General features: G+C 39.3%; 45 protein-coding genes (1 of these 45 running past the window's edge). 41 read left to right on the top strand and 4 right to left on the bottom strand.

All coding sequences use genetic code 11. The features are described from left to right. The 19 genes from EO115_RS07195 to EO115_RS07105 form a co-directional block, all read left to right on the top strand. On the top strand, positions 1 to 45 hold the 3' portion of the coding sequence (locus EO115_RS07195; protein ID WP_126938279.1) for an immunity 17 family protein. Its footprint begins 201 nt before the window's first position; only the last 45 of its 246 coding nucleotides appear in the window; the start codon falls outside the window, past its left edge; it ends in the stop codon at positions 43 to 45. A 19-nt stretch (positions 46 to 64) separates the two neighbouring features. After that, positions 65 to 1,294 carry a DUF695 domain-containing protein gene (locus tag EO115_RS07190; protein WP_126938278.1) on the top strand — a complete coding sequence of 410 codons (1,230 nt, stop codon included), beginning with the start codon at positions 65 to 67 and terminating at the stop codon, positions 1,292 to 1,294. A 156-nt stretch (positions 1,295 to 1,450) separates the two neighbouring features. Continuing rightward, positions 1,451 to 3,262 (top strand): translational GTPase TypA, encoded by a 1,812-nt coding sequence (gene typA, locus EO115_RS07185; RefSeq protein WP_126938277.1) that lies wholly within the window; start codon positions 1,451 to 1,453, stop codon positions 3,260 to 3,262. A 150-nt stretch (positions 3,263 to 3,412) separates the two neighbouring features. Further along, the gene (locus tag EO115_RS07180; RefSeq protein WP_126938276.1) at positions 3,413 to 4,276 is read left to right on the top strand and encodes a M48 family metallopeptidase; all 864 of its coding nucleotides are present in this window, start codon (positions 3,413 to 3,415) and stop codon (positions 4,274 to 4,276) included. A 210-nt stretch (positions 4,277 to 4,486) separates the two neighbouring features. Further along, on the top strand, positions 4,487 to 7,894 hold the full coding sequence (locus EO115_RS07175) for a DNA polymerase III subunit alpha (protein ID WP_126938275.1): 3,408 nt from the start codon (positions 4,487 to 4,489) through the stop codon (positions 7,892 to 7,894). A 10-nt stretch (positions 7,895 to 7,904) separates the two neighbouring features. Next, positions 7,905 to 9,641, top strand: a complete 1,737-nt coding sequence (gene pyk / locus EO115_RS07170) for a pyruvate kinase (RefSeq protein ID WP_126938274.1) — start codon at positions 7,905 to 7,907, stop codon at positions 9,639 to 9,641. A 6-nt stretch (positions 9,642 to 9,647) separates the two neighbouring features. After that, positions 9,648 to 10,349 (top strand): Bax inhibitor-1/YccA family protein, encoded by a 702-nt coding sequence (locus EO115_RS07165; RefSeq protein WP_126938273.1) that lies wholly within the window; start codon positions 9,648 to 9,650, stop codon positions 10,347 to 10,349. Positions 10,350 to 10,448: 99 nt separating this feature from the next. Further along, positions 10,449 to 11,351 carry a LysR family transcriptional regulator gene (locus EO115_RS07160; RefSeq protein ID WP_126938272.1) on the top strand — a complete coding sequence of 301 codons (903 nt, stop codon included), beginning with the start codon at positions 10,449 to 10,451 and terminating at the stop codon, positions 11,349 to 11,351. Positions 11,352 to 11,893: 542 nt separating this feature from the next. Further along, positions 11,894 to 13,315: a DASS family sodium-coupled anion symporter gene (locus tag EO115_RS07155; RefSeq protein ID WP_126938271.1), complete on the top strand. Its 1,422-nt coding sequence runs from the start codon at positions 11,894 to 11,896 to the stop codon at positions 13,313 to 13,315. Between the two features lie 122 nt (positions 13,316 to 13,437). After that, complete coding sequence (locus EO115_RS07150) at positions 13,438 to 13,707, top strand: citrate lyase ACP (RefSeq protein WP_009352869.1); 270 nt, start codon at positions 13,438 to 13,440, stop codon at positions 13,705 to 13,707. Continuing rightward, entirely contained in the window at positions 13,707 to 14,639 is a 933-nt protein-coding gene (locus EO115_RS07145) for a CoA ester lyase (protein WP_126938270.1), read from the top strand. The genes EO115_RS07150 and EO115_RS07145 overlap by 1 nt, the downstream gene beginning before the upstream one ends. Further along, positions 14,629 to 16,179, top strand: a complete 1,551-nt coding sequence (gene citF, locus EO115_RS07140) for a citrate lyase subunit alpha (protein ID WP_126938269.1) — start codon at positions 14,629 to 14,631, stop codon at positions 16,177 to 16,179. The genes EO115_RS07145 and citF overlap by 11 nt, the downstream gene beginning before the upstream one ends. A 136-nt stretch (positions 16,180 to 16,315) precedes the next feature. Continuing rightward, positions 16,316 to 23,980 carry a filamentous hemagglutinin N-terminal domain-containing protein gene (locus tag EO115_RS07135; RefSeq protein WP_126938268.1) on the top strand — a complete coding sequence of 2,555 codons (7,665 nt, stop codon included), beginning with the start codon at positions 16,316 to 16,318 and terminating at the stop codon, positions 23,978 to 23,980. A gap of 9 nt (positions 23,981 to 23,989) precedes the next feature. Further along, the gene (locus tag EO115_RS07130) at positions 23,990 to 25,132 is read left to right on the top strand and encodes a hypothetical protein (RefSeq protein ID WP_126938267.1); all 1,143 of its coding nucleotides are present in this window, start codon (positions 23,990 to 23,992) and stop codon (positions 25,130 to 25,132) included. Positions 25,133 to 25,471: 339 nt separating this feature from the next. After that, on the top strand, positions 25,472 to 28,594 hold the full coding sequence (locus tag EO115_RS07125; RefSeq protein WP_126938266.1) for a DNA/RNA non-specific endonuclease: 3,123 nt from the start codon (positions 25,472 to 25,474) through the stop codon (positions 28,592 to 28,594). Positions 28,595 to 28,596: 2 nt separating this feature from the next. Beyond that, positions 28,597 to 30,141, top strand: coding sequence for an immunity protein YezG family protein (locus EO115_RS07120; protein WP_126938265.1), 1,545 nt, complete (start codon positions 28,597 to 28,599; stop codon positions 30,139 to 30,141). 23 nt (positions 30,142 to 30,164) lie between these two features. Beyond that, on the top strand, positions 30,165 to 31,817 hold the full coding sequence (locus EO115_RS07115; RefSeq protein WP_240628993.1) for a ShlB/FhaC/HecB family hemolysin secretion/activation protein: 1,653 nt from the start codon (positions 30,165 to 30,167) through the stop codon (positions 31,815 to 31,817). A gap of 240 nt (positions 31,818 to 32,057) precedes the next feature. Next, positions 32,058 to 32,780 (top strand): gamma-glutamyl-gamma-aminobutyrate hydrolase family protein, encoded by a 723-nt coding sequence (locus EO115_RS07110; protein WP_126938263.1) that lies wholly within the window; start codon positions 32,058 to 32,060, stop codon positions 32,778 to 32,780. A gap of 1 nt (position 32,781) precedes the next feature. Beyond that, positions 32,782 to 34,107, top strand: a complete 1,326-nt coding sequence (locus EO115_RS07105; RefSeq protein ID WP_126938262.1) for an APC family permease — start codon at positions 32,782 to 32,784, stop codon at positions 34,105 to 34,107. A gap of 74 nt (positions 34,108 to 34,181) precedes the next feature. Here EO115_RS07105 and EO115_RS07100 read toward each other — a convergent pair whose 3' ends face one another. After that, positions 34,182 to 35,078 carry a LysR family transcriptional regulator gene (locus EO115_RS07100; RefSeq protein ID WP_126938261.1) on the bottom strand — a complete coding sequence of 299 codons (897 nt, stop codon included), beginning with the start codon at positions 35,076 to 35,078 and terminating at the stop codon, positions 34,182 to 34,184. A gap of 443 nt (positions 35,079 to 35,521) precedes the next feature. On the opposite strand from EO115_RS07100, the gene EO115_RS07095 reads away from it, so the two are divergent. Further along, entirely contained in the window at positions 35,522 to 35,731 is a 210-nt protein-coding gene (locus tag EO115_RS07095; RefSeq protein ID WP_126938260.1) for a hypothetical protein, read from the top strand. Positions 35,732 to 35,802: 71 nt separating this feature from the next. Here EO115_RS07095 and EO115_RS07090 read toward each other — a convergent pair whose 3' ends face one another. Further along, positions 35,803 to 36,462 carry a YigZ family protein gene (locus EO115_RS07090; protein ID WP_126938259.1) on the bottom strand — a complete coding sequence of 220 codons (660 nt, stop codon included), beginning with the start codon at positions 36,460 to 36,462 and terminating at the stop codon, positions 35,803 to 35,805. A 280-nt stretch (positions 36,463 to 36,742) separates the two neighbouring features. Between EO115_RS07090 and EO115_RS07085 the strand changes: the two genes are divergently transcribed. Then, positions 36,743 to 38,896 carry a cation-translocating P-type ATPase gene (locus EO115_RS07085; RefSeq protein WP_126938258.1) on the top strand — a complete coding sequence of 718 codons (2,154 nt, stop codon included), beginning with the start codon at positions 36,743 to 36,745 and terminating at the stop codon, positions 38,894 to 38,896. A gap of 197 nt (positions 38,897 to 39,093) precedes the next feature. On the opposite strand, the gene EO115_RS07080 is transcribed toward EO115_RS07085, so the two are convergent. Beyond that, entirely contained in the window at positions 39,094 to 39,282 is a 189-nt protein-coding gene (locus tag EO115_RS07080) for a hypothetical protein (protein ID WP_009353434.1), read from the bottom strand. 393 nt (positions 39,283 to 39,675) lie between these two features. Between EO115_RS07080 and EO115_RS07075 the strand changes: the two genes are divergently transcribed. From EO115_RS07075 to rimM, 7 genes are all read left to right on the top strand, one after another. Then, a complete protein-coding gene (locus EO115_RS07075) occupies positions 39,676 to 40,497 on the top strand; it encodes a MerR family transcriptional regulator (protein WP_126938257.1) in 822 nt (273 codons plus the stop codon). 352 nt (positions 40,498 to 40,849) lie between these two features. Then, positions 40,850 to 41,173 (top strand): putative DNA-binding protein, encoded by a 324-nt coding sequence (locus EO115_RS07070; protein WP_126938256.1) that lies wholly within the window; start codon positions 40,850 to 40,852, stop codon positions 41,171 to 41,173. Between the two features lies 1 nt (position 41,174). Then, entirely contained in the window at positions 41,175 to 42,524 is a 1,350-nt protein-coding gene (gene ffh, locus EO115_RS07065) for a signal recognition particle protein (RefSeq protein ID WP_126938255.1), read from the top strand. A gap of 27 nt (positions 42,525 to 42,551) precedes the next feature. Continuing rightward, positions 42,552 to 42,815: a 30S ribosomal protein S16 gene (gene rpsP / locus EO115_RS07060; RefSeq protein ID WP_126938254.1), complete on the top strand. Its 264-nt coding sequence runs from the start codon at positions 42,552 to 42,554 to the stop codon at positions 42,813 to 42,815. Positions 42,816 to 42,836: 21 nt separating this feature from the next. Then, a complete protein-coding gene (locus tag EO115_RS07055) occupies positions 42,837 to 43,064 on the top strand; it encodes a KH domain-containing protein (protein WP_126938253.1) in 228 nt (75 codons plus the stop codon). Positions 43,065 to 43,076: 12 nt separating this feature from the next. After that, positions 43,077 to 43,484, top strand: a complete 408-nt coding sequence (locus EO115_RS07050; protein ID WP_126938252.1) for a YlqD family protein — start codon at positions 43,077 to 43,079, stop codon at positions 43,482 to 43,484. After that, the gene (gene rimM / locus EO115_RS07045) at positions 43,484 to 43,981 is read left to right on the top strand and encodes a ribosome maturation factor RimM (RefSeq protein WP_126938251.1); all 498 of its coding nucleotides are present in this window, start codon (positions 43,484 to 43,486) and stop codon (positions 43,979 to 43,981) included. Before EO115_RS07050 ends, rimM begins: the two co-directional genes overlap by 1 nt. 58 nt (positions 43,982 to 44,039) lie before the next feature. On the opposite strand, the gene EO115_RS07040 is transcribed toward rimM, so the two are convergent. Further along, the gene (locus EO115_RS07040; RefSeq protein ID WP_126938250.1) at positions 44,040 to 45,455 is read right to left on the bottom strand and encodes a nucleotidyltransferase family protein; all 1,416 of its coding nucleotides are present in this window, start codon (positions 45,453 to 45,455) and stop codon (positions 44,040 to 44,042) included. Between the two features lie 114 nt (positions 45,456 to 45,569). Between EO115_RS07040 and EO115_RS07035 the strand changes: the two genes are divergently transcribed. The 13 genes from EO115_RS07035 to secF all read left to right on the top strand — a co-directional run bounded on the left by EO115_RS07035 (position 45,570) and on the right by secF (position 57,185). After that, positions 45,570 to 46,136 carry a hypothetical protein gene (locus EO115_RS07035; protein ID WP_126938249.1) on the top strand — a complete coding sequence of 189 codons (567 nt, stop codon included), beginning with the start codon at positions 45,570 to 45,572 and terminating at the stop codon, positions 46,134 to 46,136. 3 nt (positions 46,137 to 46,139) lie between these two features. Beyond that, complete coding sequence (locus EO115_RS07030; RefSeq protein ID WP_126938248.1) at positions 46,140 to 47,354, top strand: acetate/propionate family kinase; 1,215 nt, start codon at positions 46,140 to 46,142, stop codon at positions 47,352 to 47,354. Between the two features lie 229 nt (positions 47,355 to 47,583). Beyond that, positions 47,584 to 48,258: a DNA repair protein RadC gene (radC, locus tag EO115_RS07025; protein ID WP_126938247.1), complete on the top strand. Its 675-nt coding sequence runs from the start codon at positions 47,584 to 47,586 to the stop codon at positions 48,256 to 48,258. A gap of 71 nt (positions 48,259 to 48,329) precedes the next feature. After that, on the top strand, positions 48,330 to 48,830 hold the full coding sequence (gene ruvC / locus EO115_RS07020) for a crossover junction endodeoxyribonuclease RuvC (protein ID WP_126938246.1): 501 nt from the start codon (positions 48,330 to 48,332) through the stop codon (positions 48,828 to 48,830). 7 nt (positions 48,831 to 48,837) lie between these two features. After that, positions 48,838 to 49,449: a Holliday junction branch migration protein RuvA gene (ruvA, locus tag EO115_RS07015; RefSeq protein WP_126938245.1), complete on the top strand. Its 612-nt coding sequence runs from the start codon at positions 48,838 to 48,840 to the stop codon at positions 49,447 to 49,449. Positions 49,450 to 49,451: 2 nt separating this feature from the next. Beyond that, entirely contained in the window at positions 49,452 to 50,459 is a 1,008-nt protein-coding gene (gene ruvB, locus EO115_RS07010; protein ID WP_126938244.1) for a Holliday junction branch migration DNA helicase RuvB, read from the top strand. Further along, the gene (locus EO115_RS07005; protein ID WP_240628990.1) at positions 50,456 to 51,952 is read left to right on the top strand and encodes a SpoIID/LytB domain-containing protein; all 1,497 of its coding nucleotides are present in this window, start codon (positions 50,456 to 50,458) and stop codon (positions 51,950 to 51,952) included. The genes ruvB and EO115_RS07005 overlap by 4 nt, the downstream gene beginning before the upstream one ends. 14 nt (positions 51,953 to 51,966) lie before the next feature. After that, complete coding sequence (queA, locus tag EO115_RS07000) at positions 51,967 to 52,992, top strand: tRNA preQ1(34) S-adenosylmethionine ribosyltransferase-isomerase QueA (RefSeq protein WP_126938243.1); 1,026 nt, start codon at positions 51,967 to 51,969, stop codon at positions 52,990 to 52,992. A gap of 45 nt (positions 52,993 to 53,037) precedes the next feature. Further along, positions 53,038 to 54,147 carry a tRNA guanosine(34) transglycosylase Tgt gene (gene tgt / locus EO115_RS06995; RefSeq protein WP_126938242.1) on the top strand — a complete coding sequence of 370 codons (1,110 nt, stop codon included), beginning with the start codon at positions 53,038 to 53,040 and terminating at the stop codon, positions 54,145 to 54,147. An 8-nt stretch (positions 54,148 to 54,155) separates the two neighbouring features. Beyond that, the gene (yajC, locus tag EO115_RS06990) at positions 54,156 to 54,449 is read left to right on the top strand and encodes a preprotein translocase subunit YajC (RefSeq protein WP_126938241.1); all 294 of its coding nucleotides are present in this window, start codon (positions 54,156 to 54,158) and stop codon (positions 54,447 to 54,449) included. Next, positions 54,449 to 55,018 carry a 5-formyltetrahydrofolate cyclo-ligase gene (locus tag EO115_RS06985; RefSeq protein ID WP_126938240.1) on the top strand — a complete coding sequence of 190 codons (570 nt, stop codon included), beginning with the start codon at positions 54,449 to 54,451 and terminating at the stop codon, positions 55,016 to 55,018. Before yajC ends, EO115_RS06985 begins: the two co-directional genes overlap by 1 nt. Before the next feature lie 11 nt (positions 55,019 to 55,029). After that, the gene (secD, locus tag EO115_RS06980; protein ID WP_126938239.1) at positions 55,030 to 56,292 is read left to right on the top strand and encodes a protein translocase subunit SecD; all 1,263 of its coding nucleotides are present in this window, start codon (positions 55,030 to 55,032) and stop codon (positions 56,290 to 56,292) included. Then, entirely contained in the window at positions 56,289 to 57,185 is an 897-nt protein-coding gene (gene secF / locus EO115_RS06975) for a protein translocase subunit SecF (RefSeq protein WP_126938238.1), read from the top strand. The genes secD and secF overlap by 4 nt, the downstream gene beginning before the upstream one ends. Positions 57,186 to 57,671: the final 486 nt, after the last annotated feature.

The raw sequence follows: 57,671 nt of genomic DNA, 5'->3' as shown, positions 1-57,671 counted from the left end.
CTTGTCATTTGTGGTGTTGTGTTTTTAATGTTGGATAAACGATAAAAAGCGGAGGTAACTTAACATGAAATGGAACTCAGAAAATCGCGAAGAATTTTTTGCGTATATAGAAAAGCTTACAGATGAAGATACATATACGGAATGTATGACAGCATTGGAAAGCATCCCTATGGAAGAACGGGATTACCAAGTATGGTATCAGCTTGCTCGTGCGTATCAAAACTTTGCGATTATCGGAAATGATGATCAAGGAACACCTAGTTTTATTGGCGATAAATTTTTATTAAAATCCATAGATATTTTAAATTCAGTTAGAGAAGAGGGGCAAGATAAAGCTGAATGGAATATGCGTATGGCATATGCCTATCAATACTTGACTCATGAGGAAGAAAAAGCGATTCCTTATGCCTTGCGTTGGGCGGAGTTAGATCCTGAGGATAAGGATGCATTGGGAGTAGTAAAAGAGTGTAGAGAAGAAATAGAAAAAAGATCAAAAGTGGCTACTGAGAAAGTAATTGATCAAGAAACTGCTGAAATTGATGAAGACTGGGGCGTTTATCTATGCAATGCATTTGCTTACGACTTACCGGCTGTGATTAGAGTCAATTTAGCTCTTAGGGATTTTGAATATACTGCAAACTACCCTAACAGATTACATTTACAAATATTATATAAGAATGCTAATGACAGCGGGTTTCCTACAAGAGAAGAAGGGGAATATGTATATTCTATAGAAGACGCTGTAGAAGAGATTGTTGAACAACATGGAGATATGTTAGCAGGCGTTGTGAAATGCGATGAGCGGGTACGTATTTTTGCCTATACTAAGAGTGAGTTGGGGTACTACGATGAAATTTCTGCGGTGATGTCAAAAAACTTCCCTGACTATGCCTATACATTGGCAATAGTAGATGATTCTGACTGGGAACTGTATTTTCAGGGACTGTATCCTGACAGATATGAATATCAAAGCATTATGAATATGAGGCTCATTGAGGATATTAAAAGTGATGGTGATAGTATGGTGCCGAGAGTGCTTGAACATTGCCTACTCTTTAAAACAGAAGAAAATGGAGAAGCCTTTTTAGCCAAAGTAATGGAAGACGGTTTTATAAAACTTTCATCAGAAAATCAGACCGATAATGAGGATATAGATAAGGAACATCTATATGTACTTGTCATTGGTAGAGAAGATGCTTTTAAAAATATCGATGAAATTGTCTGGTATCTTATGGATTTGGCAGAAGAGTTTGACGGGGAATATGATGGCTGGGGATGCCATATTGTGAAGTAATCTATTGTCATAAGTGTTTGACTACTATAGAGATATTATCATGAAAGTATAGCTATTTCCTTGTAAAATCCTAAAATAAAGTATATAATAGACTGTCGTAGTACGATTTGTACTAATCTTAGGAAGACCCTACTTAAGTAGATAAAGGAGTATAGAATGATTCGTGAAAATCTTCGTAATGTGGCGATCATCGCCCACGTTGACCATGGTAAAACAACATTGGTAGACGCATTGCTTAAACAAAGTCATATTTTCCGTGAGAATGAAAAAGTTGCTGAACGTGTAATGGACTCTAACGACTTAGAGCGTGAAAGAGGGATTACAATCCTGTCCAAAAACACAGCAGTTATGCATAACGATGTAAAAATCAACATCGTGGATACACCGGGCCATGCTGACTTCGGTGGTGAAGTAGAACGTGTATTGAACATGGTTGACGGCGTATTGTTATTGGTTGACTCTTTCGAAGGTCCAATGCCACAAACTAAATACGTATTGCGCAAAGCTTTGGAACAAGGTTTGAAACCAATCGTGGTTATCAACAAAATTGACCGCCCTGACCAACGTGTTCACGAAGTAGAAGATGAAGTATTAGAATTGTTCATGGAACTAGAAGCGGACGACGATCAATTGGACTTCCCAGTGGTATATGCCTCTGCTCGTGATGGCATTGCGAAAGCATCCATGGAAGATGATTCCACAGATATGACGGCATTATTCGATGTATTGATCAAAGAAATTCCTGCTCCACAAGGTGACATCGATGGTCCATTGCAATTCATGGTAACTACCCTTGACTATGATGATTTCGTAGGTAAAATTGCAGTAGGTCGTATCGTTCGTGGTCGTATGAAACCAAATCAACAAGTAGTGCTGATGAATGGTGAAAGCACTCGTAAAGGTAAAATCGGCCGTGTGTACACATACAATGGTTTGAACCGTGTAGAAACTGATGAAGCGGGCATGGGTGACATCATTGCTTTCGTAGGTATCGATGACATCAACATCGGTGAAACAGTAGCGGATGCAGAAAATCCAGAAGCATTACCAACAATCTCTATCGATGAGCCAACATTATCCATGATGTTCTCCGTTAATAACTCTCCATTCGCAGGTCGTGAAGGTGACTATGTAACAAGCCGTCATTTACGTGACCGTTTGTTCAAAGAAGTGGAAACTAACGTATCCATGCGTGTAGAAGAAACAGATTCTCCAGACTCTTTCAAAGTATCTGGCCGTGGCGAATTGCATTTGGCAGTATTGATTGAAACGATGCGCCGTGAAGGTTACGAATTACAAGTGGGTAAACCTCGTGTAATTTTCAAAGACATCAATGGTCAAAAATGTGAACCATTGGAGCATTTAACAATCGACGTACCACAAGAATTTATGGGGGCCGTAATGGAAAACTTGGGCGTTCGTAAAGCGGAGTTAATCAACATGGTTGAATTAGCTGGTTACTTACGTATGGAATTCGTAGTTCCTGCTCGTGGTTTGATTGGTTTCCGTGCACAATTCTTAACAGCTACAAAAGGTAATGGTATCATGAACCATGTATTCCATGGTTATGCACCGTACAAAGGAGATATCCCAGGCCGTACGCGCGGTGCCTTGGTAGCTTTCGAAGATGGCGAAACAACACCATATGGTTTGAACTCTGTACAAGACCGTGGTACTTTATTCTTAGGTGCTAACGTGCCAGTATACACAGGCCAAGTTATCGGCGAAAATGCTCGTGAAAACGACATGGACGTAAATCCTAATAAAAAGAAACATGTTACTAACATGCGTTCTAGCTCCTCTGATGAGGCAGTTCGTTTAACACCTCCACGTATCTTCAGCTTGGAACAAGCTCTAGAGTGGATCAACGATGACGAATTGGTAGAAGTAACACCAGAAAATATTCGTATGCGTAAAGCGATCTTGGATCGTTCTGCTCGTGCGAAAGCAGCAAAAGCAGGAAAATAATTACATATACTAGGCTAGGAATAGTCTATGTACATATAAATAGAGAAAGTAGTGGGATGCCATTGCTTTCTCTATTTTGTTGTATTTTATAGGGGTGAAAGCCTATAATAGGTATATGACTAACATAGTATTAATGATATAGGAGATAGGATGAAAGAACTTCGCACACTGCCAGATGGCAGCATTACTTATGAACTGCATAGAAAACGCGTGAAGAACATGAATCTTCGTGTTACCACCAGTGGCGTAGTACGAGTGTCTGCCTCTCCTCGTGTCCCCCTAGGGATGATTGAAGAGTTTATCTGTCGTCATCGAGCTTTCATTGAAAAAGCACTGCAAAACCGAAAAAGCAGAGGCGGTCATCCCATGGTACCTGCCTTAGATACAGAGATCATGGTGATGGGTCAGATGTATCGAGTAATGCTAGAAAAGCCTCATACAGTATCTGCCTATTTGGAAGCATCATCTCAAGATAGTCCACGGAATAGTCTACTAAACGGCAATCTGTTAGAAGATAAACCGTTACAAGTGTGCTCGTCAAAAGGGGGAATATCACGAGGTAGACCGTCGCAAGGTAAAACATCTACCTATGCGGTAGCGGTGGCAGACGACATATTACTAGTACGTTACCCAAGTGACCCTAACGTCCTAGATGCTAGCAAAGTAGAACGGATGTGGCTTAATTTTTGGAAAGCCATAGGTCAAGACTTTATGGAGACACTAGCACAACAAGTGCATAAGGAGTTTAAAGAAGCGGGATATACAGTACCGTCACCGACCTTGCGCTTGCGGTACATGACAAGTCGATGGGGATCTTGTATGCCTGTAAAAGAAGTTATCACCATGAACACACGATTGCTCTTAGGACCTACGAAGTTTGCTCACTATGTGATGGTTCATGAATTTGCGCACTTCATCGAGGCGAACCATTCGTCACGTTTTTACAAGGTTATGAGTGATGTGTTACCGAACTGGCAACAAGTGAAAGCGGAGATGAAGGCATATTATACATAAATTTGTCTAGCATCGATGTACCAAGCAATACATGTATCAAATAAAACAACGTCTATGTAATTTGCTGTGCGAATTACATAGACGTTTTTAAGTTTGAAAGCATGCAGTAATTGATAGATGACAAACGCTTTCACGGTACACTGAAATATGCAATGTATGATATAATAAAGGGAATGAAAGCATATCGTGTTACGTTATTAGGGAGGGCCCATGAGACCATTTGTACATCTGCATAGTCATAGTGAATATAGCCTCATTGATGGCATTAGCCGATTGCCACAAATGGTGAGTCGTGCGAAAGAACTCAATATGCCTGCTCTAGCATTAACGGACCACGGTAATATGTATGGGGCCATATATTTTTATAAAGAAGCTATGGCACAAGGCATCAAACCCATTTTAGGATGCGAAGTATATGTCACCGAAGGCAGTCGCTTTGACCGACCTGAAGGTAAGACCTATGAACGATTAAAGCATTTAATTCTCTTAGCAGAAACCATGGAAGGATACGAGAACATTGTAAAAATTGTGTCTAAGTCTTCTACGGAAGGGTTTTATCGTAAACCACGTGCAGATCGAGAACTACTGTCTACCTACAGTAAAGGGATTATCGCTTTGAGTGCCTGCATTGCTGGAGAAATTCCGCAACTAATATTACAGGACAACATTGAGGACGCTCATCGTGCTTTGGAATGGTATTTGGAGACCTATGGAAAAGAGAACTTTTTCTTAGAGATTCAGAACCATGGAGATCCTAAGGAATTGCGGGTCCAAGATGTATTGGTAGAGATGGCGGAGCAATATGGTGTGGGACTTGTATGTTCCAATGACTTTCACTATGTCTATGCAGACGATGCGGAAGCTCATGATATTAAGGTATGTATTGCTACGGGTGCAAGGCGGAATGATGTAGATCGCATGAAGTTTTTCAGTAATGAGTTTTACATGAAAAGCGGCGATGAAATGGAAGAACTTTTTGGGCATATTCCAGAAGCTTTGGATAATACGTTAAAGATTGCAGAACGTTGCCATGTAGAGTTCAATTTTGATGCGCACCATTTGCCAAAATTTGATGTACCAGAAGGGGAAACAGCACATTCTTATTTGCGCAAAGTCTGCGAGTCCTATATTCCTCAATTCTACCCAGAGGTAACACCGGTATTACAAGAGCGACTCGATTATGAGTTAGGTGTTATCAGTCGCATGGGATTTGAAGATTACTTCCTCATCGTTTGGGACTATGTTAAATATGCTCGTGAACATGGGGTACTAGTAGGCCCGGGTCGTGGTAGTGCGGCAGGGTCAGTGGTAGCCTATTTATTAGGGATTACAGGTCTAGATCCTATTAAATATGATTTGCTATTTGAACGGTTCTTGAATCCAGAGCGGGTAAGCATGCCCGATATCGATATCGACTTCTGCTATGAAACTCGCAATAAGGTCATCGACTATGTGACAGAAAAATATGGGCAAGAGAGAGTAGCGCAAATTATTACCTTCGGTACCGAAGCGGCTCGTGCTGTTATTCGTGACGTAGGTCGTGTGCTAGATATGCCTTTACCAGAGGTGAATCGACTAGCTAAGATGATTCCTAATGAGTTGGGTATTACGTTAAAAAAAGCTTTAGAAGTAAAAGAACTCAAAGACTTGTATGATACAGACGAATCCGTAAAAGAATTATTTGACCTTTGCTTGCGTTTAGAAGGAATTGCTCGTAACTCTTCTACCCATGCGGCAGGGGTCGTAATTTCAGCGGCGCCTCTAGATGAGTATGTGCCGGTACAAAACTCTAATGAAGATGGATTTGTGACACAATATGATAAAGATAATATCGAAGAGCTAGGCTTATTGAAGATGGACTTTTTAGGGCTTCGCACGTTGACAGTGATGGGTGAGGCACTGCGTCTGATTAAAGAAAACCACGGTATCGACTTAGACTTGGATGCCATCCCATTAGATGACAAGGCATCTTGTGAAATCTTATGTAAAGGGGAAACTGCAGGGGTCTTCCAGTTAGAATCAGAAGGGATTACAAAATTAGTAATGGATTTGAAGCCAGAACATTTTGAAGATTTAATTCCTTTAGTGGCCCTCTATCGTCCAGGACCGTTAGGATCGGGCATGGTAGAAGATTTTATCAAGCGTCGTCATAAAGAAAAAGAAGTGACCTATTTACATCCTATATTAGAGCCTATTTTAGAGGACACATTTGGAGTTATCTTATACCAAGAACAAGTTATGCAGATTGCCTCTGCTATGGGCGGATTCTCCTTGGGGCAGGCGGACTTAATGCGCCGTGCCATGGGTAAGAAAAAGGAATCTGTACTAAAAGCACAACGAGATTCCTTTGTGACTGGTTCTGTGAATAATGGTATTGATGAAAAGTTAGCTAATGAAGTATTTGATCTCTTGCTATACTTTGCAGGATATGGATTTAATAAATCTCACTCCGCTGCCTATGCGTATATCGCGTATCAAACGGCGTATCTGAAAGCCCATTATTTCCCAGAGTTCATGGCGGCTACTATGACAAGCTTTATGGGTAATATGGATAAAATGACGAACTACATCAATATATGTAAGGCGAAACAAGTGGCAGTATTAGGCCCAGATATCAATCATTCAGAGCGTATGTTTACTGTACAAGAGGGTCAAATTCGCTTTGGCTTAGGTGGTATTAAAAATGTGGGCGATAATGCTATCGAAGAATTGCTAGCAGAACGTAAGGCACATGGGCAATTTACATCGATTGTTGATTTTTGTGAACGCATCCCATATCGCGTGGTTAATAAGCGATTATTGGAAAGTCTAATCCGATGTGGGGCAATGGATTCTTTCAAAGAAAATCGCAATCAATTGTTGCAAATTTATGAGCAAGCCCAAGGCATTGGCTCTAAAGGACAAAAAAATAGTGCTTTAGGAGCGGTGAGCCTCTTTGCAGAGGTAGAAGAAATGGAAACTATCCATGTGCCAGATTTACCAGACTTGCCAAAAGATTTAAAATTAAAAGATGAAAAAGAATACACTGGATTCTATATTACAGGTCACCCATTGGATGCGTATCGTCAGGAATTGGCAGATTTGTTTCAGGCAGGCCGCTTGAGTGAAAATCCAGAATCCTTTGATCGGAAAGTGGTGACTGTTGGTGGATTAATTACAGATAAAGTAGATCGAATTACGAAAAACCGACAAGAAAAAATGTGTACCTTAACGGTAGAAGATTTTACGGGTACCGTACAAGTTGTGGTATTCCCACAGGCGTATCAGAAAGCACATATGTTATTGCAACGAGATGCTGTAGTAGCTATCGAAGGACGTATTGATGCGGATGAAAAGGGTGTGCAGCTCATAGCCACATCGGTACAACCATTAAAGGTTGAATATGAGAAAGTTCGACAGATTCGTGTTCATATAGATCGAGCACATGATACACCACAAGTAAGTCAACAATTACAAAGACTATTACAAGAATTACCAGGAGACACCCCCGTTTCTCTATTCTTAGAAACACAAAAGAGGACGTTAGCGGTGAATCGTAGTTTTTATTTCACTCCATCGAAAGAGTCCATTGGACGTGTGCAAGCCTTATTAGGGGCGAATGCAGTGGAGTTACTATAAGGAGACAAAGATGGATAAAAAAACTAAAATTGTTTGTACCATGGGACCTAGTACAGATACTTTGGAAATGGTGGAAGCCCTGTTGCGAGCAGGCATGAATGTAGCACGGTTCAACTTTTCTCATGGTACCCATGAGGAACAAGCGAAGCGTATAGAATTAGTTAGACTTGCCTCTGAAAGAACAAAGATTCCTGTAGCTTTGATGTTAGATACAAAAGGGCCAGAAATTCGCCTTGGATTGTTTAAAGACGGTAAAGTGTGTTTAGAAGAAGGGCAAGCTTTCACGTTGACTACAAGAGATGTGGAAGGAACAAAAGAAATTTGCTCCGTGAATCACGCTGGGTTACCAGAAGATGTAAAAGATGCTAAGCAAATTCTATTATCTGATGGACTTGTCACATTGCGTATCGATTCTATTGATGGCACTGAGATTCATACAACGGTTATGAATACAGGTATGATGAGTAATCGTAAACGAGTGGCTGTACCTGGTGTATCCTTATCTTTGCCACCAGTGTCGGAACAAGACGAAAAAGATTTGGTATTTGGTTGTGAAATGGGCGTGGACTATGTAGCAGCCTCTTTCATGCAACGTGCTAGCGACGTAGTAGCTATTCGTCGTATTTTGGAATCCAAAGGGGCAGATATTCGCATCATCTCTAAAATTGAAAATGAAGAAGGTCTTAATAATTTAGATGATATTTTAGAAGTGTCTGATGGATTGATGGTAGCCCGTGGCGATTTAGGCGTAGAAATTCCAGCCGAAGAAGTACCTGTATTGCAAAAAATGATGATTCAAAAATGTAATGCTGCCTCTAAACCTGTTATTACAGCGACCCAAATGTTAGAGTCCATGGTAAGCAATCCAAGACCTACCAGAGCAGAAGCTAGTGACGTTGCAAATGCCATATTAGATGGTACAGATGCAGTCATGTTATCTGGGGAAACGGCAGGTGGGGACTACCCATTGGAAGCGGTGACCACTATGGCTCGCATTGCAAAAGTAACAGAAACATCTGATTTATATGTGAATAGTAATCATACAGTACCGTTAGAAGAAGCGAAAACGACAGATGCTATCTGTTCCGCTACAGTAGAAGTAGGTCGTTCTTTAGGGGCTGGTGCCATCATTACATGTACTGAATCTGGCATTACAGCCATGAGCATTTCCCGACATCGTCCGAATTGTCAAATCATTGCGGTTACACCACATGAGAGTGCATTGCGCCGCATGCAGTTATACTGGGGTGTGAAAGCTATCCAAGGCCCATCCCATTCCAACTCTGATGAAATGGTACACTGCGCTATGAGTGCGGCCTTAGGAGAAGGATTAATTCAATCTGGTGATTTAGTAGTTGTGACAGCGGGTGTCCCATCAGGCTTGTCCGGCACAACCAATATGATTCGTGTTCATGTCACTGGTAATGTATTGATTAAAGGTCGTGGAGTTGGTAAACTATCTGTAACAGGGCCAATTCATCACGGTGATTCTACCGAGCCTATGGCAGATGGTAGTATCTTAGTCGTTCGTGACCTAGAACCAGAATATATGGAACTAGCAAAACGAGCAGGTGCTATTATTACGGCAGAAGAAGGATACACATCGACCGCAGCTATTGCAGGTATTCAGTTTGGTATTCCTGTGATTTTGGGAGCCCATGATCAATCACAACTAATGAATGGTCAAGTGGTAACTGTGGATGGTATTCGTGGTAATGTATATGAAGGAATTGCAAACGCAAGATAGGAGGATATGATGGATTATCATGTACCAACAAGTGCTGATGTAGCAGTAGTGGAACAAATTGTAAGTCGTAAATTAAGAAATTCCATGCTTTGGATGGTATGGGGATTATTAACAACTATTGTGATTGCTGTAATGGCTATTACAAACCAAGGGTGGTTTCATTTTGCAGGATCTCATTTCAAATTGTTAATGCTAGTAGAATTGGGCGTTGTATTTTTATTTTCAGCGCGACAATATACAGCATCGAATACGTTTTTGAAAGTGATGTTTTTCCTATACTCTATCCTGAATGGTTTGACATTGACCGTAGTGGCATTGCATTATTCAGCAAATGCAGTACTCTATGCATTTACAGGCGCTATTGCAGTATTTGCTAGTTTTGCCTTTTTGGGGATTGTGATTAAAAAAGATTTGTCTGGACTGGGCACATTCTTATTTGGCGCTGTCATAGCACTTGTCATAGCAAGTCTCATTATGATGTTCTTTGAAGTGAGTAGCTTTGCTAGTTTAGTGTATAGCTATATTTCTGTAGGCATTTTCTCCTTGTTTGTTATGTATGATATTTATAGTATCAAACGGACGATTATGGAAGTTGCTTACGAAGATGAAAGTGTTTTAGAGCGAGTTGAGTTAATTGGGGCTTTAGGATTATACCTAGATTTCATTAATATATTTATTAACTTGTTGCGCATTTTCGGCCGTCGCTAACATATGATATAATACTAAGTGTAGGGGGAGCAGTGAAGCTCCCCCTTTGTATGTAATTCTAGATACTAAATTCACATATAGATAGTAAGGAGGGATGGTATGGAAGCCAAAGAATGGCAAACCTTTGTGACTGTAGTAGAAGAAGGAAATATTACAAAAGCAGCAGAGAAGTTATTTCTTTCACAGCCAGCATTGAGCTATCGGTTAAAACAAGTAGAAGACATTCTAGGACGCCCTCTGTTAATCCGTACCAATGATGGTATTGCGTTAACAGCGGAAGGAGAATTATATTATGACTATTGTCGCCGCATGATTCGCTCTAGAGAAGAGTTGCGTCAAAATATTGGCAAAGTAACAGGGAAAATTCAAGGAACCCTAAAAATAGCAGCGTCCATTAATTTTGCAGATTACGAACTTCCACATTTGTTGAACAATTTTACAAAACAATATCCTAATATTCGCATTGAAGTGAAAACGGGCTATAGCTCACATGTGAATAAAATGTTTAACTCAGGAGAAGTGATGATCGCCTTTGCTCGTGGTGAATATAATCATGTAGAAAATGGAATTCGTTTATTTGATGAGCCATATTGCTTAGCCTATAAGCATCCTGTAGAATATGAAGAACTTCGTGAGATTCCCATGATTAACTATCGCACAGATGGATCGATTTCCACAGTAGTGGAAAACTGGAAAAAAGAACATAGTGTAGGAGATGTACGGCCAGCTATGGAATTAGATTCTATGGTAACATGTCGTCACTTTGTTCGTGAAGGCCTAGGCTGGGCTATATTGCCGTATATGGGCTTAGGTAGCTGTCGTGAGCATGGCATCTATGTAGAACCACTGCGCATGAAAGATGACCGCCCTCTGGTCCGATCTACCTACTTGTTCCATGATGCAGTGAGCACTAAATTAATTGCTGTAAAAACTTTCATTGATTATGTAACAGACTATTACGCAAATCATCAAATTGTTACATTACCTGGATATACAGTGTAGAGAATGCTATTTAACTGTATATCAGAGAGCATAGCCCAACAGAGGTTATGATAATCTTATAAAAAGTATTGCTAAGGATAGTTTCTGAGTATGGGAACTATCCTTTTTTGTATGGTATATGTATGAAAAATGATAGATGAAGTCGAATATATAGCCTCATAGGATACTGTTTAGTCCTATATAAAAGTAGCAATGATTCAGTATATCTATCAAAAAAATAGTGTGAAATATACATAGATGTGTGATAAACCGCAGTACATAGGCGTTAATTATATATTCCTAAAATGCATGAACAATGGATTTTTCGTAATTATAAATTTTTTATAAGCTCCATAAGGGATTTTTATTTTTCCCTTTTAAAACGATTGGATATAATGGGAGCGTAGAAAGACCTAGATATTTGCACATTCTAGTATTCTAGTAAGTGGTGAACCGCCCTTATATATTATTTGATTATATAGTTAGTTTCACGTTTATAGAAAGTAAGAGTGCAATCGACGTAGGCAATGTTTTTTATATCTTATGTAGTAAGGAGACACAAGATGAACAAAAAAATCATCAATGCCTTGATTACGTGGGCTATACCACTGGTAATCTGGTTCACTCCAGCTCCAGAAGGCTTAGCTGACGGCGCTTGGAAATTATTTGGCTTTTATTTAGCCGCTATCGTAGGATTGGTATTAAAACCATTCCCAGCTCCAGTAGCAGTATTATCTGCCATTGGTGCATCTGCTTTATTCTTAAATAATCCAAAAGAAGTATTATCCGGATATGCATCCACTACAACTTGGTTGATCTTTGCGGCATTCTCCATTTCTGTAGCTTTCGTAAAAACAGGCTTGGGGCGTCGTATCGCATACCATATGATCGATGCATTTGGTCATACTACACTTCGTCTTGGTTATGTAACAGCATTATTAGACGGCATTATTTCCCCAGCTACACCATCTAACACAGCTCGTTGTGGTGGTATCGTATTCCCAATTATGAACTCCGTAGCGAAATCCTTGGGTTCTGAGCCAGGTGAAACAGCGAACAAAGTGGGTCGTTATTTAATGACTAATACATATATGGTAACAAAAGTAACATCCCTTTTATTTTTAACAGCGATGGCGCCAAATGCGTTAGCAGCGGATTACTTCAAAAAAATCCTAGGTCTTTCCATTGACTGGGTAACTTGGGCAGTGGCTTTATTCGTACCGGGTTTAATCTTATTGTTAATCACACCATTTGTTACTTATGCATTGAACAAACCTGAATTGAAAGAAATCGACAATAAGAAAATTGCTCGTGAAGGTTTGGCAGAATTAGGTCCTGTATCTACCGGTGAAAAAGTATTAATTGCTATTTTCTTCTTATCCTTACTTGGATGGGCATTGCCATCTATTCTTGGTATGGTAGGTATTAAATTTAAATTAGATGCGACAGCGGTAGCACTAGTAGCGATGGTATCTTGCTATATGTTCGGTGCCATCAAATGGGAAGATGCTCTTCAAAATAAAGGTGGCTGGAATACATTGATCTGGTTCGGTGGTATCCTTGGTTTATCCGGCGCTTTAACAAAAGCAGACTTCTTTATCTGGTTAGCAAAAGTGCTAGAAGCACAAATGAACTTTGGTCACCATGAAATGTTGGCTCTTATTGTGATTGCAGTATTATCTGTTGCTGTTCGTTACTTATTTGCATCCGGCAGTGCTTACATTGCTGCGATGGTACCAGTATTCTTTACAGTAGGTAAAGTAGCGGGTATTGATCCTTGGACATTAGGTCTTGTGATCTTCATGACAAATGCCTTTGGTGGCGCTGTCACTCACTTCGGTGGTGGCCCTGGTCCAATCATCTTCGGTGAAGGTTACAATGAAGTACGCCAATGGTGGGTAACTGGTGCTGTGATTGCCGTATTAGGTCTAGTGGTAACACTTGGTTTTGGCCCAATTTGGTGGTCTATCGTAGGCTTAATTTAATAAGCCAGACTCTATCAGGTAGATAGATAGTATCTTTAGTTAATGAAGTCAGAATCCAGTGATTCTCTATCGCTGGTCTCTGACTTTTCATACTATATTCCCTATGAGAGAAAGGATTGACTATGAAACATCTAGTGAAAGCAGCTATGGCTGGCTTTGATGAAAAAAATGATGTATTGGTAACGGTTGAACCAATTGCATCTGGTATCGAAGTAGAATTAAAATCAAAAGTTGAGCGTGCCTATGGTAAGCATATTCGTGCTTTCATCGAAGCCACTGTAAAAGAAGCAGGGTTCGATGGTGTGAAAGTAACAGCTATCGACAAAGCAGCTTGGGATTATACGATTAAAGCCCGTGTATTGGGTGCATTAGAAAGAGGGAGCGAAGCATAATGAGCCGATTAACTGAATTAGCAAAAAAACGTTTATCTCGTTCCATGATGTTCGTACCTGGTAACACACCTAAAATGATCAACAGTGCTGATATCCACGGTGCAGACTCCATCATGTTTGACATTGAAGACTCCGTAGCAGTCACTGAAAAAGATACAGCTCGTCTATTGACAGCAGAAGCTTTGAAAACTTTAAAACTCAAAGGTGAAACAGTGGTTCGTATCAACCATCCAACACAAACTCCATATGGCTATGCTGACCTTGATGTCATCGTACCAGCAAAACCTGACTTGATTCGTCTTCCAAAAACAGAAGATGTATCTGAAGTAGAAATCGTTGCTAAGAAAATTGAAGAAGTAGAAAAAGCGAACGGTTGGGAAGAAGGTACCATCAACATTATCGTAGCTATCGAATCCGTAAAAGGTCTATACAATGTACGTGAAATCGCACAAGGTCCTCGTGTAGTAGCAATCGCACTTGGTGCAGAAGATTATCGTGCTGACCTTCGTACAGGTAAACATAAACCAGCTCATGAATTGTTATTTGCTCGTCAAACGATCCTTCATGCAGCTCGTGAAGCAGGTATCCGTGTGCTTGATACAGTATTCTCCGATGTAAAAGACCCACAAGGTTTCCGTGAAGAAGTAGAATTCATCAAAGCCTTAGGTTATGATGGAAAATCTTGCATTCACCCGAGCCAAATCAAAATTATCCATGAAGTGTTCACGCCAGATGAAAAAGAAATTGCGCATTCTGTAAAAGTATTGAACTCCTATGCAGAAGCACTTCGCAACAATAAAGGCGTTATCGCTGTAGATGGTAAAATGATCGACGGTCCTATCGTAGTACGTGCACAACGCGTGGTAGATAAAGCCCGTGCAGCAGGTATCAAAGTAGAGCTTGAGGAAGGAGCAGAAATCGATGTTAAATAAAATTGGTCGTGACATTCCTATGGAATTAGAATGCCTTCAAGGTCGTCGTCTCTATGAAGGACAATTTGCAATGACAGAAACTGGTACACGTGCAGGTAAACCAGTAAAACTTCACACTCCAGGTGAAGATAAATTGCTAGGCTCCATTGATGAAGCCATCGAAAAAGTAGGTTTGAAAGATGGTATGTCTATTTCCTTCCACCATCATTTACGTAATGGTGACTATGTAATGAAACTTGTAATGGACTGTGTACAAGCCAAAGGAATCAAAGATATTACAATCCTTAACTCTTCCTTAGCTCCTTGCCATGAGTTCTTAATTGATATGATTAAAGATGGCACAGTAACAGCCATCGAAACATCTGGTCTTCGTGATGCATTGGGTAAATTCTTAAGCTTGAACCCAGGCGTATTAAAGCGTCCAGTAGTGATACGTTCTCATGGTGGACGTGCTCGTGCAGTTTGCACAGGAGAGGCTCATATTGACGTAGCTTTCATGGGCGTACCTGCTTGTGACCGTCGTGGTAATGCCACAGGTCGTAAAGGCAAATCTGCTTGTGGTGCGTTAGGTTATGCTATGGTTGACTCCCACTATGCAGATCAAACTGTATTGTTAACAGATAACTTAATCGACAATGTATACCCAATCTCCATTCCTCAAACAGATGTAGACTACATCGTAGAAGTAGAGGCTATCGGTGATCCAGAAGGTATCGCATCTGGTGCTGTAGGGATTACGAAAAACCCTGTACAAATCAAAATTGCGGAAATGGCAGCAGAATTCCTTGATCAAGCTGGCATTATCCAAGAAGGTTTCTCCTTCCAATTGGGTGCTGGTGGAGCTCCATTAGCAGTTGCTAAATTTATCGGCGAAAAATTAGAGAAAAAAGGTGTTGTTGGTGGATTCGGTGTTGGCGGTGCTACAGGCGTACTAGTAAGTATGCTTGAAAAAGGTCACATCAAAGCGATTTATGATACACAAACATTTGATACAACAGCAGCAGCATCTTTGGATACAAATCCAAATCATATTGAAATGAGCGCATCCATGTACGCAGACCCTACAACAGACTGCATGACAAACTACTTAGACGTAGTGTTCTTAGGCGCTACAGAAATCGATACAGACTTCAACGTAAACTGTATGACTGACTCCAATGGTATCTTGATGGGTGCCTCCGGTGGTCACTCCGACACAGCAGCAGGCGCAAAAGTAACTGTTATCACTTGCCCATTGATTCGTGGTCGCTTACCAATGATTCGTGAACGTGTAGAAACTGTTATCACACCAGGTGAAAGTATCGACGTTTTGGTAACAGAGCGTGGTATCGCGATCAATCCAAATCGCCAAGATTTAATTGAACGTTTCAAAGATTCCAGCTTGCCAATTTACACAATTGAAGAGTTACAACAAATGGCGTACGACATGGTTGGAAAACCAGAAGGTATTGAGGTATCCCAAGACCCTAAAGATGTAGTAGCTATCATCGAATATCGTGATGGTTCCATCATCGACGTAGTACGTAAACCATTGCTATAAACTGCATAAATAAGTACATGAAAAAGACTAGGCTTTCGGGCTTAGTCTTTTTTAGTGTTGCCTATATGTGGTATGATGAAAGAATAGAACATATCGGGTTTTATAGGTATGGTCGTTATGTAATAGGGGTATTGATATGAAAAAAGAAAGAAAAGAACTCTTAACGGTATGGATTACATTATCTTTACAATTAGGGACCTATGCGGCACAGGGGATTGTAAGTCAAGAGGTAGTGGTAGACAATAGTAGGTCTATCCCAGTTATACAGATTGCGAGTCCCATCCATGGAGTATCCCATAATCGGTATGAGTCCTTTTCTACAGATACGGGGGCTATCTTTAACAATGCGACTACACCTACAGTTAGCACTCAGATTGGCCCCATCAGTGTAAACCCTAATTTACGAGAGTCTGCCAATCTTATTGTCAATGAAGTGGTAGGGACGGATTCCTCACAGCTAGCAGGGGCTTTTGAAGTGGCAGGACAGCCAGCAGATGTGGTCATAGCCAATCCCAATGGGATTTCTATCAAAGGCGTTCATTTTATTAACACCCCAAAAGCCACGCTTACTACAGGTGTCCCACGTATGGTAGATGGTCAGTTAGAAAACTTTGTTATTGAGAAAGGAAAGATTGAGGTAACAGGGGCCATCAATGCACCTACAGAACAAAGTGGAGCTAATGTATATCCCCCTATTTCAAAGGTGGATTTATTAGCAAAGACGATACGTATCAATGCAGATGTGGTGGCACAAGATTCTGTTCGAGCTATCACAGGGCGTAATACAGTGAACTATGCGGATGGAACTGCAACAGCCATGGAATCTGGTGAAAGTACACCTACAGGGGTTGCCTTAGATGTAGGTGCTCTTGGTGGTATGTATGGAAACACCATTTCCTTAATCGGTACAGAATCTGGAGTTGGAGTTAATATCAGTGGATCTATCGATGCCATAGCAGGTACACTACATATTGACACAGCAGGAAATCTTACCATTGAACAAGGTGATTCACAGCAAGAACCTACTAGCATTCACAGTTCCAAAGAATTGGAAATTCGTAGCCAAGACTTACATAATCGTGGCACCATAGTTGGCGATGAAACTGTGACAATACAAAGTGGTGCCCTGACCAACGATGGGAATCTACAAGGAAAACAGATTGAGGCAAATGTTACTAATCTACGTGGACAGGGAGTGATTTCCAGTGCAGAGAATCTAGCTATCCAAGGTACAGACTCTATTGTGTATCAAGGAGGTATACGCTCTCAGTCTGGGGATATCACTGTACGTGGGAAACATGTAGAAGTAGATCGAAATCATATACAAGTAGTATCGAAAGATAAACTGCATATAGAGTCGGAAACACCTAATCCTGAAATACCTGTAGATATCCCAAAACCGACACTAGAGAACCCCTTACATACGCCTACTATACAACCTATCCCTCACATACCTAGCAAGGTTGTGGTAGAGGATACACAAGAAGAGTTACCTATTACTGTAGATACGAATAGCCTCAAGAATCGTCAACCTATCCTAGATACGACGCGAAATGGTATAGATATCCTACATATTGCTCCAGTTACAGGAGATGGTATTTCTCACAATGTATACACACAATTTAATGTGAAAGAGCGAGGTCTTATTCTCAATAATGCCACGAAATATACGAAGACTCAATTGGCTGGCTACATAGATAAAAATATGTTCTTAGCTGGGAATGGTGCTAAGACAATCATTAATGAGGTCACTTCTACGAACCCATCTATTTTGAAGGGATATATAGAAGTGGCAGGAAATCCAGCAGATGTAGTCATTGTGAATCCTAATGGTATGACCGTCAATGGATTAGGCGTGATCAATGGCACTCATATGACCTTGCAAGGAAAATCTTATATAGACATCGTAGGCAAAGGCTATGGTGGACAACAGATAGATAGTACTTTCATCAGTGACCATCTACGTAACCGCCGCAGTGAACTATGGGGCCGTCATCTTCGTATTGACACAGATTCTTTGGAGAATACAGGGAATATAGCGGCACATACTATGCATATATCTGCCAAAACAATGCACAATGCAGGGTTTGTAGAAAGTAAAGATTCTCTCCAATTTGCTGGAAATGAGCTTGTACAAGATAGGAGCATTACGAAGGCAAATCAGAATGTACATATCTCAGCGAATTATATTCGTAATAGCAACTCCTCTGTATTAGAAGCTGGTAATAGTATGCATATCACGGGAGATACCTTACAGAACGATGCGTCCCATGTGGTCAGTCATGGTGTGATGCACTTAGGCGTAGGCAATGTAGAAAGTATAAATATGGGTGCTATCATTGCGAAGGATACCTTGCAGATACAAGGAAATACTTTTGCCAATACGAAAGGCATCCTCTTTGCAAAAAATGATGCAGAGATAGATATGAAAGAGGATGTGACGAACACCAGTGGATTGTGGCATGTGCTAGGTAATTTGCGTGTGCAAGGTCGTCACATTCGGAACATAAATGGCAAGGGATCTTACTTTGGTTCAGATATGTATGTAAAAGGCAATGCTTATGTGCTGGGAAGAGAGAGTTTTGAAAATAGGTCCTCTGATGTCATTGTCAAAGGTGATCTTACTATTACAGCTCCTAAGGTACGGAATCATAAGGATGTGTTTAAGACTGGATGGACTGTTTCAGAAGAAGATAAGTACGAGGGAATACCACATCTAGACCAGCCTAACTATTATGAGGCAGATAGACGATATCATAGAACGATTCATACAGGAACCATAGAAGAGGAAACTGCTACATCTAGAATACTGAGCGATGGTACAATTCATATTACAGGACAAAATGTTCAAAATACATACAGCCAGATTATGGCTAAGAACGGTTTACAGGTTACGGCAGATTCCATTATGAATACGGGCTATCAAGGGACGATTCACCATGATGATATAGGTAGAGATAGACACTATTGGAAATATAAAAAGACTAGAAGATTTCTAGGTATCAATATAGGATCTAGATGGGTCTATGGACATACAGATATTCCCTATGAACATCACGAAATCTTTGATGCTGAAAGTAGTCCATCTAGTGAACGCATTGCTGTGCTAGGTAGTCATGGAACTACAAGTATCCACTCGAAGGCATTTGCAAATACAACCCTTGAGGCAGATGGAACTGCCTATGCCTTACGAGATAAAAAGGTTGAAACTGCGATTGTACCTACAGATGTTTCCAAATTAGTGACTCCAGTGTTGGAACCGTCAAAACAACTTTATATGACGACAGATCCCCTTGCCGTCTCTAAGGTAGAAGAAAATCCGTTATATACAGATAAAAAGCAATTTTTATCTAGTGATTATATGGTCACTAGATTACAAGCAGACCCAGAACGAGTGTATACTCGATTACGCAATGGATATGAAGATCAAGAAATAGCAAAAGAAGAACTCCGTCAAGGCAGTCATAGCCTTACGAAGTATACAACCCATGATCCGTCCCTACTTTCAGGGATACCTAACAGCATCTTACAACCTGGAGATTTGCGCAAAGATGGTAGTATAGTCTTAGGTAAAGATGTGCAGGTGATAAGCCAAAAACTAGATAATACTGGTAGCATACAAGCAAAGGGTTCTCTGTCCATTGTAGGTAGAAATGTTCAAAATCTCAGTGGGGCTATCGATGGGAATCTGGTGTCTATACGAACAGATATGTTACAAAATACTTCTGGACGTATACATGGTAAAGACCGTGTTCATATAGAAGGAAAGGACATCCGTAATGAAACGCAAGTAACGACTAGTAGTTCATTTGGACATCAACAAGATACAGGGCATGGAAATGCTAGTATCACTAGTGACGGTGGTATCCATATCCAAGGGGATACCATACGCTCTGTAGGGTCTAATGTACAAGGTGGTAGTACGGTGAGTCTAGTAGGCAAAGATATACAACTCTCTGCCCTTGCGTTACAAAATCAAAGTAAAGCTAGTGGTGTGACCTTAGATTCTACTAAGTATCTAGGCAGTACCGTACAAGGACATGCGGTGCAAGTGCAAGGGGGAGAGATTACATTACAAGGCTCCCGTATCATAGGATATACAGTGGACCTTACAGGGAGCTCTTTAGCCCTTACGAATGTAACAGACAGAACTTTATCAGATGTAGCTGTTGGTGCTAGAGGTAGTGACTATTTCAACCGTAAGATGGTCATAGAAGAACAGAATCTAGGAGCTACTATTGAAGGTGAGACTGGTGTTAAGGTGCGTATGGATAATAATATATCCGTGAATGCAAGTACCATACATAGTAAAACGGGTCTTGTAGACGTACAAGCAGGTCGAGTATCTATTGCACATGGTACTGAGAGCCATGAAACATTATCTGAGGTACATCAAAAAGATAGAGGTTTCTTGTCATCTACCACACTGGATACCTATGACCATAGACGTACAGATACAGTCGTAGGTTCTACTATTTCAAGTCATACTGTCAAGGTAGATGGTAAGCAAGACGTACAAGTCCGAGCTAGCCATATAGTAGGGGATGCAGATGTTACGGTTAAGAGTGAGGGCAATTTAACGATTACATCAGCACAAGAAGAATCTACAGCTACCCATCGTGAGGAAGTACGTAAATCTGGTATCTTTGGTAATGGCGGTCTTAGCTTTACCATTGGTACACAAAAACAAACAGATGTTTACGATTCTAAGAGCAGTGTAGCCAAAGGCAGCATCATTGGTAGTCGCTTTGGTTCGGTTAGCTTGGGTGCTACAGGGACGGCACAAGTAGAGGCTAGTGATGTAACATCTAAAGGAGATATACAGCTCCAAGGATCTGGTGTGACAATCCGTAATGGCTATACCACATCCCATACAGGAGAAACACATACATTTTCTAAAACGGGGCTTACGCTGTCTTTGTCGAATCGCTTAGTAGATACTACAAACAATGCACTAGGTACACTCACACGAGCACGCACTGTAAAAGACGAGCGATTGAAAGCTCTATTAGCCTACAAAACCTATGACGATGCCAAGACATCCTTTAACAAGTCTAAATGGAAAGACCAAGTTAAGAGCTTACATCTCAATATATCCTTAGGGACAGAAAGAAGCGAAGCTTCTACAAACGTAGATACAAAGACAGCAAAAGGGTCGACAGTTGTGTCAGATGGGCATATTCGTATTGCTACTAAGGAGAATGATCTTCGTATAGAAGGAAGCGATGTACAAGGTAAGGACATTACCTTAGATTCTGCGAACAGTATCTATGTGAAGGGCAAAGAAACAACTTCTAAGATGACCCAGAGTATGAAACAGAAACAAGCATCCCTAGGTGTTTCCTACGATCTCTTACAACATCGATTCTCTGATATATCTGTCAATGTCAGTGGCAGTAAAGGGAATATTGCAGGCACAGACATAGTCCATAATCCTACGAAGATAATAGCAACGAATACCCTTGGAGTGACTACAAAACAGGATGTACACATTAAAGATGGTGTACTTAAGGGTGAGGATATTCAAGCAAATATTGGCGGAAATTTAGAGATTCACTCTGTACAAGACACACATGACTATACAGACCATACTACATCAAGTGGTATGGGACTTAGCCTATCTAAGAAGAGGGCATTTAACTCGTTACAAAGTTCCTTGCAACGGACTGATATAGATAGCAAATACACCTCTGTAATCCACCAGTCTGGACTCTATGCAGGACATACAGGATTCAACATATCCGTAGGCAATACGACCACATTAGAAGGAGCTCTCTTAGCTAGTCGTACAGATATGAACACACTGAAAACAAAACAGTTAGTTATGAAGGATATGGAGAATAGGGCGAAGTATAGTGTAACAGGGCATACTTATTTTGGTAAGATAAGTAATAGATCTAATAGAATTAATATAGGTAATAAAGCCAATAATAAAATAGATTTTCAATATAATGATATTCACTTGCTACCTATAAGTGATAGCATTTCCAATAGAACAAAAACATTTATCGCAAAAGGTAGTATTGTAACAGATGGGATCAATGTATCCTTAAAAAATGAAGATAGCAACATAGAGGATAATATATATCCACTACCTCAGATTTTTATAAAGAACAAAGCTATAGAAAAGTCTGAATATATAGGAAATTTATCAAGTAAAATCTTTACCTTAATTGGTGATATTGCTTATAAAAAACAAAAATCCTTGTTGTCAAAAAAGGTAGAGGCTGAAAAGAGTGGAAATAAATCATTAGTAAATAAGCTGGAACGTAATTATCATAAATGGGGAGATGGAGGCTTATATAAGGTTATTGCTCATGGTATAGCGAGTGGATTTCTCAGCTCATTGGGCGGATATAATATGCTTCAAGGAGGATTTTATGGCTCTATAAATGAGTATAGTAAAAAACTTCCATCAAATGTATCAAAGGGGCTTTATTCTATATCAAATTTTATAGCAGAAAAGTCGAATAATCCTTATTACTCGTTAAAAACTTATGCAGATAAATTTAACTGGTTAACACATGAAGAGCAACAAGCATTTTTGAGACAACTTATGGAAGCAGAGAGTGAGAAAAGACGTGCTGAAATAATTGGAATGTATTTTGCTATTAGTAATTATAGGGTACAACATGGTATTGGTACAGAAGATGAAAAAGATGAAATAATAGATGGTTCTGTAGCTGATAGTATATATACATGGACAAATCCTGAATACTTTAAAAAAGGTCTCAATTATACATTAGCGAAAATGACTGAGCGTAGCCTAGAAAGTGTGCAGTTTTCTAATGATGTTAGAAGGGACATCGAAGCCGGTATTCTATACTCGTCAAAAAATTCATATTTAAATGATGGCGATATTTATGCTGATAGAAGAAGTCGAGTAGTAACATCATATGATGGTAATAATTACGTCTATATTAATGGAGAGTTTTTATTTACTAATAGAAACGCTGACTATACTTATGATCAATTTGGAGATTTTTTGGCTGATCATGGATGGAATGTTCAAAGAACAGAGTGGGATGGAGAAACGGTCAACTATGTTACTTATAATGGAAGAGCTTTTGCTGCTAATCGTCAAGCTTCAAGTCCTATTTTAGCCAAAACAATAGAAATTCTTGCAGGGTCAGTAAAAGGATATGATGATGTTGTAGGCTATGGAGTAGGTCATTCTGTAGCTAAAAATGTTCTTGAAATTAATCCTATTTCATCGAATAGTACAGAATACTTAGCTGGTAAAGTTATAGGAAATATAGTTGGGGGAGCACAAGGTGGATTTGAAGTAGCTAGTGGTTTTTATAAATCACATGTAGGATCTATTAGTAATTTAAATTATGGACAAGCAGCATTAGGATATAGTGGTGAAGGTATTATTTCTACTACACACGGTTTACTTTCATTAAAGAAATTTTCTGGAGAGATAAATCATAATCTTAATACATTATTTATAAAACGGAGTACGAATAGTAAAAATGATGGAATAGAGTCATTACAACCTAGTGATTCAAGAGCTCAAGAGTTTGAAAAAGCGATTTCTAAAATGCCAGTAGAAGAAAGAATAGGAACAGTATTTACTAAGTTAAAAGGAATTGCTTCAGATTATGGATGGGAAAAAGTAGGAAGGTCATTAGATGGTAGAATAGTATATAAAGATAATAATGGATTTTATTATACAATAGATACAATGCACGGCAGATTTGAAAAGTTTGATAGAAATATGAAACATATTGATGAGGTAAATATCGATTTAATTCCACAAAATAAACAAAAGAAAAATCGGGTTTTAAGAATTCGATGAGGTATTATAATGAAAAATAAAGATTCCTTTAATCAATGCATTATAAGTAAGAAAGAAATAATGAATCAAGTAGAAAGTTACAAGTCGTTTGATTTTTTGTATTCAGACTGTAAACTAAAAAATCATATAGTAAATAGTTTTGGTCCAGAACTACTTATACAATATGGGCGTCAAAAATTAACTCTTAATGATTGTGATACATTTGTGACAACTATGAAGGTTAAGGTTTATCCTAAGTCCCCATGTTATGAAATTTATTATGAATATGAAGCGATTTTAAGTAATCGTGAAAAGTATGGCATACTTTTCAATAGCCTTAGTTTATATGCAATAACTATAAAAGATGTTTTTTATGATTATTTAAAGGAAAGACAATATATTGAAGAATTATTGAATTTAAATGGTTATAGTAACATTTCTACTGTTGATATACACGAAAGGATTCCTTTAGTTCCCATGGATGAATCAAGGTCAGGTGAGGAATTTTTAGGAGGCCAACACTATTTAGGATATATATTGTGTTATGGCGAAGAACTTGTTGATTCTAACGGTAAAATTGCAAAGGATATTGATCAATCTTTAACTAATATTGCAGAAGAAATCATACATTTAGTGAATCACAGTAAATTTATAGATGAGGAGTATGTTGTGGATGAATATATTTCTAGATGTATGCATTCTCAAGCAATTGAAGAATTAGATTCCTTATGTAAAGAATATGGAGGGGGTAGGCTACCAGATAAAGAACAAAGTCATGTATGGCATATAGGTACTTATTGCACTAATGAAGGAGATATTCAAGTAGTTTCAGCAACATATATATATGTATCGTTGTATATAAAAACGTTTTATATACAGGTACAACAAACAATAACTGTTAAGGACAATGAGTTTAATATAATAACTATCAAAAGGAATGTTTTTGGCGACGATGCAGAGGTGTTATTTGATTTCACTACAAAGTTGTATTATGAAGCTATAGATATATTGGACCGTCTAGGATATGATAGACAACAAGAAATAAATTATAAGGTATATATAGACGTAGTTGGAGAAGAAAGGAAAAAAGAGATAGAGCTAGGGGAATTGCTGTTTGGTCTCCAACGCAGTGAATATTCTTGTGTTGACACAATAATCAAGTCTAAAGGATAGATATTGATTAAAAGATACTAATTTTACTATTTTTGTTACTGTATAATTAAATGAAAACGTTATAAATCAGGGAAAAGAAACTTCAATTCAAGTCCTGAAGAATCTATAGCTACCCATCGTGAGGAAGTACGTAAATCTGGTATCTTTGGTAATGGCGGTCTTAGCTTTACCATTGGTACACAAAAACAAACAGATATTTACGATTCTAAGAGCAGTGTAGCCAAAGGCAGCGTCATAGGTAGTCGCTTTGGTTCTGTCGCCCTAGGTGCTACAGGCACAGCACAAGTAGAAGCCAGTGATGTAACATCTAAAGGGGATATACAGCTCCAAGGTTCTGGTGTGACAATCCGTAATGGTTATACCACATCCCATACAGGAGAAACACATACATTTTCTAAAACGGGGCTTACGCTGTCTTTGTCGAATCGCTTAGTAGATACTGCAAACAATGCACTAGGTACACTCACACGAGCACACACTGTAAAAGATGAACGATTGCAAGCCTTATTAGCCTATAAAACCTATGACGATGTCAAGACATCCTTTAACAAGTCTAAATGGAAAGACCAAGCTAAGAGTTTACACCTCAATCTATCTTTAGGCACAGAAAGAAGCGAAGCTTCTACAAACGTAGATACAAAGATAGCAAAAGGATCGACAGTTGTGTCCGATGGACATATTCGTGTTACTACTAAGAAGGATGATCTTCGCATAGAAGGAAGTGATGTACAAGGTAAGGATATTACCTTAGATTCTGCGAACAGTATCTATGTGAAGGGCAAAGAAACAACTTCTAAGATGACCCAGAGTATGAAACAGAAACAAGCGGGCCTAGGTATTTCCTACGATCTCTTACAACATCGATTCTCGGACATATCTGTCAATGCCAGTGGCAGTAAAGGCAATATTGCAGGCACAGACATAGTCCATAATCCTACGAAGATAATAGCAACGAATACCCTTGGAGTGACTACAAAACAGGATGTACACATTAAAGATGGTGTACTTAAGGGTGAGGATATTCAAGCAAATATTGGCGGAAATTTAGAGATTCACTCTGTACAAGACACACATGACTATACAGACCATACTACATCAAGTGGTATGGGACTTAGCCTATCTAAGAAAGGAACATTTAAATCATTACAAAGTTCTGCACAACGGACGGATATAGATAGTAAATATACTTCTGTAATTCACCAATCTGGACTTTATGCAGGAAGTACAGGATTCAACTTATCCGTAGGCAATAGGACTACATTAGAAGGAGCCTTACTAGCTAGTCAAACAGATACAAATACACTGAAAACAAAACAGTTAGTTATGAAGGATATGGAGAATAGGGCGAAGTATACCTATGGGTCTAAAGGATTGTCGTATTTGGCGGATCCATCGATTGGGAAAGGTAGTAAGCAATATAACGAACTTGGATTAGTACCTACGCTTATGCCTGGGGAACAGGGAAGAGCCAATAGCACAACCTATTCAGCAATCGCTAAAGGAGTGCTAACAGTAGAAGAGCCTGAGGTAAATCTCAATACTATCCGTAGAGATACAGAAGATTCACTACATACATTAGCCACTATTTTTGATAAGCAAGGTATTGCAGAACGACAAGAAACAGCTAAGCTATTCAGTAAGTATATGAATGAAGCAATTCATAGATTTGGTGAAATGAGAGATGCAAAAGGACAACGAATCTATGAAGATGGTTCATCTGAAAAGGTCGCATTGCATGCTCTATCTGGTGCTATTACGTCAGCTATCGTAAAAGGAAATCCTACAACTGGTGCCATATCTGGTGGCCTCAATGAAGCATTGATACAATCCATAAGTAAATTAGCAAAGGATCATCCAGCAAGAGCTCAAATGTTATCTGCTAGTCTTGGCTATACTGTAGATAAGTTATTGGGTGGACATGGATTAGAAGGTGCTAGTATTGCACAAGATGGAACGAAATGGAATCGTTATGGACCTCGTAGATGGTTTAATGGGGAAGTCACAGTACAGTTGACAGAGGCATTACAAACTAAAGTAGCTAATAAGGAACCTATAGACCTTAAAGATATTAAGGATATAAAATTTAGTATATTAAAAGATGGGAAAGAGGAAGAACTCTGGATTGAAGATTTACCAGATCGATATGTCGTATGGGTAGCCGACAAAAATGGTCTCGGACAAGATTACTTAATTAATAAAGTTGAAAAAAGACTAGTCCCAATATATGGGGATTTTAAAACCCAGTATATTGGTGCAAATAATAAAAAGAATATTATTTATACAGGGGATGATGCTATATTAAAAAATGAATTGAATCTATATCCAACCGATGAAAAAAGTGTACCTTTAGGTGATATTATTAGATATAAGCCTGTAAGAGAGTTTTTAGGAGGTTTCAGTGAGGGATTTGGTGATGCTTTAAAAAGTGATATTAAAGGGCAAATTGAGTTTTTAGAAGAATTAATCTTTAATCCGATTGGCGTTGTAAATGATATACAGCAGTTAATAAAAGAGCTAAGGCATTTTTCTAATATGCAAAAGTACACTGAGCAATTATATAAGATAACTAATGAAATATATGATATTGCATGGGGGAATGATCATAAGAGAAAAGGAGTCTTGTTAGGGCAAGCAACAGAAATAGTAGCAAGTATTATATTTAGCCCAGATAAGATAAAACTATCTAAGGTTAAGTTTTTGAATCAAGTACATAAGATAATGGAATATACACCTCAGCGCGTTAAGTTCGAAAAAGCATTTGAAACCGCTGTTGCTATGGGGAAAATTGTTGATGAAGAAAAAGCTCTTATTAATGTAAATAAAATAAATGCTATTGAAAATAAAGTAGAAGCAACTGGAAAAGAAGCTGATGTGATAGCCAAGGAAACAGCGGCTACTAAAAAGATAAAAATTAACGAAAAAGAATCTCCTAAAAAAACTACTACTGAAACGGCAAGTCCTACTACTAATACAACAAACTTAGCTGATAGTCCTGATATTTATCGGAATGGTGAGCAATATAAACCAGGAGTGGGAACTAGACAATTAAAGGAAAATATTATATATGAGAGTAAAGGATATTATTATCAAACTGATGAATTAGGCCGTATAAAGGTTGCCCAAGGAGACTTACGCTTAGAAGCTGGTAAGAGAAATAACCGAGATCAATTAAAAGCAGGTTATGAAGACCGATTACGGGGCGACCATGGTGGACATCTGATAGCTCGAATCTTTGGTGGATCAGGAGAATTAGATAATCTAGTTGCTATGGATAAGATTGTTAATACTATTGAATATAGAGATGTAGAGAAACTATGGGAGAATGCTTTGAAAGATGGTAAAGCTGTAAATATTAATATAACTCTTGATTATGCAGAGGCTAATAAAAGACCTACCGGATTTAATGTAAAATACGAAATAGGAGAATTTAAGGATGAAATTTATTTATCAAATGGAGGTTAATTATGTTTATAGAAGAAGAAAAAACTAGAATGGAAGGAGAGTTATTGGAAGCTGTTAATTATATGGCAAAGCAGCACATTCCGAAAAATTGGGAAGAAATTATCGTTCTTAATGATTATGTGGGTAGAGCATATAGAGGACACTTTTTCATTACATTTACAGATGGTACATTCATAGACTCAGGTACTTTTTACCATACATCAAAACTATTAAGTCGCGAAATATTAGACTTTGCTCGTAATTTTGCTAAAATAGGAAAAAGAGCATTTGATTATGAAACGACTGACCCAATAAACTATTTAAATCTAATGACGTTACGGTTATCTAATAAGGGAAATGTTAAGTTTGAATATTATGAGAATCTTAATAGTTTTGGATCTGCAGGTACAGTACCAGCGGCTTGGGGATATAAATTAACAGGATATAAGAGATCTATACTATGGAGTGAAGAAGTAGATAAATTTATTGAGGCTTATAAAATTGTTCCAGAACGAAATTTGCAGCTTAAAGAAAAGGTTGTTGACTTACAGTTTTTAGTGGAGACTGTGATGTATAAAAGTATACCTTACATTAGCCCGTATTTGACTAAAGATATTGTACGAATATACTTTCATTTGGATGTAATTTGCAATAAGAAAAAAATGAATATCTATGTTGAATATAAAGATAAAACATGGATAAAAGAAAGAAATGTACAATCAAAATTTGCAGGTACAGTAGATTTTAGAGTAGCTGCAGATTGTTGGGAGTGGACAACAGAGGTTGATTCTATAAAGTATATTCGAGATGATACGTATAAGGCTTTGGACTACATCTACGATATCCCCACCGGTGAGCTCTCTTATGTATACGACAATGTCACAGAAGATAATTTTACTGATGAACTAGCCTTGCTAAATGCCTGGGAAGAGAGATATTTCTCCCCGGATGGAGAACCACTGCATACGCATGCAGTAGCCCCCCATGAGGAATGTATCACAGGGACTATGCACATAGATATGTCTCAGTTTATGGAAGAGGAGGAAGAAGAAATGGTTAGTGTAGATTCAGCTATAGAATTTACAGGGGAAGATATTCACGATTTGATCCCACAATATCTTCAAAATAGTTACGATATTTTGTATTCTATCTTGCCAGATGCATATCAACGGGTATACCTATATGCAGAGAATGATGGAATGGTATGCCGTCAACTAGGGTATATTATTGTCGACGGTGAATACCTTACTTTTGAGGAGATGGTAGACCGTAAGGTGGTTTCTAAGGCTACCTATGATGCTACAATGGAACAGCTAGCGCTGTGGTCGAATTATATGAGAAATGCATTTATTGCATGCCATCTTGAGCCGTGGACAGTGTTCTCCTATATGCTAGATGAAGAGCGACATATTTCCACTAACTTTGGTTACGATATATTAGCGGAGCAAGCTTATGAGAATGAACTCTTTGACCTATGGTCTTATGAAAAAATAGGCATTAAGAGTCCTAACTTACCTGACGATAAAATAGCAACTATTGTACCAGAAAATGAATATGCTAAATTTTAATATAAAGGAGTCTAGGATTGACAGTGCATAAAATAGTTACAGGTCTTGCCTGTTTGTGTATAGGGGCATGTTTTCATAGTATTCATGCCAATACTATAGATGAGCAAGGTAAATTGCTAGACCAGATGGAGCGTTCTATATCTTATGTAGAACAAAAGGAAACACCGGCTTTCACAGTTCTTAGAGAGGGAATAGTACCTCAAAAAATGAATCAACTATCTAGTGATGAACCAGAATTTTTAATTCATCATATCGAGTTATCACAGGTTCCGCCCGAACTTAATTTTCTGCAAACGATGGTGGCTAAGAAAGAACATCAATCATATGGGGTAGAAACAATTAATACCTTGTTGCAGGAACTGAATACCGCCTTACTAGATAGAGGGTATGTCACATCTAAGGTCTATATGGAGCCTCAAAATATAGGGAGTGGCACACTTCGGTTATCTTTGCTGGTAGGAACCGTGGAAGAAATACAATTTAAGGGTGTCGCAGGTAATTATACAAATGCATTAGCCTTTCATAAGGGGCATATTTTAAACATACGGAAGATAGAACAAACTGTAGATAATTTAAATACAGTACCCCATCAAAAGGCTAAGGTCCAGTTACAGCCAGGAAGTAAGTTAGGTACATCTATAGTGGTATTTCAGATAGAAAATAAGTCCAAAGTAGAAGTTACCACAGGATTCGATAATTTTGGTAATGAAGGGACAGGACGCTTTCAAGGGAATGTATCGATCACAGTAGGTAGACCATTAGATCGTAGTGATACTTTGTACTATAGTTTAACTAGATCTAGACACTCAGATAGTATCAATATAAGCAAATCGAGTTATGTATCATACCAAATACCTATCGGAAATGATAGCATCACCCTTAGCCATTCTAATTCATACTATCAACAACGGGTTGGCTATGCCATAAAACCTTTTATTTCTAGTGGTAACTTTACTAGTGATGAATTACGATGGAAGCACGTATTGCATAGGAATAGCCAACAGATTACAGAATTAGTTCAAGGTCTTACGCATAAGACAAGGCATTCTTTTATCAATGGTAGTGAAATTGATGTGCAGCGGAGAAACACCACGTCTTGGTCTATAGGAATACATCAGAAACGATATAGCAAGAATGGAAGTTTAGATTGGTTAGTTCAATATGAAAAAGGTGTTCCTTGGTGGGCTAGTCCTGGCCCTACCGATTATTTAGGTGAAGCCACCACACAGTATCATATATATACGGGGAAAGTGAACTATCAGCGTACAATGACGCTTTGGAATCGGAAATCAACCTATACAATGGAAGCAAAAGGACAGTATACGAATAGTAACCTCTATAGTAGTGAGTTCTTTACCATTGGTGGATGGTATACAGTGCGTGGATTTACTGGTGATAGAAACTTAGCTGCAGAACGAGGGTTCTATGTGCGTAATACCTTAGATGTATTATTGGATCAAAATCATTCACTGTATTTAGGTTTGGATTATGGCAAAGTGTACGGTAAATCTACGGAAGATATATTGGGTACAGAGCTATGGGGCGGAGCCATTGGTATGAAAGGACGTTATGGAAGTGCTAACTATAATATATTTCTTTCCACACCATTACATGTACCAAACGGTTTTAAAGTGCTATATCGAGTCCTAGGAATACAGATGAGTGCAGCATTCTAAAAATCTCGTACTGTATAGACATGAACCAATACAAGTTAGTAGCGATCATGTAGAAACAGAGATTAGGCTATCATAGTTTAATCTCTGTTTTGTGTATTTAGACTTATATGTTCTAACCTGATTGTATAAATAGATATACAAGATAACTATAGATAGAATACGGAATGCAGTTGTATTATCTATGCATATCCTTTATCATAGGTATAGACTCATACAAAAGTAGTAAGGAGAGTGATGTGTATGAAACAACCATTAATTGGTATCTCAGGTTCTCATATGATCGATCAAGGAGGACCATTTCCTGGATATAAACGATCCTATGTGAATGATGACTATGTACAGTCTGTATTAGAAGCAGGTGGGATTCCTGTGATTATTCCTTTTCAAGAAGATGAAGCTACATTGAAAGCATTGGTAGAACGCTTAGATGGGCTCATCCTTTCTGGAGGTCACGACATTGCACCTCAATTCTATGGGGAAGAACCAGAGCGTGGCTTGGGTGAGATTTGGCCAGAACGTGATATCTTTGATATGCGTTTATTAGCCTTTGCGAAGGAAAGATGTATACCTATTATGGGTATCTGCCGTGGACATCAGATTGTAAATGTAGCTCATAAAGGGTCTTTATATCAGGACTTACCAGCCTTTGCCACAATTAAACATTCCCAAAGTCAAAGAGCAGAGCTACCGACTCATTCTATGGTCATCGAAAAAGATTCTGAACTGTATACACTGCTAGGTGAAGAAGTGATGGTGAACTCCCATCATCATCAAATTGTAAAAGAAGTAGGCGAAGGATTGCGTGTAGTAGGTCGTGCGAAAGATTCTGTTGTTGAAGCGATGGAAGGCACAGAGTATCCATATTTACGGACCTACCAATTCCATCCAGAAATGATGCGTCATACAGATTTAAATAAGGTAATTTTTGAAGATTTTGTATTGGCGGCTCAGAAAGAGGTGTAGTATGGAACAAAAAACAAGTAAATTTGGATTTTGGAGTATTGTCTTATTAGGGATTAATGCCATTGTGGGAACGGGTATTTTCTTGCTACCTAATAAAGCCTACGCATTGATTGGCCCGGCTAGTTTGGGTGTGTTACTATTTGATGCATTTTTAGCAATTTGTATAGCTCTGTGCTTTGCAGAAGTGGCAGGCTTTTTTACACGTAATGGTGGACCGTACTTATATGCGAAGCATGCATTAGGCGATTTTTGGGGCTTTGAAGTAGGCGTCTTGAAATGGATTGTTGTCCTCATCGCTTGGGCTGTTATGGCGGTGGGATTTGCTACCGCTTTAGGTGCAGCGATTCCAGCATTATCTGGAGATTTTATGAAAGATGTCATCGCCACTATTATTATCGTTTTATTGACGATTATTAATATTATTGGCGTTAATATGACAAAGATATTAAATAATTTGATTACCGTATCTAAGCTTGTTCCGTTATTTGCGTTTATTGTGATTGGTTTATTTGCCATTAACGGCAGTAACTTTACGCCATTTGTAGCAGATTTTGTAGAACTTTCAGATGGGGGATTATCTGGGTCTTTCGCGGCGGCCGCTATTTTGTTATTCTTTGCCTACACTGGTTTTGAAGCTATTGCTGTAGCAGCAGAAGATATGGAAAATCCGAAGAAGAATCTTCCTCGTGCTATTATTACGGTGATGATTATTGTATCTGTATTGTATATGCTTGTTTTAGCAGTGTGTATTGGTATCATGGGAGATGCCTTGGCTAATGACAAAGCACCATTACAAACTGCATTTGGTCAAATTATGGGGCCTTGGGGAATGTATTTCGTATTAGCAGGTACATTGTTGTCTATGGGTGGCATTAATATTGCCCAATCCTTCTTGGGACCACGCATTGCTACTTCTTTGGCAGAAGATGGTATGTTGCCAAGTGTTCTAGCAAAACGTACAAGCTGGGGTACACCGGTGGTGGCTTGTATTGTTACTGGAATACTCAGTCTATTATTAGCATGGAGTGGTAGCTTCGTACAGTTGGCGGCGATTAGCGCAGTCTCTCGATTCACACAATATTTACCAACTTGTATTTCTGTTATTATTTTCCGTAAAAAATGGGCTCACAAAGAACGTCCTTATAAAATACCTGGTGGCATCATTATCCCTGTGATTGCGATCATCACATCGATTTGGATGTTGGCACAAGCAAAAACAGAACAATTGATTTGGGGACTTGGTGGATGCGTCATTATTTTACCTTTATATTTCTTGTACTTGAATAAGAAACAACGAGGGTTACTAAAAGAAACAGATGAATTATAGTCCATAATTATATACGAAAAGGCTAGTTGAATGAAATCAACTAGCCTTTGTTAGTTTGCATAGGTTCTTGAAGATTAAGAACCAGCATGAGCTTTATAGAATTCTAAAAATTGTTGTGCCACCATGGATAAAGGTTGCCCTTTGATCGTGATGAAAGCTTTATAGAATGTATTGGTCAGCTCTGATAGTTTAATGCGAGTCATATCGGGATGTGATACAGTTTCTTGTCCATCCATAGGGATGATAGCAATAGTTCTACCTGATTGAGCCCATTCGATGGCAGAGCTTTTAGTAGTGGTCACAGAAATGACATTTAATGAAGAGAAGTCATTGTGGTGTGCTTGCATAAGCATGCGCACGGATCCACCAGATAAGCTGAGTGGGCATTTGGAAATGTCTTTCCAAGAAATGCTTTCTAAGTCTCGATCTGTCCAAAATAAATCTTTGCGGAATAGAGCATATAAATCTTCAGCTTCCGTATATAAAATATCAAATTTATTGGAATCTACCATTTGCTCATTGCAAAGACCAATTTCAGCACTACCATTTAATAAAGATTCTGTTACATCTGTCATTAATCCTTCGTATATTTCATAACGAACGATAGGATACTGACGAGAGAAAAAATGTAAATATTGTTGTATTAATGCAGTGGACCGAGATGCGGACGAAGCAATACGCAATGTGCCTTCTACTTCAGAGCTAAGGCGTTTTACATCAGCATAGGTAGACTCTTCAATAGAACATAATTGCTGTGCTTTCTCATAGAAAATACGGCCTGCTTCTGTCAGGTGAAAGCTAGCACCACGTTGGCCACGCTTGATCACTAAGAGGGGGGTACCAAACTCTGCTTCTAAGTACTTGAGTTGCTTACTTAAAGCTGGTTGAGTAATGTGCAGTATCTCTGCTGCTTGCGTCATATTCCCCGTTTGTACTAAGATGATAAAATTATAATAGTAAGATGTATCCATGGTATCCTCCTAAACATACGTAGTCAGATGTCATGTTAGTTCATTTCTATTCATGGGCGCACATCATCGTACAATAGAACTTCTTATTGTTAACCTTTACTTTATTATTGTACTATAAATTTTCAATTTCGTCTTCTATTATTCTTATATTAATATACATGAAATATAGCGTTGTAAAATAATGCACATATAACGTCATATAGTCCATAGAGTATGGAGTATACTAATGTGGCTTTATGAGCAATAATGTACCCTAGAAATGCCAAATGGTTCCTAACTATACACGATAGACTATAGTATATATAATGAAGAGTCATAAGATAATAAGTAGCTGTAATTTTACAAATGGAGAGCATTATTATATACTATAGATATAGAATAGGAATTCGTATGCCAAATGATATAAAAAGGGCATACGCAATGGTAAGAAAGGAAGTGGCTATATGGGTTTATTAACAACATGGCTTGAACATTTAAAAGAACATCGCTTAGAATCTTGTGAATCTAGCCAATGTAAGGATAATCATATTAAAGGCTGGCCACATCCATGGACGTCTGAATTACATGATGAAGAAGCGGTAGGCGAATTTGTATCTGAGTGTTGCAAAACAAAATGTATGGATTCCTTAGAGAAGGAATCATCTGATACATAGCATGAAAGCCACAGTGAAGGAAAACACTGTGGCTTTTTTCTATAGTGTTCGCTGTTACTGTGAAGCTGACTCTACTCTTCAGCGGTTGAAAAAGAGTAGGGTAATTCTACCATGCGAATGTCTTGTAACTCCCAGAGCAAATTACCACCTGTGAGATTCGTGATAGTAGTTTCTAACTCACTTACAAAACTTGGTTCCACATATATTTCTAAAGAAATGGTATCTGTAAATGTTGATTGATAGGGGAGTTCCAATGTTTGCAGTTGTCGTTCCACAGATCCAAAGTAGGAATAGTCGATGGTAAGGGATACGATTTGCCGAGGGGCAATGAGTAATTTAGGACCTTCTTGCACGGCTTTTGCGACGCTATGAGAGTAAGCTCGAATCAATCCACCGGCACCTAACTTGATACCACCAAAATAGCGAGTGACTACGACAGCCACATTGGTAATCGTAGTTTTTTTCAATACTTCTAGCATAGGTTTACCAGCTGTACCAGAAGGCTCTCCGTTATCAGAGGATCGCTGTTGTTCTTGGCGCGGTCCGATGGCATAGGCAGTGCAGTTGTGGGTAGCATCCCAAAATTCTTTGGAAATGCGTTGCATAAAGGCTTGCGCTTCTTCTTCTGTAGATACTGGGGCAATGGTGGCTATAAAACGAGACTTTTCAATGATATATTCGGTTCTGAACTCATTGGCTATGGTAATATAAGAATGCGGGATATCTGACATAGGAACTCCTGTATAAGAATAATAAAATTAGTTTACAATGGTTGAACATTTATAGTATAACATAAGTTGATAGGATACGGTCGTCTATCCAATATAGACTTTTAGATTTGTATAATCGGACAATGTTACAAAGATAGTATAAAATGTTTTGTGTAACTATGTTTGGCTAGACAATCTATATAATGTATATACTATGAAAAATGTGGGATATGTGTTAATATATTCATATTAAGAAATTTAGATATCTTTCACATAGAAGCAAATAGCATGAGGAGGAATTATGCGTAAAGAAGAGTTTTCTATTATAGGCATGCATTGCGCAGCCTGTGTAGGGCGTGTAGAAAAAGTAGTACAAAAATTAGATGGTGTAGCTGATGTGAAAGTCAACTTGCTTACCAACAAAGGTACAGTCACATACACAGAAGATAGCGCCATTGGTGCGACAGAAGTGATTGCAGCCATTGAAAAAATAGGCTTTGGTGCTCATATTGCTACCGATGAAGGAGGAGTAGTAGAACAACCATCCCATAAAGGGCAATATATCCGCTTAGGGGTGGCTGCTCTCATGGCAATTCCGATGATGGTATCCATGATGGGACATTATTTCTGGCAGTGGCCGATGTTATCCCATGAAATTGAGTTGGTCTTAGCTACGATTGCTCAATTTGGATCAGGCTGGATTTTTTATACGAGTGCCTTTGCGGCCATTCGCAGTGGTACGCTCACTATGGATGTATTAGTAGCATTGGGTACATCCGTGGCGTATGGGTTTAGTATCTATCAGATGGCAGTGGGACACCATGAGATGTACTTTGAAACCTCTGCATGGTTGATTACTTTTATCTTATTAGGAAAATTATTAGAAGACATTGCAAAGGGCCGTACTTCGGAAGCAATTCAAAAATTAATGGCCCTACAACCTAGTGTAGCTCATGTAGAACGAGATGGACAGTGGATGGATATTCCGACTAAAGATATTATTGTTGGTGACAAAATCCAAGTTCGTGCTGGTGAAAAAATCCCTGTGGATGGCATTATCTTAGAAGGTAACTCTACAGTGGATGAAGCGATGTTAACGGGTGAAAGTGTGCCAGTAGAGAAAGGTCCTTCTAGTCAAGTTATGGGGGCTACAGTCAATGTATCGGGCTCTTTTATTATGAAAGCTACTGCCATAGGAGAGGCAACGATGTTGTCGCAAATCATTAAAGTAGTAGAGCAAGCACAAGCCTCGAAAGCGAGCATTCAGCGCATAGCTGATGTATTGGCATCCTATTTTGTTCCCGCAGTCATAGGTATTGCCATACTTACTATGGGGATTTGGTATTTTGGATTAGGTTCCACAGTAGGAGATGCTTTATTGTACGGCACAGCAGTGCTTGTCATAGCTTGTCCTTGTGCGCTAGGTTTGGCTACTCCAACCTCTATTATGGTCGGATCAGGATTAGGAGCTGAACATGGAGTGCTTATTAAAAGTGCAGAATTTTTAGAAAAAGCAGGTCATATCAATGCCATCATCATGGATAAAACTGGGACTTTAACGGAAGGAAAGCTATCTGTTACGAAAGTGATATATACAGCAGGTGATGAAATGTATAACTTAGCTTTCACAGTGAATCTTGAAAAAGGTTCTACTCACCCTATTGCACAAGCCATTGCTAAATACGGTGCTAGCAAAGGCGTGCCACAAATGATCGTGAAAGACTTCCAAGATATTCCAGGAAAAGGATTGGAAGGACGTATAGCGGATAAATTGATTCGGGTTGGTCATACTCGCTGGATGCAAGAACTGGGTGTTGATATCACGCCATGGCAAGTGGAGATCCACAGTCTGGAAGAACAAGGCAATTCTGTATCCGTCTTGTTAGTAGACGGCACAGTACACGGTATTTGGGCTGTAGCAGATACATTGCGTCCAGAAACTCCTGAGGTTGTAAAGGCTTTACAAGAGCAAGGCATCGATGTGTGGATGGTCACAGGAGACAATGCGCGCACAGCGAACTATATAGCTGCCCAAGCAGGAATTACTCACGTAGTAGCGGAAGTACTGCCACAAGATAAAGCAAATACCATCGCCACATTACAAAGTCAAGGAAAATCCGTTGGCATGGTGGGAGATGGTATCAATGATGCGCCAGCTTTAGCGCTAGCAGATATTGGATTTGGTATCGGTCATGGTACGGACGTAGCTATTGAGGCGGCGGATATCGTATTAGTGCGAAATGATTTGCGAACTCTTGTACAAGCAGTGAACATTAGTCGTAAAACAATGACCAACATTAAGCAGAATTTATTTTGGGCTTTAATTTTTAACTGCATTGGTATACCTTTGGCAGCTGCAGGATACTTGAGCCCAATCATTGCAGGTACAGCCATGGCCTTCAGTTCTGTTACCGTGGTAAGTAATGCGCTGCGGTTAAAACGAGCACATGTATAAACAATAATTTTATTTGCTGATACTAGAACTCTAGGAAATTAGAGTTCTAGTAATCTAGCGATGAGATTGTAATTTGGATATAAAAATAGAACCCCAACTCAAGGGAAGAAGAGTTGGGGTTTTGTTTCGGACAACGTCCTATCTATTTCACTCAAAGGTTGGGGTATATTCTAATAGTATGGGCGTACATATTTGAATCAACCTTTTTTGTGCTTACATTTACCAGCTGTGTTACCGCTCATAATACGGTTGAACATAGCGTGGATTTCCTCGGAAGATTGACCTTCTTCACGAGCTGCTTCGATGTGGCGCATTGCCATATCGTAGCGGGCTAACTTTTCTGGGTCATTTGCGTAAAATTCGCGACCTTTGTGTCCACATGCCATGGGTATAGCCTCCTTATTCAATAGTTTATACTTATTAACTTGCTCAATGAGAACTCCTGTACAACTTGTGTACCTGTCCTCTGGTATTATAGTAAAGGATATGGTTATAGTGGAGTCAACTAAGAAATATAATTATTTTTAAAATACTTATAAATCTCTGTTAAGTGCTGATACTATCGTGTTTTAGGTGAATAAGAAGAGAATAGAGTTACTTTTTTATGAGAATTAATTAAGTTATTGATAAAAATACATGAATGAAAGTCAATATATGAAAAATCCCACAGTTGTGCTATAGTATAGATGTATATAAAACTACATACCCATAGTGCAGTTTTAGCATGAGTGGACAGTAATTACACAAAATGAATATAAATAAAGGAAAGACGGGGACATATGCGAGACATTTATATGACAATAGGAGATGTATCAAAAATATATGGTATATCAAAGCAAACGATTTTATATTATGAAAAATTAGGTTTATTTCCGCCAGCAAAAATTGAAGACAATGGGTATAGGTATTACACATTAGAGGAATGTTATCGATTAGAGATTATTTTAACATTAAAAAAATTAAACTTATCTTTAAAAGACATTCAAGATTATGTGGAGCATCGGGGACCACAGATGTTAAAGACACTGTTGGAAGATGCTCGGTATGGATTTGATCGTGATATTAACGATCTATACACCAATAAAATGCATTTAGAGAGAACCTTATTTAACTTAGAACGATATTTAAAAATACCTCAAAATCGATTGTTCTTTGGTATGAAAGAAGAATCTTTTTATGTGTTAACTCCCTATGATGCGAAAGAAAAGGGGAAGAAAAAACTATTTACCTTGATACAACATCAGGCTCAGCTATTGCATGAAGTCCCTTTTAAAGAGGTGAAGATTGGTATGGCCATTGACGGTGAGGCTTATGAAAAAGGTGATATTACAAACTATAGTCATTACTGTACAGATGTAGGCTTTGATTATGAGGGAGAGAGGGAGATTGTAACGCGACATCGAGGCATGTATTTGGAATTATTTTATACAGGGCTCTATGAAGAGCAAGCAACTTGGATCTATGATAAGGTAAGTAGTTATCTCTCCTATGAAGGATTACAAATCGCAGGATCCGTGTATATAGAACCAGTGCGTAATTATTGGACGGAAACGGATAGAAGTAACTATTTATCTAAAATTACAATACCTGTAGAAGAATAGGTAGCGTTTTAATAATATACAATATAACAAATACATATTGGAAAAAAACATTTACTTCCAAGTGGAAATTAATGACTCCTATCATAGTATGACACAAAGAGTGTGGAAGTGATATAGCTTGTATGCTTCGTCTATCATACTGTTCACATCGAACCCTTGCGTTAGTAAATAAGCGACCACACTCTTGAACCCATCTTTAGAAGATCACGTTAACAATGTGTGACCACTATAGAGTGTGTAAAGTAAAAACACTTTACAAGTGTTGACAATAAGAAAAAAGATTGGTATTATTAAGTGTAAACATTTTTAACTTGACACTGATTGACTTGCTATATGCAAAGAGGAGGCACTCATGGAAGAACGAATGACAATAAGTTTGTTGTTGGATTTTTATGGGCCTTTATTGACAGAGCGTCAAAGAGAATGTTATGCCTTGCATCATGAAGATGATATGTCATTAGGTGAAATTGCAGAGGAATTTGGCATTTCTAGGCAAGCCGTACATGATACGATAGAACGGGCTAGATCATTGATGGAATCCTATGAGGAAAAGTTGCACTTAATTGAGCAATATATGATGCGAAGAGATATTATTACAGAGATTAAAGAAGAAATAGGTAACACGATACCTGCGTCTGACTCAATATACTCACTATTAGCAAAATTGGAGGGATAGTATGGCTTTCGAAAATTTAACACATAAATTACAAGAAGCCTTTGCATCCTTAAAAGGAAAAGGTAAAATTTCTGAAGATGATGTCAATCTTGCGTTGCGACAAGTGCGATTTGCTTTATTAGAAGCAGACGTAAATTTTGGCGTAGCGAAGGATTTTATTAGTCGCATTAAGGAAAAAGCCTTAGGTGAAGAAGTGTTTGGATCGTTAAATCCAGCACAAACTGTTATTAAAATCGTAAATGATGAATTGACAGCATTACTAGGCGGTACGGAAAGTCGCATTATGATTTCTCCGAAAGCTCCAACTATTATTATGTTAGTAGGCTTGCAAGGAGCTGGTAAAACGACGACCGCTGGTAAACTATCCGTACACCTTCGTAAGCAAGGTAAACATCCTATGTTAGTGGCAGCCGATGTGTATCGCCCAGCCGCGATTAAGCAGTTACAAGTAGTGGGAGCTCAGATTGATATTCCTGTGTTTGCTAATGAAACGCCAGGGGCCAATCCAGTAGAGATTGCCAAAGCGGGTATTGAAGAAGCGAAGCGCTTATTAAAAGATGTTGTCATCATCGATACGGCAGGTCGCTTGGCGATTGATGAAACGCTGATGAATGAATTAGCCAATATCAAACAAGAAGTAAAACCACATGAAATCTTGCTGGTAGTGGATGCCATGATTGGTCAAGATGCAGTGGGCACAGCAGAAGCTTTCAATAATTATCTTGGTCTAGATGGGGTAATTTTGACAAAAATGGATGGTGATGCCCGCGGGGGTGCAGCTCTATCTATTAAAGCTGTGACAGGTACGCCGATTAAGTTTACAGGGACTAGCGAAAAAATGGATGGCCTAGAAGTATTCCATCCCGATCGAATGGCCTCTCGTATTTTAGACTTAGGTGATTTTAAAACATTAATTGAAAGTGTGCAAAATACAATCGATGAGGAAGAAGCGAAAAAAATGGCTGAAAAAATGGCCAAAAATAACTTCACCTTAGATGATTTCTTAGCACAAATGAATCAAATTCGTAAATTGGGCCCTCTACAAAATTTGTTGGGCATGTTACCAGGTATGGGTAAATTGAAAGACCAATTGGCGGGCTTTGACTTAAATAATAAAGAGGTACGTCAGATTGAAGCCATTATTAAATCTATGACGATGGCAGAACGTACTGATCCTAATATATTGAATGGATCTCGTCGCAAGCGGATTGCGGCAGGGTCTGGTACTACTGTACAGCGAGTGAATCAATTGATTAAACAATTTGAAGAAGCTCGCAAGTTTATGAAACAAATGCAGTCTATGGGCAAAGGTAAGAAGGGTATGTTCCCTAAATTACCGTTCATGGGATAATATTCTATTTAAGGAGGTGAAAGAAGAATGTTAAAAATCCGTTTAACTCGTTTAGGTGCTAAAAAAGCTCCTTTCTATCGTATCGTAGTTGCTGACTCTCGCGCTCCACGTGAAGGTCGTCCAGTTGATACAGTAGGTCAATACGATGCTACTAAAAACCCAGCAATCGTTAATATTGACGAAGAGAAAGCATTGGCATGGTTGGGTAAAGGTGCACAACCTACTGATACTGTTCGCTCCTTGTTCAAAAAACATGGCGTAATGCAAAAATTTGCTGACGCTAAAAAATAATTAATAGAGAGGCGTACTGTGATGCAAGAATTAATTACATTAATTGTTCAATCATTAGTTAAGCAACCTGAAGCCGTTTCTGTTACGATGGACGTCCGCGATCATGTGGAAGTGTATGAAATTCGTGTCGCACCAGATGACATGGGTAAAGTAATCGGAAAGCAAGGTAAGATTGCGAAAGCGATTCGCGCTGTGGCTAAAGCAGCGGCTATTAAAGAGAACAAGAAGATATCCGTTGATATTGTCTAAAAGGGTGGTACCATGGAAGAAATGACATTACGCGTACCCGTGGCAATTAAGTCTAAGGTTACGGACACTTTAAAAAACAAAATCGTTGCTGATTTACAACAACAAATGGACATGGTGGATCAAGATTTACAACAAATCGAGTTCCAAGCAAAACGTTTGTTAAGTGAGCAAGCAAAAATTGATGCACAAGGTTTAATCCAATTGCGTCAACAAATCGAGGAAGAAAAGCAACAACGCATAGCTTTCAAAACTCAAGTAGCAGAGCGTTTGAAAGAAGCGGAGAAGCTTGAAGTTGGTTCTGAAATTGCCCAAGGCCAAATGGAGCAAACGATTACTGTGAAAATCGGTGATAATTTAGATGCTCTTATGGGCTCTGAAATTTTGCTAGAAGATGGCAAAGTTGTGGCATTCCGTAAATAATGGATACACAAGAACTGATTACCATCGGTGTGATCATCGCTCCGCACGGTGTGCGGGGCGATGTTCGTATATTACCGAGAACAGACTTTCCAGAACGGTTTATGAATATGGATGTGTGCTACATTAATGGTGAACCATACCATATTACATCTGCTAAATTTCATAAACAGTTTATTTTGGCTACTTTTAAAGAATTACCTGACCGTACAGCAGTTGAACGATTGGGTAAGCAAGAGATAAAGGTGCCAAGACAAGATTTGATGGAATTGCCAGAAGATAGATATTATATCTTTGAAATCGAAGGCCTTGCCGTAGAAGATACAGAAGGCAATGATTTAGGCATTGTAAAAGAAGTATTACAGCCTGGTGCGAACGATGTATACGTCGTAGCCAAAGAGGGTGAGCCGGATTTATTATTGCCAGCTCTAAAAACAGTGGTGTTAACCATTGATATTGAAGGTGGTAAAATGATCGTAGATCCTCCAGAATGGTTGTAATAGAAAAGTCCCTTGTACTGAGTGCAATGATGCATTCAGTACAGGGGACTTTTTTGTTTTATATATACATAGGACTGGTAGTGTAATCATAATGGCTATCACGATAGAGTGGGTTTTCTACAGTGAGTCTCCATATTCGACTTGCTAGTTGATCTTGTTCGCACAATACTTTGGTTATACCTGATGCTTGTTGGCAGAAAGGAGCCCATTTTTGAACGATTGGAATGGAAGAACGTTTTTCTTTTAGGTATTGACGGCCTCGGTCATTGAATGCTAGGAGACGACCATAGGTAGGGCCTTGTTGGTGGCACTCCTGGAATAGCTCTTTAGTACGACGGAAGAGACTGTAGGTAGCAATACGGTCAAGCCGAGCATAGGTATAGCGTCTTGATTTTAAACTTTCACGGGCGTGCGTCCAAGAAGAGAGGGTGCTTGCTGTGAGCCATGCTTCTTCTAAACCATCACTCATATCGTGTAAGGTTTGTAAATCTTCTTTGGTGGCTACGCGGCTAGCGAAGTGAATCATATCATAATAACGATCCAGATTGGCATAATAGCTGGATTGTACAATATCTATAGCAAGAGGGGCCACCATAGAAGGTACGTAGTGATGCCACTTGAAAGTGTCTTCTTCTAAAGAGGAGGCATCGACTCCTAATTCATCTAATGAGATAGATGCACTGTCTTCTAATGATGCACAAGGTCCGTAAGAGGTATCAGATACTTGTTGCATGTTATGAGACCTGGATAAGCTGGAAGACGTATGTTTGGATGCGTAAATAGCATTTCGCAAGGCAGTACCAGATGGTAACGAATCATCTAAAGTTGGATTGTGATGGGAGCTAGTTCGTTTCACAGGAATGATGTCTAAGTCGATATGATAGCGATGTAAGGCGCGTATGTATTCAATGCCTAAGATGGCATTAGGGTCAGAGTCCAAGATACACATATGGTTCGAGTTTTCTAATGAATTGTTCTCGGATGTGTTTTTGCCTGAGGAAGCATCGCTACTCAATGAAGAATTTACTGAACGAAACAGCTGGGTTGCTTTGCGTAAGGCTGTACCATAGGAGTACCCTTGTCCTAAAAAAGTGCGTAACGATTCTTGCGTACTAGGGTGATCTAATACTTTGGCAACGGATATAAGGTCCTCTACTTGTGTATGGGTGGTCCCAAATGAAATGGCATCACACCCAAGAGCATGTAACAATCGAACGCCACCAGCGGCAAAATATTCAGCAGAACTAACAGCGAACATGGAAGGTAATTCAAAGACGATATCTGCACCGCACATGACCGCCCATTGAGCACGGTGGAACTTAGAAAATATAGCAGGTGTGCCTCGTTGCACAAAATCACCGCTCATCACAACGAGCAAGGTTGCATCTGGATATATACGGCGAAGCTCTTGTAGTTGATGGGCATGCCCTTTGTGAAAGGGATTATATTCTGCAATGATGCCAATAGTTTTCATGTTTGTACCTCCTATGTGTATAGTATACAAAGAAATGTCAAAAAAGGGTAGAAAAAAACCTTACATTAATGGTATAATTGGGCGTAGAGTATTGTATCTATATGAGGTGAACTTATGAAACAATATATCATCGCCCTCGGATTGGGAATGATGTTCCTATTAGGTGGCTGCGGCAACCAGCAAGCAATTGATACCTATAGTTTCGGTCAAAAGGTCATTAATGTAGGTCAATCGGAAGTGATTGTAGATTCTCCTTTTGATTTTGGCCAACTTGATAAAATAGTTGCCAATGACAAAGGGCAGCCATTCACTGTGTATGCGGGACTTGATAAGAACTATGGAGTGTTTGTGAGTGCTACGCAAGCATCAGCTGGAGCTCCTTTACTAAGTTTAGAAGAGTCCGCAAAAATAGCTCAACAAGAGTTAGGAAAAGAACTTGGGCAAACAGGAGCTAATGTACCTTGGAATCAAGAAAAGGTACAAGTGGATGGTGTACCAGCCATAAAATCTACATTGGCCACGAATGCGAATGGTCATAAAGTTGGTTTCACTCAATACACATTTATTAACAAAGGTGTATTGTGGAATATACGCTATTCATACAGCGATGCATCTCCTGTAGGAGAAGAAATTAATCAACGTGTGAATGGGCACATTCAAATTACTAAGAAAGAGGGATAAGTAATGAACGTTTTAGTCGTAAACTGCGGTAGCTCCTCCTTGAAGTATCAATTAATTGATATGGAGCATGAAGTTGTATTGGCGAAAGGTCAATTCGAAAAAATCGGTTCCGATGATGCAATTTTCACACATCGTCGTCCAGATGCAGACAAATTAGAACGCATCGAACCAGTAGCTGACCACAAAGTGGCGTTACAAGTCTTATTGGATATTTTGGTAGATCCAGAGCATGGTGTGATTGGTTCTATGGATGAAATCGATGCAGTAGGTCACCGTGTAGTACATGGTGCTGAAAAATTCGCTGACTCCGTATTGATCACTCCTGCAGTGATGGAAGCATTGGAAGAATGCGCGAAAATCGCTCCACTTCACAATCCTCCAAACATCCAAGGTATCGAAGCATGCCAAAAAATTATGCCAAATGTACCACAAGTTGGTGTATTTGATACAGCATTCCATCAAACAATGCCAGCTGAGGCATTCTTATATGGTCTTCCATACGAAGCATACACTGATTTAGGTGTTCGCCGTTATGGTTTCCATGGTACTTCCCACAAATATGTGGCACAACGTGTAGCAGAATTGATGGGTAAACACATGTCCGATCTTCGCATCGTATCTTGTCACTTAGGTAATGGTTCTTCCGTTACAGCTATCAAAGGTGGCCGTTCTATCGATACTTCCATGGGCTTCACTCCATTATCTGGTTTGATCATGGGTACTCGTTGTGGTGATATCGACCCAGCTATCGTTCCTTACTTGATGGAAAAATGGGATATGACATACCATGAAATCGATGCTATCATGAACAAAAAATCTGGTGTATTCGGCATTTCTGGCGTATCCAATGACTTCCGTGTTATCGAAGAAGCAGCTGAAGAAGGCAATAAACGTGCTCAATTGGCATTGGATATGTTCCATTACAAAGTACGTTCTACAATCGGCGCGTATGTAGCTGTTATGGGTGGTGTTGACGCTATCGTATTCACAGCTGGTATCGGTGAAAATGGTATTGGCAACCGTGATGCAATCTGCAATGGTTTAGAATACTTAGGCACTCGCATCGATCCTGAACGCAACAATGTTCGTGGTAAAGAAGCTGAAATCAGTGCAGAAGGTTCCAAAGTTAAAATCTTTGCAATTCCTACAAATGAAGAAATCATGATCGCTCGCGATACAAAACGTATCACAAGCCCATTAGTGATGAAAAACTGGTAATCTCTGATTACTTGTGAAAGAGTCTCCTCTATGAGGAGACTCTTTTTGTTATAAATAGGTGGTTTGTGATAAAAGGAGTTTTCTAACTTGTGGCGAATTATATAGATATAGAGAGATTTACATATAGGTACAAATAACTTGTACAGATTAGAATGCGTCGTACTCATTAGAGTACGGCGTGTTGTCGTTTATAGGAGTTGTAGAGTTACTTTCAAATGATGGAGGAATTATGTTGGATTTACAATCATATCAACTGCCGAGAGAAAAATTTATTGCCTTAGGACCAGAAGCGTTAGCGTTGGAAGAGTTGATTGCTATTTTATTGCGGACTGGAAGAAAAGGGGCCTCTGTGTTAACAGTAGCGAATGATGTGGTGACACATATGGAAACTTTCACAGGAGGGCTAAATGATGTCACTGTGGACCGATTGCGAGAAATCAATGGTATTGGACAAGATAAAGCGGTAACAATATGTGCAGCCATAGAACTAGGCAGACGATTAGGGCAGATGAAGGTAAAAAAAGATTGGCAAGATTTTAGTACACCAGAAGCAGCAGCCCATTATATGATGGAACGATTACGACATAAAACAGAGGAACATTTTTACATCTTGTTGTTGACGGTGAAAAATAAATTAATTAAGCCCGTCCTTATCTCAAAGGGTGGATTAACGAGTAGCACAGCAGAGCAGAGAGCTGTATTTCGTCATGCTATTGATGCTAATGCAGGGGCCATAATCTTGATGCATAATCACCCATCAGGGGACCCCACGGAGAGTAGTGATGACGTGCGGGTGACCAAAGTGTTTGCGAGAGCTGGAGAGGTTATGGGGATTCCTGTGCTTGACCATATCATCATTGGAGATGGAACGTATGTAAGCTTATTGGAAAAAGGTATACTATAAGGGTGCAGATATGCTCTAAATTTGCTATAATTAAATGATTGAAACGATGAAATAGAATCAGAGGTTATAGCGTGCGAATTATTGGAATTGATCCGGGCTATGCTATTTGTGGATATGGTATTATTGATGTCATAGGGAGCTCGTTGAAACCTGTTACCTATGGTGTGATTACTACAGAGGCAAAAACACCGGAAGCGAGACGATTAGAAATTATATTTAATGAGTTAAGTGATATTTTAGAAGAATTTCGCCCTCAAAAGTTTGGTATAGAAAAGCTGTACTTTGCTCGCAATGTGACGACAGGTATTGGCGTTGCCCAAGCTAGGGGTGTTACTTTGCTAGCGGCGAGCCAGCAAGATTTGCCGATTTATGAGTATACCCCATTGCAGGTCAAACAATCTGTAGTAGGTTACGGAAAAGCAACAAAAGAGCAAGTCACCTATATGACGATGAACTTGTTGGGGATTCGTGAGAAAATTAAACCCGATGATGCGGCAGATGCCTTGGCCATTGCCATTTGCACAGCTCATAGCTCGCATACAGATACATTAAAACAGATTTTACAATTGTGAGGATACTATGATTGCATATATAAAAGGAATTGTCACCCATCGGTTAGTGGAAGCTGTCTATGTCAATGTACATGATGTAGGATATCGTGTATATGTACCTAGCTCTGTGCAAAGTCAATTGCAAGTAGGGGAAGAGACATGTTTATATACGTATACGAATGTACGTGAAGATGCGATACAGCTATATGGTTTTTTAACAATAGAAGATTATGAATTATTTTTAATGCTAATTTCTGTATCTGGGGTAGGCCCCAAACTAGGGTTAGGCATTTTATCTGCCATTAGCCCAGATCAATTTGTAGGTCTTATTATTAGTGGTGATACAAAAGGCTTGCAAAAGTTACCAGGGATTGGAAAAAAATCAGCAGAGAGATTAGTGCTGGAACTAAAAGATAAAATTGAAAGTTTAGGCATTGCAGGGACTTTCACACCTAGTGGTACTATATCAGCATTGGTAAAAGCACCTGTGGGGGTTACGGAAGAAGTTGTAGAAGCCTTAATGGCACTAGGGTATAGTGCGCAAGAAGTGCAGCCAGTCGTGCAAGATGTGTATGATGGCACACAGGAAGTACCAGAATTATTGAAACAAGTATTAGCGGCATTGGGTAAAGGAAGATAAGTATGGATCAAGAAAATCGAATTGTGACCATGCAAGAGCGTGAAGAAGATACTTGGCAGTATAGTCTTCGCCCACGGTATTTGAAAGAATACATTGGCCAAACGCAAGCGAAAGAAAATCTACATATCTTTATAGAAGCTGCAAAATTACGTGGTGAAACCTTGGACCATGTATTGTTATATGGACCGCCGGGGCTAGGCAAAACAACCTTAGCGGGAATTGTAGCCAATGAGTTAGGTGTTAATTTTCGAGTGACATCGGGGCCTGCCATTGAACGAGCAGGTGATTTAGCAGCCCTGTTAAGTAACTTACAACCTGGTGATGTACTATTTATTGATGAGATTCACCGCTTGTCACGCTCGGTAGAAGAAGTATTATATTCTGCTATGGAAGATTATGCTTTGGATATTATTATTGGTAAAGGGCCAAGTGCTAGATCGGTTCGTATTGAACTGCCTAAGTTTACTTTAATTGGAGCCACTACACGAGCGGGTGCTTTGGCTGCACCTTTGCGCGATCGATTCGGTGTGATTAGCCGATTAGAATATTACAAGCAAAATGAATTAGAATTTATTGTCAGTCGTTCCGCAGATATTTTGGATATTCATATGGAGCCAGAAGGGGCTAGTGAAATTGCACGAAGATCTCGTGGAACCCCTAGGATTGCAAATCGTCTGTTGAAACGTGTGCGCGATGTAGCACAAGTATTGGGCGATGGAGTGATTACAAAAGAGATTGCAGACCAAGCATTACAACGATTAGATATCGATGCGTTAGGGCTAGACCGTATTGATCGCAGAATTTTGCATACGATTATCGAAAAATTTGATGGTGGACCGGTTGGTGTTGATACGATAGCGGCTTCTGTTAGTGAAGAACGTGAAAGCATTGAAGATGTGTATGAACCGTATTTAATGCAATTGGGATTATTAGCTAGAACGAATCGAGGCCGCATTGTGACGCCAGCTGCGTATGACCATTTAGGGATCCCTAGAAAGGCGGAACCATGAAAGGATTAGGATATCGCTGTTTAGCGATGGGGGTTGTACTCGCCTTATTAGGAACGGCTTCTGTAGCAGAGGCAGCCCAATCTAAGGGGCAACCAGGGCAAAGAAAAATAGTGAAAGCCACCTTTGTAAAACCGAATGAAATGGATCGTAATCAGGAGCAAACTGACAATCATCGCAAGCCGAATGTGCCGCAGAGAAAGCCAGTGAATACATCGAAACCAGTTAAGGCAGTTAAGGCAGATCAGAAGCCAATGACACATACAGCACAAGCGGTAACCGAAAAGAAACCAACTGCGGACCAAGAAAGTGCATCGAAGCAGGCTGGCGGAGAACCAGTGATTCGAGTGATCTTAGGAAATCGCTCACAAGCATTTAGCATCACCAGTGCGTCACCTATGGTAGTCCTAGATAGTATGCAAAAAAAAGTTCAGACTATAGGTGTAGGTCAGGCAGTGACAATTTCCTCTAGTTCTGGTATTGTGCATGTGAATGGACAGGCTATGGGTCAATCTGTGACTGTACAAAATGAACAAGGACGGTACGGATCCATATTGCAGACATTAGGGAAAACATATCGTGGTGCTATTACGGCTCTAGCTAATGGATCAGGGACTGTCAGCGTTATTAATGTATTGGGCCTAGAACAGTATGTACAAGGCGTTGTTCCAGAAGAAGTGGTGCCTAGTTGGCCTGCACCAGCATTAGAAGCTCAAGCCGTGGCAGCCAGAACATATGCGATGAACTCCATGAATAGTAGACGAGGAAGTACCTATGATATAGGTACCACCACCTCTGATCAAGTGTATGGTGGTAAAAGCAGTGAATATGCTAGCACGAATGCAGCTGTGAATCAAACACGTGGGATGGTCATCACGTATCAAGGAAAACCGATCAATGCACTCTTTCATTCCGATGGTGGAGGGTATACAGAAGATAGTGTAAACCTATGGGGCAATGATCTGCCTTACCTAAAAGGAGTACAAGATTACTCGAACCATGAAGGAACAACAGTTTGGAATGTCATTACCAGCCGTGAGAGCATCGAAAAGAAATTGGCTGGAGCTAGTAAATCTGTAGGAGCTTTGAAACAAATCGAGTTGACGCCACTGACCTCTCGCCCGATGAAAGCCTTAGATCGAGGCGTGTCAGGGCGGATTAAGTCGATGAAGTTTGTTGGTGAGCGCGGCACAGTAACATTGACAGGGGAACAAGTGCAGGGACTATTTGGTTTAAAATCTACCTTGTTTGATATGTATATAGGGCAAACGCCACCTAGTCGTATTGATGGATCCACTATGAAAGTAAACCACACGTTTGGTAACGGTAATCAAACTGTGACGATTCATGGATATGGATGGGGTCATGGTTTGGGACTTTCACAATGGGGTGCCGCAGAAATGGCGAGTCGAAAAGAGGCGAGCCAACCAAACTATTACAAAGTGATTTTACAACATTATTACCAAGGTACGGCGATTACGAAACTGTACAATTAACTAGAAGGAATAGTATGAAAGTATCTGATTTTAATTATGATTTACCAGAAGAACTCATTGCACAACATCCAGTGGAACCACGTGATGCATCGCGGTTAATGACATTGGATAAAGTGAGTGGAGTGATATCTCATAAAGACTCTTTCCGCGCTATATTAGATGAGCTGCGCGAAGGTGATGTATTGATTTTTAATAATACAAAGGTAATCCCTGCACGATTATATGGAGAACGAAAAGGTACTGGAGGTAAGGTAGAAGTATTATTGCTGACGCCTAAAGGTGAGCACCTTTGGGAATGCCTTGTGAAGCCGGGTAAAAAATGTCAAAAAGGGCAAGAACTGTCCTTTGGTGCGAATTTGGAAGCAGTTATTGTAGACCATACAGCGTTTGGTGGTCGATTGATTCAATTTAAGCCGAATGGTAATTTTGATGAGATTATCAATGACATCGGAGAAATGCCGTTACCACCATATATCCATGAAAAATTAGAAGACAAAGATAGATACCAAACAGTATATGCAAAGGAAAAGGGATCTGCTGCAGCACCTACAGCGGGGCTACATTTTACGCCTGATCTATTACAAGAGATTCAGAACAAGGGTGTACAGATTGGATTTGTTACTTTGCATGTAGGGTTAGGTACCTTCCGTCCAGTGTCGGCAGAGTCTATTGAAGATCATGATATGCATAAAGAGTTTTACCATGTGTCAGAAGAAACTGCAGAATTAGTTAATCGTGCCAAAGCAGAAGGTCGAAGAGTCATTGCTGTAGGAACTACGTCGGTGCGGACTTTAGAATCTGCAGCCACAGACATAGGTCTTGTACATAGCGGTTCTGACTGGACCCAAATTTTTATCTATCCTGGGTATACTTATAAAATGGTAGATGCATTAATTACTAACTTTCATTTGCCACAGTCCACCTTACTGATGCTTATTAGTGCGTTAGCAGGCAGAGAGCATTGTTTGGCGGCCTATGAAGAGGCAGTTAAGGAAAAATATAGATTTTTCAGTTTTGGAGATGCTATGTTTATTCGATAAGATGAAAAGTATGTTATAATACAAAAGTAATGAAGGAGTGTATGTATGGCAATTAAATATGAATTGCAAAAACAATGTCCTCACACAGGTGCAAGGGCAGGGTTGTTGCATACTCCTCATGGAACGTATGAAACACCGATGTTTATGCCAGTAGGTACACAAGCAACGGTAAAAACATTGGCTCCAGAGGAGTTAAAAGCGATGGGGTCTCAAGTCATTTTGAGTAATACCTATCATTTATTCTTGCGTCCAGGTCCTGAACTGGTGGAAGAAGCAGGGGGATTGCATAAATTTATGAATTGGGATCAAGCTATTTTAACTGATAGTGGTGGCTTCCAAGTGTTCAGTCTAGGCAAGTTGCGTAAGATTACAGAAGAAGGGGTTAACTTTCGATCGCATTTAGATGGATCTAAAAAGTTTTTATCTCCCGAAGTAGCCACTAAAGTACAAGAGCAATTAGGTTCCGATATTATGATGGCTTTCGATGAGTGCATACCGTATCCAGCAGATCATAGGTATGCAGATGCATCTACAGCGAGAACGACCCGTTGGGCTGAGCGTTGTCAGGAAGCGCGTCGGTCTAAGAACCAAGGCATGTTTGGTATTGTGCAAGGTGGTATGTACCAAGATCTTCGTGAAAGAAGTGCCAAAGAGTTAGTAGCAATGGACTTTGAAGGCTACAGTATCGGTGGTCTTTCCGTAGGGGAACCGCATGACTTAATGTATGAAGTGCTAGAGTACACAACGCCATTATTGCCAACTAATAAAGCTCGCTATTTGATGGGTGTTGGTACTGCGGATTGTTTAGTAGAAGGCGTTGCTCGTGGTATCGACATGTTTGACTGCGTATATCCAACACGCGTGGCTCGAAATGGGATGGCCATGACTTGGAAAGGCCGTTTGAATTTGCGTAATGCTTCATTCATGCGCGACTGGGGACCTATTGAAGAAGGCTGTGGTTGTTATGCCTGTCAAAACTATACACGTGCTTATATTCGACACTTGTACAAGGCAGAAGAAATTCTCGCATTCCGTCTAGTGTCGTATCATAATTTATATTTCTTATTAGAATTCATGCGACAAATGCGCAAGGCTATCCTAGAGGATCGTTTCGTAGCATTCCGTGAGGAATTCTGGCATTATTTTACTAAATAGGAGGAACTATGGATTTCTTAGGATTTTTCCAAGGTCAAACAGGCCAAGCAGTATTGCCAGTGCTTATTATGGTAGTTATTTTTTATTTTATGTTGTATCGTCCGCAAAAGAAACAACAAAAGAAACGCCAAGTGCTATTAGATAACTTAAAGAAAGGGCAAAAGGTGTTGACAATTGGCGGTATTCATGGTGAAATTGTGACACTTTCAGAAGACACTGTAGTATTGCAAGTAGCAGAAAAAGTAGAAATGACATTTGCTCGATCTGCTATTGCACAGGTTCTTGGAAAGGACCAAAAGTAATGGATAAACAAACACTGCGTCAAGAGTTTCTTTTAAAACGAAGCAGTGTGACAATGGATATGGTATCTCTTTGGTCAAAACAACTAATCCGGCAACTGTGGTCTCTCCCAGAGGTGAGAGAAGCGCAACATATTATGGCCTATTTGGCGATGCCCAAAGAGGCGAATTTAGATGTGTTTCTAGCGGAAGCGTTAGAGCAACAGAAAGATATCTATGTACCTGTTTGTATCAATAAAACAGAGATGATAGGTGTTCATCTGGAAGATCTAGATAATGTAGAACGAGGCACATTAGGAATTCGAATTCCTAAGAAACCATATCGAATTGTAGAGCCCCATATTTTAGACTGTGTGTTAGTACCAGGGATAGCCTTTGATGCCGTTGGTGGACGCATGGGCATGGGGGCCGGATATTATGACCGATATTTGCAACAGATTGCTTTTGAAAAACGTATCGGCATTGCTTGGGATAACCAACTTTCAGAGAAAGCGTTACCTATGGCAGCACATGATGAGTGGATGCATAAGATTGTAACACCGTCTGAAAGTATCCAGTGTAGTAAAGGATAGGAGGGAATCCATTGAACACAAAAGCAGCTTTACGCTTTTTTGGCGTAGTAGCAGTTATTTTGGGCTTATTTATTTGGCTCATTGGACCATTAGCTAACTCTATCAAGCAAGGGTTAGATTTACAAGGTGGGACTCACATTGTATTAGAAGCACAAGATTCTGGTCCTAATGTGGTAACGGATGATGCAGTAGAACGTGTCATTCAAATTTTAGGTCGCCGTATCAATGAAATGGGCTTAACAGAGCCAATTATTCAACGAGAAGGTAAAAAACGTATTATTATTGAATTACCAGGGGAAAAAGATCCGCAAAAAGCGATTGAAACAGTTGGTAAAACAGCGGTTCTTGAATTCCGTGATGAAAATGGTAAAGTTCATTTAGACGGTAATGATTTAAAAGATGCGAAAGAACAATTAGAAGGTAAACAAGCATCTGTTAATATTCAATTGACAGATGAAGGTGCCAAAAAATTCGGCGCTTTAACAACAGCTAACATTGGTCGCCATATCGGTATTTACCTTGATGGCGAGCAATTGACGAATCCTGTAGTTAATGAACCAATTACTGGTGGTAGTGCTCGTATTACAGGTAGCCGTGACCTAGAAGAAGCAAAAAATCTAGCTATCTTATTACGTTCTGGTGCATTACCTGTCAAAGTAGAAGTTATGGAGGTTCGTACAGTAGGCCCTACATTAGGTCAGGACTCCAAAGATAAATCTGTTATCGCCTTCGGAGTAGGGATTGCATTGATCATTGCTTTCATGCTTGTTTTATATCGTTTGTCAGGATTTGTGGCAACTATTGCCTTGCTGGTGTTTGTATTAATTTTAGTGGGTATTCTGGGGCCGCATGCTCTGAATGCAACGATGACATTGCCTGGGGTAGCGGGGATTATCCTGAGTATGGGTGTCGCCGTGGATGCGAATATACTTATATTTGAACGCTTCAAAGAAGAAGTAACGGATGGCAAAACATTGCGTATGTCTATGGAATCTGGATTTAGACGTGCTTTTGATACAATTTTTGATGCTAATACATCAGTTATGATCACAGCGGTTATTCTAATTGTATTAGGTAGTGGTCCTGTAAAAGGGTTTGCTATCAACTTGGCATTAGGCGTTATTGTATCCATGTTCACAGCTGTATCCATGAGTCGTACTTTGATGCATATGCTCATTGCAGCTCGTATTACGAATCGTCCATTCTGGTATGGATCTAATGTGTCTCCATCTGTAACGATGGAAGCGTTTGCGAAAGGAGATAAGAAAAAATGACATTTGATGTAATAAAACGTCATCGTTGGTGGTTTAGTATCTCCTCCATTGCAGTTATCCTAAGTATTATTTCCATGTTTATGTATGGATTTAACTTTGGCATCGACTTTACAGGTGGTACCATTGTAGAAGTTGAATTTGCTAAGCCAGTTCAAGTATCGGCTGTACGCGACAATTTGAAAGCCTTTGATTTAGAAAACTCTGTCATTCAATTGTCTGGTTCGGATGCGACAGATACAGAAGGCAAAACGGTAATGATCCGTACTCGTAATCTTGAGGCCAGTGAAAGCCAAGCCGTTGTAGAAGCCTTAAATAAAAACCTAGCAGAAGGCACAGTAAAACGTATTGAATCTGTAGGTGCTGTAATTGGTTCGGAAGTCACTGAACATGCATTGACTAACTTATTAATTGCCTTTGTAGCATTGGCACTGTATATTACCTATCGATTTGAATACCGTGTAGCCTTATCTTGTTTGGCAGCTATTTTCCATGACTTAATCATGGTATTAGGGATATTCTCTTTCTTCCATTTAGAAATTGATTCCTCCTTCTTGGCTGCGATTTTGACAGTTATTGGTTACTCGATGAATGAATCTGTAGTAATTTTTGACCGAATTCGTGAGAATACACATACACATAAACGAACAGATACGTTTGCAGATCTTGCCAATGCAAGTATTCATCAAAGTATCCATCGTAGTTGCTATACATTATCTACAGTTTTGTTTGCATGTTGTTCCCTATATTTCTTTGGTGGGGATACAACCAAGAACTTTGCGCTATGTATGATTATTGGATTCGTAAGTGGTGCCTATTCCTCCATTTGCGTAGCAACATCGTTATGGGCAATTTGGAAATCTAATAATAAAAAAGATGCACGTAATCGTCACTAATGATGCTATTCTGTTTTGCTTGAATGCTTGATTGGTGAAAGGGAAACGAGCAACATATTCCGACCCGAACTGATCCTACGGTAGGTTTGCTCCGGAACATGTTGCTCGTTTCTTGATTTAGATATTTAGTTAAAAATAGTGTTGGAAATATTTTGCATGAAGGTGGGGTTTATAGGCGTATAGTAGGAATTAATGAAGTTCGAAAATAATTGCTATAAGGGGTTGCAAATTATTTGGAAATGGCATATAATACTTTTAGTGCTTGAGACACAAGCACTTTTAATTTTCTCAAATCATATTAGATAAAAGAAAATTAAAGAAAGATTAAAATAATTGTTGACACAAATTTGTGAATCTGTTATTATAATCTAGTCGTCACAACATAGGGTTGTGAAAGCTAAAGTTGATCTTTGAAAACTGAACAATGTAAGGTAATTACTTCGAAAGAAGTAAACATAAGCCAGAGTGCGGGTTTCACAAAGTTGA

The organism is Veillonella sp. CHU740, assembly GCF_003992055.1.
Classification (GTDB): Bacteria; Bacillota; Negativicutes; order Veillonellales; family Veillonellaceae; genus F0422.
Note: the sequence above shows the minus strand (reverse complement) of the source record. Positions and strands in the feature narration are given on the sequence as shown.

Excerpts from the sequence above, each read along its gene's own strand:
- EO115_RS07190 (WP_126938278.1), top strand. The coding sequence starts at position 65 with ATGAAATGGAACTCAGAAAATCGCGAAGAATTTTTTGCGTATATAGAA.
- typA (WP_126938277.1), top strand. The coding sequence starts at position 1,451 with ATGATTCGTGAAAATCTTCGTAATGTGGCGATCATCGCCCACGTTGAC.
- EO115_RS07180 (WP_126938276.1), top strand. The coding sequence starts at position 3,413 with ATGAAAGAACTTCGCACACTGCCAGATGGCAGCATTACTTATGAACTG.
- EO115_RS07175 (WP_126938275.1), top strand. The coding sequence starts at position 4,487 with ATGAGACCATTTGTACATCTGCATAGTCATAGTGAATATAGCCTCATT.
- pyk (WP_126938274.1), top strand. The coding sequence starts at position 7,905 with ATGGATAAAAAAACTAAAATTGTTTGTACCATGGGACCTAGTACAGAT.
- EO115_RS07165 (WP_126938273.1), top strand. The coding sequence starts at position 9,648 with ATGATGGATTATCATGTACCAACAAGTGCTGATGTAGCAGTAGTGGAA.
- EO115_RS07160 (WP_126938272.1), top strand. The coding sequence starts at position 10,449 with ATGGAAGCCAAAGAATGGCAAACCTTTGTGACTGTAGTAGAAGAAGGA.
- EO115_RS07155 (WP_126938271.1), top strand. The coding sequence starts at position 11,894 with ATGAACAAAAAAATCATCAATGCCTTGATTACGTGGGCTATACCACTG.
- EO115_RS07150 (WP_009352869.1), top strand. The coding sequence starts at position 13,438 with ATGAAACATCTAGTGAAAGCAGCTATGGCTGGCTTTGATGAAAAAAAT.
- EO115_RS07145 (WP_126938270.1), top strand. The coding sequence starts at position 13,707 with ATGAGCCGATTAACTGAATTAGCAAAAAAACGTTTATCTCGTTCCATG.
- citF (WP_126938269.1), top strand. The coding sequence starts at position 14,629 with ATGTTAAATAAAATTGGTCGTGACATTCCTATGGAATTAGAATGCCTT.
- EO115_RS07135 (WP_126938268.1), top strand. The coding sequence starts at position 16,316 with ATGAAAAAAGAAAGAAAAGAACTCTTAACGGTATGGATTACATTATCT.
- EO115_RS07130 (WP_126938267.1), top strand. The coding sequence starts at position 23,990 with ATGAAAAATAAAGATTCCTTTAATCAATGCATTATAAGTAAGAAAGAA.
- EO115_RS07120 (WP_126938265.1), top strand. The coding sequence starts at position 28,597 with ATGTTTATAGAAGAAGAAAAAACTAGAATGGAAGGAGAGTTATTGGAA.
- EO115_RS07110 (WP_126938263.1), top strand. The coding sequence starts at position 32,058 with ATGAAACAACCATTAATTGGTATCTCAGGTTCTCATATGATCGATCAA.
- EO115_RS07105 (WP_126938262.1), top strand. The coding sequence starts at position 32,782 with ATGGAACAAAAAACAAGTAAATTTGGATTTTGGAGTATTGTCTTATTA.
- EO115_RS07100 (WP_126938261.1), bottom strand. The coding sequence starts at position 35,078 with ATGGATACATCTTACTATTATAATTTTATCATCTTAGTACAAACGGGG.
- EO115_RS07095 (WP_126938260.1), top strand. The coding sequence starts at position 35,522 with ATGGGTTTATTAACAACATGGCTTGAACATTTAAAAGAACATCGCTTA.
- EO115_RS07090 (WP_126938259.1), bottom strand. The coding sequence starts at position 36,462 with ATGTCAGATATCCCGCATTCTTATATTACCATAGCCAATGAGTTCAGA.
- EO115_RS07085 (WP_126938258.1), top strand. The coding sequence starts at position 36,743 with ATGCGTAAAGAAGAGTTTTCTATTATAGGCATGCATTGCGCAGCCTGT.
- EO115_RS07080 (WP_009353434.1), bottom strand. The coding sequence starts at position 39,282 with ATGGCATGTGGACACAAAGGTCGCGAATTTTACGCAAATGACCCAGAA.
- EO115_RS07075 (WP_126938257.1), top strand. The coding sequence starts at position 39,676 with ATGCGAGACATTTATATGACAATAGGAGATGTATCAAAAATATATGGT.
- EO115_RS07070 (WP_126938256.1), top strand. The coding sequence starts at position 40,850 with ATGGAAGAACGAATGACAATAAGTTTGTTGTTGGATTTTTATGGGCCT.
- ffh (WP_126938255.1), top strand. The coding sequence starts at position 41,175 with ATGGCTTTCGAAAATTTAACACATAAATTACAAGAAGCCTTTGCATCC.
- rpsP (WP_126938254.1), top strand. The coding sequence starts at position 42,552 with ATGTTAAAAATCCGTTTAACTCGTTTAGGTGCTAAAAAAGCTCCTTTC.
- EO115_RS07055 (WP_126938253.1), top strand. The coding sequence starts at position 42,837 with ATGCAAGAATTAATTACATTAATTGTTCAATCATTAGTTAAGCAACCT.
- EO115_RS07050 (WP_126938252.1), top strand. The coding sequence starts at position 43,077 with ATGGAAGAAATGACATTACGCGTACCCGTGGCAATTAAGTCTAAGGTT.
- rimM (WP_126938251.1), top strand. The coding sequence starts at position 43,484 with ATGGATACACAAGAACTGATTACCATCGGTGTGATCATCGCTCCGCAC.
- EO115_RS07040 (WP_126938250.1), bottom strand. The coding sequence starts at position 45,455 with ATGAAAACTATTGGCATCATTGCAGAATATAATCCCTTTCACAAAGGG.
- EO115_RS07035 (WP_126938249.1), top strand. The coding sequence starts at position 45,570 with ATGAAACAATATATCATCGCCCTCGGATTGGGAATGATGTTCCTATTA.
- EO115_RS07030 (WP_126938248.1), top strand. The coding sequence starts at position 46,140 with ATGAACGTTTTAGTCGTAAACTGCGGTAGCTCCTCCTTGAAGTATCAA.
- radC (WP_126938247.1), top strand. The coding sequence starts at position 47,584 with ATGTTGGATTTACAATCATATCAACTGCCGAGAGAAAAATTTATTGCC.
- ruvA (WP_126938245.1), top strand. The coding sequence starts at position 48,838 with ATGATTGCATATATAAAAGGAATTGTCACCCATCGGTTAGTGGAAGCT.
- ruvB (WP_126938244.1), top strand. The coding sequence starts at position 49,452 with ATGGATCAAGAAAATCGAATTGTGACCATGCAAGAGCGTGAAGAAGAT.
- EO115_RS07005 (WP_240628990.1), top strand. The coding sequence starts at position 50,456 with ATGAAAGGATTAGGATATCGCTGTTTAGCGATGGGGGTTGTACTCGCC.
- queA (WP_126938243.1), top strand. The coding sequence starts at position 51,967 with ATGAAAGTATCTGATTTTAATTATGATTTACCAGAAGAACTCATTGCA.
- tgt (WP_126938242.1), top strand. The coding sequence starts at position 53,038 with ATGGCAATTAAATATGAATTGCAAAAACAATGTCCTCACACAGGTGCA.
- yajC (WP_126938241.1), top strand. The coding sequence starts at position 54,156 with ATGGATTTCTTAGGATTTTTCCAAGGTCAAACAGGCCAAGCAGTATTG.
- EO115_RS06985 (WP_126938240.1), top strand. The coding sequence starts at position 54,449 with ATGGATAAACAAACACTGCGTCAAGAGTTTCTTTTAAAACGAAGCAGT.
- secF (WP_126938238.1), top strand. The coding sequence starts at position 56,289 with ATGACATTTGATGTAATAAAACGTCATCGTTGGTGGTTTAGTATCTCC.